A 56,673-nucleotide genomic window follows, 5' to 3' on the forward strand; every position below is an offset into this window, starting at 1 on the left:
GTCGTCATCTGGCACAACTGGAACATCGGCGCACCCGTGAAACGATCCCTGATCGCCTACGATCACTAACCCGAATTTCACATCAACGATCTAGGCGGCGCGGTCAGCGGTAGCCCGTGACGTCGGCCGGTTTGCCCGCGTCCTGCACCTCCACCACATAGCGCCAGCAGTCCGGGCGGGAGCCGTCCACGTCGGTGAAGCCGTACTCCAGGGCCAGCTGCCCGCTCGACAGCGACCGCCCGCTCCACCGCATCACGTCCGGGTCGGCGGCCAGCGCGGCGACCGCGCGGCCGACGTAGCGGGGTGACTCCGAGATGGCGAAGTGCGGCTCGCGGGCCGTGGCGTCGCGCCAGGTCTCCTCCGTCACCCCGTAGTGCTCCAGCATCATCTCCGACCGCAGCCAGCCGGGCGTCAGTGCCACGGCCGCGCACCCGTACGGGCGCAGCTCGTGTGCCTGCGCGTACCCGAGCCGGATGACGGCGCTCTTGGCCTGGTCGTAGAAGAACGAGACACGGTAGTTGTGGTCGTTGTACTCCTTCGTCCCGTCGGTCATCTCCACCACCAGGCCGCCCGGCCGCTTGATCAGCAGGGGCAGCATGAAGTGGCTGGTGATGACGTGGGTGTCGATGGCGAGCCGGAGCAGGCGCAGGCCGGCGTCCAGGTCGTGCTCCCACAGCGGGGTGTCCCACTGGGCGAGCAACTCGCCGCCCCAGATGTCGTTGACGAGGACGTCGAGGTGGCCGTGGTCGCGGCCGATGCGCTCGGCGAGCGACCTGACCTGTTCGCGGTCGAGGTGGTCGGCCGGTACGGCGATGCCGTGGCCGCCGGCCGCGCTGACCAGCTCGGCGGTCTCCTCGATGGTCTCGGCGCGGTCGTACTCGGATCTCTTGTGCCGGGTGGTGCGGCCGGTCACGTAGACGGTGGCGCCGGCCGCGCCCAGCTCGACGGCGACGCCCCGGCCGGCGCCCCGCGTCGCGCCCGCGACCAGGCAGATCTTGCCCTTCAGGTTGCTCATACGGCTGAACGTAACGAGGAAACCCGACAGGGCGTGTCATGTTTTCAGCGGGTCGTGAAGGCGCCGCCGTTGACGTGGATGGTCTGGCCGGTGATGTGCCGGGCGCCGGGCGAGGCGAGGAAGAAGACGGTCTCCGCGATGTCCTCGGGCGTGCCGGCCCGCTTCAGCAGCGTCTCCTCCACCAGCGCCTGATGGCGTTCCTCTGTCATGCCGCCCCCGAAGAAGCCGGTGCCGGTCACGTAACCGGACGAGATGACGTTGCAGGTCACGTCGCGGGCGCCCAGCTCGGCGGCCAGCGAGACGTTCCAGGCGGCGAGCGCGGCCTTGGCGGCGCCGTACGAGCCGCCGCGCCGTTCCGCGCCGATCGAGCCGATGCTGACCACCGTGCCGCCGGGCGCCAGCCGGTCGCTCACGGCGGCCGTGGTGAGGGCGGCGCCGACCACGTTCAGCGACAGGCTCGACTCCCACTGCAGGGCGAGCGCCTCCAGCGGCGGCGTGCCCTCGGGGGCGGTGGCGGGCAGGCCGCCCGCGGCGTTCACGAGCACGCCGAGCGGGCCGCTCAGCTCGGCCGCCAGCGCGGCGACCTGGTCGGGACGGGTGGCGTCGCAGGCCAGCCCGCGCACGCCCAGCTCCTCGGCGGCGGGCTCGACGGTGTCGGCCCGGCGGCCGGTGATGACGACGTCGGCGCCGTCGGCGGCGAAACGAGCGGCGACGGCTCGGCCGATGCCGCTGGTTCCCCCGGTGACCAGTACGGTCCTGCCCATGTCTCCTCCTGGCGGCGGGTATGTTTAGCTCTAAATATAGCGAAGGGTCGTGACATGGCCGACATCCCCACCAGCCCCGCGGAGATCGCCGCCGCCTGGCAGCGCGAACGTCCCGGCACGCCGACCTCCTCCATCGAGATCGTCACGCCGATCTGGCGGCTGGCGAAGATGTTCGCCGACGACCGGGCCCGGGTGCTGCGCGCCGCCGGGATCGACGCCGCCACCCTCGACCTGCTGTCCGTCCTGCGCCGGTCCGGGCCGCCGTACCGGCTGAGCACCCGCGAGCTCGCCCGCCGCACGCTCGTGACGGCCGGCGCGATCTCGCAGCGGGTGGCCAGGGCCGAGCGGACCGGACTCATCCGCCGCGCGCCCGGCGGCACCGCCCGCAAGAGCGTCCTCGTCACGCTGACCGACGAGGGCCACGCGCTCATCGAACGCTCCGTGGACTCGGTGCTCGGCCGCGAGGCGTCCCTGGTCGATGGCCTGACCCCGGAGGAGCGCGCCACGCTCGTCCACCTGCTGGACAAGCTGACCGCCGAGGTCCGGCAGCGGCTCTGATCAGCGGCGCAGGGCCGCCGCCGTCGCGACCGAGGCCGCGCCGAGCAGCAGCGCGGGGACGAGATACAGCAGCGTCGAGGCGCTGACCAGGTCGAACGGCTCCAGCCCCAGCGCCGTACGGCCGTACGCGACGGCGAACAGGCTCGCGTACCCCGCGATGGCCGCGCTGATCGCCAGCAGCCGCGCCCGGCCGGACCACCTGCCGAACCCCATCAGCCAGGCCAGCCCCGGCAGCACCTGGATCGCGTGCATCGGCACCGCATGGGCGTACTTCATCGCGCCCGCCTGCCCGTACGTGGTCATCGAGTGCGTCAGCGGCGAGACCCCCGCATCGAGCAGGCCGATCCCGTGCGCGGTCATCCACATCCCGACCACCTGCGCCGCCAGCAGCGCCAGCATGCCGCCGCGGATCGCCCACGCCATCGCCGCGTCCGCGGTGCACGAGGTGAACGCCGCGACCGTGATCAGGAGGAGCGCGGTGATCGTGACCGCGATCGTCACCCCGCCCCAGGTGAACAGCGCCTCGTCCAGCGCCGTCATGTCGTTGAAGTGCGACGGTACGCCCCGCGCCCGCTGCACGCTCACCCACAGCACCTCCAGCGCGGTCGAGCCGCACAGCAGCACCGACACCAGCCACCCCGACCACGCCGGCGCCCGCAGGAGGCCGCCGATCCAGCCGAGCGTGAGCGTGGTCAGGCCGAACGAGACGCCGAACGTGACCGGCTTGCGCCACGACAGCGGGCCCTCCGCCGACCCGCCGACCACCGCCCAGACCACGCCGTGCGCGAGGCCGGTGAGGATGAGAGCGGCACCGACGACGTACGCCAGCCGCTGGTAGCCACGCGCGTCGTCCCAGAACGTGCTGCGCAGCGACGCCCACATGACGCGGGGGAGGGGCGGGTGAATCGTGGACATGGGGGACCTCCTGGTGACAGCGGATGAAGGACGGCGAACCGGTGTTCCAGCGGGATCCCTATGACCTCAGACGGTAGGCGCCCGGCCGCCCGCACCGGATCCCCCGCCACGACGAACCACGCGCTCACCCACACCGGGGAGCCTCCCTCCTCGGAGGGAGGTCAGCGGCGCGCTCTTGGACAGTGGTCGACGTCGGCGCCGCGCTCTGGGGTCACCGGTCCTCGGGGAGGGCTCCCTCCTTGGAGGGAGGTCAACGGCGGCGCCGCGCCCCATACTTGGGCGTATGCCGACGAAACGGGTGGCGGCCTGGCTCCGGGAGCATCCGGTGGCCGCTGACGGGGCGCTCGCCGTCCTCCTCGCGGTGATCTCCCTGATCGCGCTCTTCGTCCGCGCCCCCATCGAGCACCTGCCGCCCCCGGGCCCGCTCGCCGTGCTCCTGGTCCTGCTCGTCACGCTGCCGCTGACGTGGCGGCGCCGCCACCCGCTCTGGATCAACCTCGGGGTGGGGGCGGTGTCGGCGGTGTACGGCGCCTCGCCCTACCCCGACCTGGTCACGCCGGTGGCGCTGGGCGGCGTCGTCGCCCTCTACACCATGGTGGCCTGGTGCGGCAGGACCGTCTCGATCGTCGTCGGCGTGCTCACCGGGCTCAGCGTGGCGGTCGTCTCGCTGGTGCCGGCCACCGACAGCGACCTGCTGGACGTCGTCTTCACCACGCTGCTGCTGGCCGGAGCCTGGGTGCTGGGGGACAGCGCGCGGATCCGGCGGGCGTACACGGCCGAGCTGGAGGCCAGGGCGGAGCTGCTGGCCCGCGAACGCGACTTCGAGGCCCGCCGCGCGGTCGCCGCCGAACGCGCCCGCATCGCCCGCGAGCTGCACGACGTGGTCACCCACCACGTCAGCATGATGGTCGTGCAGGCCGAGGCGGGACCGGTGCTCGCAGAACGGGACGGGGAGGCGGCCGAGCGGACGTTCGACACGATCGCCGGCATCGGGCGCCAGGCCATGACCGAGATGCGCCGCCTCCTCGGCGTGCTTCGCGACGAGGACCCCCCCGGGGAGGGGCCCGCGGGGGAGGGGCCCGCGGGGGAGGGCGCGTTCGCTCCCCAGCCCGGATTGGCGCAGGTGCCCGACCTGATCGACCAGGCACGCCGCGCCGGGGTCCATGCCGAGCTGCAGATGGACGGCCGCTCAGGGCCGCTGCCCGCCGGGGTGGACCTGTCGGCGTACCGGATCGTGCAGGAGGCGCTGACGAACGTGGTCAAGCACGCGGCGGGGGCGCGGGTACGCGTACGGGTCCGGCACACCGACCGCGACCTGCACATAGAAGTCCACAACGAAGGCAGCTTCACTGGGATCGGGCCGACCGGCGGCATCGGGCGCGACCAACACGTCATGCACGGCCAGGACCGAGACGGAGCAGGCGGACAGGGTCTGATCGGCATGCGGGAACGCGTCAACCTCTTCGGCGGCGAGCTGACCGCCGGCGCCCGCCGGGGCGGCGGCTTCGCCGTGGTCGCCCGGCTCCCGATCGGCGGACCGCGATGACGATCAGGATCGTCGTGGCCGACGACCAGGAGCTGGTACGCGCCGGCTTCCACGCGATCCTCGACGCCCAGCCCGACATGGAGGTGGTGGCCGAGGCCACGGACGGGGCGCAGGCCGTCGAGGCGGCCCGCCGGCTGCGGCCCGACGTCGTGCTCATGGACGTGCGCATGCCCCGCATGGACGGCCTCGAGGCCACCCGCCGCCTGGCCGGCCCCGGCACGACCGACCCGGTCAAGGTCCTCATGGTGACCACGTTCGACCTGGACGAGTACGTCTTCGAGGCCCTGCGCGCGGGCGCCAGCGGCTTCCTGCTCAAGGACGTCCGCCGCTCCGGCCTGGTGGACGCCGTACGCGTGGTGGCCGCCGGCGAGGCATTGTTGGCCCCGTCGATCACCCGGCGCCTGATCGGCGAGTTCGTCCGCACCCGCCCACCCGCTCGGATCTCCCACCCCACACCCCCCGAACTGAACACACTCACCGCCAGAGAACGCGAAGTCCTGGAACTGATCGCCCGCGGCCGATCGAACGCCGAAATCGCAACCGACCTCACGATCGGCGAGCAAACGGTCAAAACCCACGTCAGCAACATCCTGAGCAAGCTCCTGCTCCGCGACCGCGTCCACGCGGTGATCCTCGCCTACGAAACCGGCCTCATCCGCCCCTCCACCGACCCCCACCCCTGACCAAGCCGCTCGGCAGACCCAAGCCGCCACCCATGGAAAGCCAGCGAGCAGCGGCCCTGCCTCTTCCCCAGGCCGGCGGGCGCAGACCTCCGCCCTGCCTGATGCCGCGAAGGTGGGTGGGCGCAGCCTTCCGTCTCCGCTCCCCCACGAGTCGGTACCGGGAGGGCAGAAGCCTTCGTGCTGCCGAGCCAAGCTGGTGATGGGCCGCCCGCGAACGCGAGGTGCTCCAGCTCGTCGGCCAGGGGCTGTCCAACACGGAGATCGCCGAGCACCTCGTCCTCAGCATGGCCACGGTGAAGACCCACATGAGCCAGCTGCTGGCCAAGCTGCACGCTCGCGACCGCGCCCAGCTGGTGATCGCCGCGTACGAGAGCGGCCTCGTCACGGTCGGCTGAAAGGGGTCTGACAAATCACCACGCGCGGGTTTGAATGGTGATCGTGGCCAGGCGCCGGCCACGCGGCGGGGTGATCCACCGTGGCCGATGACAGCCCCACCAGCCCCCCACGAGCACGAACGGAGTCGACGTGACGAGCGAACCGCGCTCCATGACCCGCGACGACCGCAAGGTCCTCGCCAGCACCCTGGCCGGCACCACCATCGAGTGGTACGACTTCTTCATCTACGCCCAAGCCGCCGGCCTGGTGTTCGGGCCGCTCTTCCTGGCCCCGGTCAACGAGCAGGCACCCGGCCTGGCCACCCTCATCTCGCTGGCCACGATCGGCATCAGCTTCCTGTTCCGCCCGCTCGGCGCGATCGTTGCGGGCCGCTACGGTGACCGGCTCGGACGCAAGCGCATGCTCGTCATGACCCTCCTGCTCATGGGCGGGGCCACCACGCTGATCGGCCTGCTGCCCACGTACGAGTCGATCGGGGTCGCGGCGCCCATCGCGCTCATCCTGCTGCGCATCGTGCAGGGCTTCTCCGCGGGCGGCGAGTGGGGCGGCGCGGCGCTGCTGGCGGTGGAGCACGCGCCGCGCGAGCGCCGCGGCTGGTGGGGCACGTTCCCGCAGATCGGCGTGCCGATCGGCCTCATCCTGGCGACCGGCGTCCTGTGGATCATGAGTACGGTCACCACCCCCGAGCAGTTCCAGGCGTGGGGCTGGCGGGTGCCGTTCCTGCTCTCCCTGACCCTGATCGTCATCGGCTACCTCGTGCGCCGCGCCGTCGAGGAGAGCCCCGTCTTCAAGGAGCTGCAGCAGCGCACCAGGACGTCCTCCGCGCCGCTGCGCGACCTGTTCCGCGGTCACAGCAAGAACGTCCTGCTCACCGCCCTGATCTTCGTCGCCAACAACGCCGCGGGCTACCTGCTCATCGCCTACTTCATCAGTTACGGCACCACCGCGCTCGGCCTGTCCCGCCCGTCCGTCCTGCTCGCCACCGTCGCCGGCTCGGCCACGTGGTTGATCTTCACCCTGTACGGCGGCGCGCTGTCCGACCGCATCGGCCGCGTCAGGACGTTCCAGATCGGGTACGCGCTGGTGTTCGTCTGGATGCTGCCGCTGTTCCTGCTGATGGAGACCCGCGACATCTGGCTGTTCGCCGCGGCGATCATCGTCCTGACCGTCGGCCTGGGCCTGTCCTATGGCCCGATGTCGGCGATGTACGCCGAGATGTTCCCCGCCTCGGTGCGCTACTCGGGAGCGGCGATCGGGTACGCCCTCGGCGCCATCCTCGGCGGCGCCTTCGCCCCCACGATCGCGCAGGCCCTGGTGCAGGGCACGGGGTCGGCGCTGTCCGTGGGCGCGTACATCATGGTGCTCTGCGTCGTCTCCCTGGCGGCCGTCACCGCCGTCAAGGAGCCGAAGGGCACCGACCTGGGCCTCAGCCGGGAGCCGATCTCCTGATGCGGTGATCACATTGTGATCTTCGGCGTCGCGGCCGGGCTCGCGTCCGGGATCTCGGTAAACGTTCATGGACGGCCGTGTCGGCACCCCCAGACCGGGCGAAAGCGTACTATCGCGGCGCCGCGTCTTCCCGTTCACTGCTAAGTGATCACCCGGGACCACCGGGCGACCACGCGAGACGGGAGACTCCATGGCACATCCGAGGCGCACAGCCCGCCGGCTACTCGCGGTCGCGTCGCAGCCTTCAACGACTGGCTCATCATCCTTTGAAACACGTCCTAGTCGGTCACGGATCGACGTCACCCGTGGCTCAGGTGGAGCAGATCCGTCATCGTGGGAAGATGACGCCCTCTTCTCCTGACGCTGCAGCGCGTCGCCGATGGCGGTGGGCCTTCCGGATGCTGACGGCAGCGGCACTGCTGTTGCTGGTCGGTGGGGCGGCTCTGTTCTTCTTGGGTAATCCGCTCGGGTTGCCGCCGGCAGTGCTGAATGTGCTGGATCAGAGGGCCAGCGTAATTAGCATGGTCATCGGCCTGGTACTGGGCAGCGCCGCATTGTGGCTGCAACTGCGCTCGCCGACCGGAGGGTCTGCTGCCCCGAAGGTTGCCACAAGCGGAACGCAGGCTCCCGCCGTGAACACGATGTCAGGTGGTCTGGTGATCGGCGCCCATATTGGGTCACTGATCTCAGATGAGCGTTCCCTGGCCATCAGTGGGCAGGTCGGCATGGTGATCACTGGCGATGTGCACGGGGATGTGCGGGTGGAGCCGCCGCGTGAACCGGCTCCGCAGGCGCTGGATGGCCTCCTGGCCGCACCGGTCGACTTCACCGGCCGTGCTCGCGCCCTGCAGGACCTAGCCGCCTTCCTCAAGGTGGCGTCTGTCGGAGGTGCTGCGGCGGCTGGGCCTGGTAGCACGGCTGCGGTGACCTGTGCGGCAGTGGCGGGGATGGCTGGGGTCGGCAAGACCGCGCTCGCCTTAGTGTCCGCCCACAATGCGCAGTCACAGGGCTGGTTTCCTGGCGGAATCTTCTTCATGAACCTGCACGGCTACAGCCCCGATGGATCGAAACCGGTCAGCGCGCTGGCCGCCGCCGGACAGCTGCTGCGCCGGCTCGGCGTCCCCGCTGAGAAACTGCCGGTCGGCGAGGAAGAGGTGTTCACCGCCTACCACTCGGTACTGGCTGAGCGCGCCACGGACGGGCAGGCAGTGCTGGTTGTAGCTGACAATGTTGTCGAGTCTGATCAAATCGCGCCGCTGGTGCCGACGCAGGCTTGCCACCGGTTGCTAGTCACCTCCCGGCATACCCTGTCGCTTACGGCTCGGCAGCTCGACCTCGATGTGCTAGACAAAGCTGAAGCAGTCGAACTACTGCAGCGAGCCCTACAGGTGCGGCGCCCCGACGAGCGGGTGGCCGACGATCGGACGGCTGCCGCTGCGATCGTCGAGTTGGGTGGCCGGTTGCCGTTGGCGGTGCAGATCATCGCCGCTCTCCTGGCCGCCGAGCCAGACCGGCCTCTGGCCGCGATGGCCAGCGAGCTGGCCGAGGTCGGTGAACGGCTGAATGTAATCGCGGCACTGGGCACCAGCCCCGACCGACCCATTGCGGTGCGCGCGTCCTTCGACTTGTCCTACCAGCGGCTGACGCGGCATCACCCGGACCGGGCGCGGCTGTTCCGCTTACTGGCGAGCGCGCCCGGGATCGATCTGTCTACTGAGGCGGCCGCCGCGTACGACGGCCGCCCTCTCTCGCAGGTACGGCGCGAACTGCTCGAGCTGACTGTCGCCCACCTGCTCACTGGTGATCCAGGCGAGCGCTGGAGCATGCACAACCTGGTACGTCTACATGCCGGGGAGCAAGCCGTCCAACACACCATGGACGACGCCCAGGCGGACGCACTGGAACGCCTCCTGAACTATTACCACCAGATTGCCGAGGCGGCAGTTAGCCACATACTCAGCCGCCCAAGCGGCGAGGCCGGTAAACGTTTCACTGGTCACGCGCAGGCTCTTACCTGGCTGGATGCGGAGCGACACAACCTGGTCACTACCATCACCAGCCTCCGCCATCCCCGATACTTGCCTTATGCCCGCGACCTGGCGGGCATCATCGCTCCATACCTGAATTGGCGTCGATATCTCGATGACCAGCTGGCCGTGGCCCATGCAGCCCTAGATGCCTGTCGAGAGCTAGGTGACCGGCACGGCGAAGGCCCGGCGCTGAACAACCTCGGGAACGCCCTACGGGAGGGGGGACACTTTGAGGAAGCGATCACCGCTCACCAGGGCGCTGCCGCCATCTTCCGAGAGCTGGGTGACCGGCACGGCGAAGGGCGGGCGCTGGGCAACCTCGGGAACGCCCTACGGGAGGGGGGACACTTTGAGGAAGCGATCACCGCTCACCAGGGCGCTGCCGCCATCTTCCGAGAGCTGGATAACCGGCACGACGAAGGCCGGGCGCTGGGCAACCTCGGGATCGCTTTGCGGGAGGTGCGACGCTTCGAGGAAGCGATCACCACCCACCAGCAGGATTTGGACATCTGTCGGGGCCTGGGTGACCGGCACGGCGAAGGCCGGGCGCTGGGCAACCTCGGGATCGCTTTGCGGGAGGTGCGACGCTTCGAGGAGGCCATCATCGTTGGCCGGAGCGCTGCCGTCATCTTCCGAGAGCTGGGCGACCAGCACAACGAAGGCCAAGCGCTGATCTGTCTCGGGAATGCCTTGCAAGATGTGCGGCGTTTCGACGAAGCCATCACAGCGTTCGAACAGGCCGTGTCCATATTTGACACTACAAAGGATGATCAAAACCGCGCTACCGCGCAGGCCAACCTTGCAGAGGCCGAGCAACAGCAAGCCGACGAATGATGACGCCACGTCATCCAACGCCGCGGAGCAGGACCGTGGCGGTCGACGGCGTCCAGTGGCGCGCGATCGCCAGTCGACCATGGCACCCTGCATCCGATGTGCGTACGGCGGTGAGCAGAAACTGCACAAACCGACGTAACCAGGACGGATATCCGCCTCCGCCGCAGACGACTTCACGAGCGCGAGCTCATCGTCGACCACTCGAGTCACCGCGTTGCGTCCTCCGCTCAAAAAACGACACCGCCGCTCCGCCACCTCTGCATCCTGAATGCCACCACATGACCAACGAGGTGCGCCGCTTCCCTCCGTGCGCCGTACCCGACGTGTAAGCGGTTCCGGTGCAGTTTGCGCACGCTCAGGGGCGGCATGCGTTTCATGGCGTCACTATGACGACACGGCGAGTGGGAAAAACGCTTGCGCTCCCACCTCCGCAGACCATGATCCATTTGCGGCCTCCTACTCGGTCCAAGCGCAGCAGCCCCGCTCCCCGGAGTAGGTGGAAATGCGGGGCCAAATACTCAATCCGACTGTCAGTTCCTCATGGGATGTGCTTTTCACCGCAGTCTGGTCTTCCTTGTCGAACAACAAGGCTGCGGTCCTCTCGGCCGCTGCGGTGGTGACCTCTGGGTAGACGGGGGTCTTGGTATCGGCGGTGAGTGCGCTGAAGGTGGGTCGCCTGGCTGAGCAACGCCGACCGTAACCGCGTGTTCGCGATCGACCAGATGGTCTTCGATTACCTGTACGCGGCCGGGCGGTTTCTCTGAAGGGGCTGTCACAACCCGGGGCGCCGTCCTGTCTCAAGAGGCAGAACAGACGTACCGGAAGTGACAGGAGAGGGCATGAGGATCAGGGTTCGGATGCGGGCGCGGCCCATCGACGAGCCGCACCGCGTGGCCAGCCCGCTGGAGCTGCTGTTCGATCTCACCTTCGTGGTCGCGGTCGCGGCCGTCACCGCCCAGTTCGCGCACGCGATCGTCGAGGGGCACGCGGCCGGCGGGATCGCGCCGTTCCTGCAGGTGTTCTTCGCCATCTGGTGGGCGTGGATGAACTTCACCTGGTTCGCCTCGTCCTACGACACCGACGACGTCGGCTACCGGGTGCTGACCATGGTGCAGATGGCCGGCGTGGTGGTGCTGGCCGCCGGGGTGCCGGTCGCGGCCGAGCACGCCGACTACGGCTTCGTCACCCTCGGCTACGTCATCATGCGGGCCGGCCTGGTCCTGCTGTGGTTGCGGGCCGCCTCGGGGGACCCGGCGCGGCGCCGCACCGCGCTGCGGTACGCCGCCGGCATCTCCGTCGTCACGGCGGGCTGGCTCTACCACTCGGTGCTCGCGCCCGTGAGCGCCGAATTGCCGCTCTTCGTCATCCTGGCGCTGCTGGAGCTCGCGGTGCCCCCGTGGGCGGAGCGCGAGCGGCCCACGACCTGGCATCCGCATCACATCGCCGAACGCTACGGGCTGTTCACGATCATCCTGCTCGGTGAGAGCGTGCTCGCGGTGTCCCGAGGGGTGGCGGCGGCGATGGAGGCGGGCGAGGTCGGCGGCCGGTTCGTGGTGGTCGCGGTGTCGGGGCTCGTGGTGCTGTTCGCGTTGTGGTGGCTGTACTTCCTGGTGGAGGCCGGGGACGGGCTCAGCGGGCGGCGCGATCGGTCCTATCTGTGGGGGTACGGGCATTACGGCATCTTCGCGGCGCTGGCCGCGCTCGGCGCCGGGCTGGAGGCGGCCACCGAGGAGGGCGGGCATGGTGTCGCCGGGCCGCTGACCTTGGGGTACGCCGTGGCGATCCCGGTGGGGGTGTTCCTGCTGCTGCTCGGGGCGGTCTACAGACTGATCGCGGCGCGGCCTGTGGTGCCTCCCGTGGTGTTGTGGGCCTTCGCCGCCGTGGTCGCGGCGCTGCCGGTGGCCGCACCCTGGATCGGCGTGCACGGAGTGGTCGCGGCGATCGCGGCGAGCTGCGTGCTCCTGGTCACCGCCACGATCGTCATGACGGGCTCTGTCGCCGCGAGGGCTCGCGGCGACAGAGCGGATGGAGCACTGACGTAGGGACGTCAGCCGTCGTCGCGGCTGAAGTGGAACGGGCAGTGCGTGCCGCCCGTGCCGATGGTGGTGCGGCGCTCGAAGCGGAAACCGTGCCGGTCGGGATCGATGGCCTCGATCCAGTTGGCGTCGAACGCGCACATCGCCGGCGTCAGTTCCGGCGCCTCGTTGGCGACCAGGACGTCGTGGTAGAAGCACCGGCGTACGTCGAGGTGGTAGCGGGCGCCGTCATCGACCGGCCGCTCGAAGACGAACCCCTTCCCGAACGCGTACTCCTCGCGCGACCTGCTCAGCTCCACCATGGCGTGGAAGGCGTCCGGCGCGGTGTCGAGCATCGCCCGGGTGCCCTGCTTCATGGTGTCGCCGAGCGGTTCGACGAAGGCCGCGCGTACGGCGTCGATGGCCTGCTCGCGGCCCAGCCTGGGCAGGAGCACCTCGTAGGCGGCCACGAGGGCCAGGGTCAGGCGCAGGTTGTGCCGGGCGGGTTCGTCGACGATCAGGTGCTCGTTGGCCGCTTCGAGCTCGTCCTGCCGTGCCCGCATGGCAGCCGTGGGGTACTCGGAGAGGCGGTCGTAGAACGCGTCGAGCAGCAGCGTCGTGTCGCGATCGGGGTCGGGGACGTAGCCGCCGCCGGCGAGCCCGAACTGGTCGGTGGACATGGTGATCCTTTCGTGTACGGCTCGGCGCGTACACGACCGTGACCCCCGCCTGGAGGTGTGACCGGCCATGCCCGCGACCGAGCGAGCACGCCAGCGCACTCCACCGACCGACCAGGCGCTGACCAGCTTTTGCTGATATTTCCCGACAAGTCTGGCATGCCGGGAACGATCACGTCCAGAAGCGGGTGGTCTCCTCAAGGGGAGCCCGGCCGGTCAGGACGGCGCTGCCCGGCACGTCGGGATCCTGATACCCGAAGGAGACCCCGAACAGCAGCCTGTGATCACGCACCCCGAGCTGCTCCCGCACCGGCCGCGTGAACGCTGGTGTAGAGGTCGGCGCTGTAAGGGAAGTCGGTGGACAGCGCCCCACGGGCGTGAGCCGCCAGCAGCGCCGCGCTGAGCGCGTGTCGCGGGCGGCCCCACTGACGACCTCGACGCTCCACGGCTGGGTGTTGCTGTTCGAGGGCGCAGCGCCGGCCAGCGAGAACACGGCCCGCATCACGTCGTCGGGCACGGGATCGGGACGGAACGCGCGCACCGAACGCCGATCGCGGATCAACCGCTCGGCGTACTCGGGCGGCAGAACGTCAGTGGACGCCCGGGATCGGCCAGGGGCAGCGGCTCGACGAGTTCGGTGAAGAGCTCGAGGTAGCGCTGCTTCTGCTCCTGGGCCGCCACGCGCACCGGATGGGCACGTTGGGGGAACTCCACCACGGTGTTCGCCAGCGGGCACCCGCGATGCCCGGGTGCGGCGATGGCCTCGGCGATCTCCGCGACCACGCGCCGCAGCTGCGCGCGCGGATCGCCGGGGCAGGCCGCGCGGACCGCCTCGATGATCTCCTGCGGCGAGATGCCCTTCTCCCGCAGGTACGCCACGGCCAGCTCGTCCTTCGAGCCGACGGCCCGGTAGATGCTCGGCTTGCCCACTCCGGACCGCTCGGCGTAGTCAAGGGGTGGGTTCCGCTTACGTCCAGGTCAGCAGCATTTATGATCATTTCCCCACAAAGTTGATCTTGCCGTTGTAAGGTTCCTGCCGGAAACCGCAACGGAATGAGGAACCAGCTCGTGATCCGACGCCCCAGGGCACTGTTAAGCGCAACTGCCGTCCTCCTCGCCACCGCCACCCCGCTCGCCCAGCCGGCGGTGGCCGACGACACGGGCGCCAGGCCGGCCCTCGTACGGCCGGTCTCGGGCATCAGCCCGCTGCCCGCCGACTGCGGCGGCCCCCCGACGGACGGCTACGTCCTCAACCCGAACACCGAGGTCCTCCCGGCGCTCGCCGCGGACCCGAGGCGCCCCCAGCGCCTGGTCACGGTCTTCCAGCAGGACCGCTGGAACCGGTACGGCAGCAACGGCGCCCTCGCCGCCGTCTCCGACGACGCCGGCCGGACCTGGACGACCTCCAGGAACCTGCCCGCCTTCTCCCGCTGCAACGGCGGCACGGCGGCCAACGGCGGCGACTACGACGTCACCACCGACCACTGGGTCACCGTCACCCCGTCAGGGGCCGCGATCGCCGCGTCGCTGTCGATGTCCCGCGCCGGCGACGTGACCGCGATCCTGGTCTCCAGGTCCGGCGACGGCGGAAGGACCTGGGGCCCGCCGGTGACGCTGCAGCGCGACGACAAGGTGCGCTTCTTCAACGACCGGCCCTCGGTGACCGCCGACCCCTACCGGCCGGGCGTGGTCTACGCGGTGTGGGACCGCATCGACGACCAGTCCACCGAGGCCGAGCCGAACTGGATCCAGCCCGTCTACCTGGCCAAGTCCACCGACGACGGGCGTACGTGGACGACCGGCAAGGTGTTCGACGTGCCGAAGAACAGCGGCGTCATCGGCACCCAGCTCGTCGCCCTCCCGGACGGCACGCTGCTGATCGGCATGCACCACGAGACCATCGACGAGGGCTTCACCCAGGTCATCCGCTCCACCGACGGCGGCAGGACCTGGTCGAAGACCCTGGACGTGCCCGCTCCCATGGCCGTCGGCCCCCGCATCCCCGACCCCGACGACTCGGGCGACCCCATCAGGAACGCCGCCCTACCGCTGCTCGCCGCCCAGCCGGGCACCCAGGTCGTGCACGCGACCTGGCCCAGCCAGGACGCCGACGGCACCTTCCACGTGGCCTACGCGCGCTCGGCCGACGGCGGGCGTACGTGGTCGAAGCCGGTACGCATCGACAGGACGCCCACGGGTTCGGCCGCCGTTCCCGCGGTGGCGGTGTCGCGCACGGGCACCGTGGCGGTCACGTACTACGACTTCCGCAACAACACCTCCGGCCCCGACCTGCCCACCGACCTGTGGGCCGTGACCTGCGCGAGCGGCTGCACGCAGCCCGGCGCGTGGCGCGAGCAGCACATCGAGGGCCCGTTCGACACCCGCGCCTTCCCGGCGACCAGCGTCGGACGCCTGCTCGGTGACTACACCGGCCTGGTCGCGACCGGCTCCTCCTTCACCGCCGTGTACGGCGTGACGACCGGCGACGCCGCCAACCCGGTGGACCTGCACAGCGCCACCTTCTCCCGATAAAACGCCCGAAGGCGTGGTTCCCGGTAATGGCCGGGGGCCACGCCGTGGCGTACCCGATTAAGCTCCTCGCCAATTCACCGGCCGCCGCGATTGATGCGCGTTTCCCCAGGAAATGACAGGTTCCGCGCTCATCATCGGACCCGCACACCCGTATGTCCGATATGCGCGAGAATTCGAGGCAATTTCGTTTTGTGGGGGGATTCGTGGGGACATTTCGCGGCCGGCGTTCCGGCCTGATCATCTCAGCGGCGGCTCTGGCGCTGGCCACACCCTTGGTCACGCATGCCGACGCGCCGCCGCAAAGGAGCGCGGCAGGTGAAGCGGCGCTTCCCGGCATCATCCCCGCCAGCCGGTGGGGCGTGATCGGCCGCAACACCCTGGGCTCGCCGAGCGCCGTCCTGCGCGAAGGCCCCTACGGACGCACCGAGGCCACGGCGTTCGCGGCCACCCAGCCCCCGCCGTACGGAAGCGGCAGTCTCGGCATCATCGTCGGCAGCGGCACCGAGAAGATCGCCTGGGGCAACGAGACGCTCTACGCGGACAAGCCGCTGTCGTCCATCAAGAAGCTCAAGTACTGGGTGTTCGCCGGCATGGACAGCCTCACCGGCGTCAGTCTGCCGAACATCACCATCGAGGCCGACCCCAACGTCGGCTCCGCCGAGTACACGAGCCTCGTCTACCTGCCGAACGCCTCGACCGGCCCGTCCGCGCCGTCGGAGCCCCGTCCCAACGTCTGGCAGCAGTACGACGCCTCCGCCGACAACAGCAAGTGGTGGGCGACCGGCAGCACCGGCGGAGCCATCACCTGCACCCAGGCGTCACCGTGCTCGTTCCGCCGGCTCAAGGAGAAGCTGCCCCAGGCGGTGATCAGCCTCAGCCTCGGCATCTCCAAGGGCAGGGACAACGCGTTCGTCGGCGCCGTGGACGGCCTCCAGGTCAACCACACGGTCTACGACTTCGAGTTCAACGGCGTCCGCACGAGATCCGTGCGCTGAGGCGCGATGAGTTCCCCGGCTCCAGGGAGTCATACTCCGGAAGCAACGGTGCCGAGGAGGAACTCTGATGCGCAATGTCACGTACTCGATGGGCGTCTCGCTCGACGGCTACATCGTCGGGCCCGACGGCGGCTTCGACTGGGCCGAACCCGACCAGGAGATCTTCCGCCACCACATCGACGAGATCCGGAAGGTCGGCGTCCACCTGATGGGCCGGCGGCTGTACGAGACCATGCTCTTCTGGGAGACCGCCGACCAGGAGCCGTCCATCGACGACGACACCCGCGAATGGATCAGGCTCTGGAACCCGCTCCCCAAGGTCGTCTTCTCCACCACGCTGCCGGAGGTGCGGGGCAACGCCCGCCTGGCCTCCGGCAGTCTCGCCGAGGAGATCGAGCGGCTGCGCGCCGAGCCGGGGGAGGGGGAGATCGCGATCGGCGGCGCCACCCTCGCCGCCGAGGCCGCCGCGGCCGGCCTGATCGACGAGTACCGGGCCGTCGTCTACCCGGTGCTGGTGGGCGGCGGCATCCCGTACTTCCCGCAGGACAAGCGGCAGGTGGAGCTCGAACTCGTCGAATCGCGCACCTTCCCCTCGAAGGCCGTCGCCTACCACTACCGCGTGCGGCGCGCGTGAGCTCGACGGCACTTCCGGCCATTCGTCTGTGAGCCGCGGACACGCCAATTACGGGCAGGCGGCAACCCTCCTATCGGCTCCCCAGCCAAAGGGCTGACCTGCTGAAATACCCCGAAAAATCGGGAAATGACAATTATCCCCTACTTCCAGTGTGCATGTCAGTCAAGGGGTTGTTTGGGGTAAAAGTCGAACACATAATCGTGGGCGCCGAAGCAGCCACGGGCGGGGGGCTCGCCCAAGTACGCCCGCCCGTGGGTCACTTACCGCAAACAGGGAGTGTCTACCCACATGCGCGCACGATCCCTCCTGGCCGTCTTATCCTGCGCAGCCGCCCTGCTGAGTGTCGTCACCACCCCGGCCTCGGCCGCCGCACCCCCGTCCCCCCAACGACTCGCCTCATCCAAGCCCACTGAGGGCTCCGACCAGCCCGCCCGCAAGAAGGACACGAAGGCCGTCCAGCAGAAGACCCCGGCCTGCCCGACGCCCAAGGAAGGCGAAACGGCCGCCTGTCTCCAGGTCGTCACCCCGAAGACCCCCTTCACCCAGCAGCGCCCCCGCGCGCAGGTGAAGGACATCCTGCCGATTCCGGACTGGTGCATCGAGAACGCCTTCACCGGCGTGTGGGCCCTGCGTACCTCGGCGTGCGAGATCACCGGGTTGCTCTACACCACGTACCGCGTCGTCAACGGCGTGCGCACGGTCACCGGCGAGGCGTCGCTCAACGTCATCAACTACAGCTACAGCTCCACGGACCTGCCCGACTGGGGGCACCAGATCGAGCTGTCGGCCTACCAGGGCTGGGGTGACGCCCTGGCCGCCAGCCTGTCGGGCACGACCACCGCGAGCGGCTCCTGCACCACGGCCGGGGCCACCTTCCCGTCCCGCCCGATCTCCCCGCTGGGCACCTGGATCCAGGGCGAGTCGTACTTCAGCACCACCGCCACCGCCCCCGGCGCGATCGGCGCCTGCACCACCACCTGGTCGCTCACGTTCACCAACGGCACCTACACCCCGGCCGGCATCGGCTTCGACATGAGCGAGATCCGCTGCGACAACGCCACGGCCGGCCGGGCGGCCATCGGCTGCGTCGTGCCGTGGTACGCCTCCGAGCTGGTCTACAGCCAGAGCCTCTACCCGTCGCTGGCCTCGCACGTCTCGCGCGCCCAGGCGTCCGGGCTTCCCGGAGCGACCTTCGACGCGCCGCTGACGCGTACCACCAACGAGACGATCATCAACACCAACCGCAGCCTCGCCTGCGGCGACGCCCCGTCGATCAGCGGGCTGAGCTGCGACGAGTACCCGATCGCCCGCTCGTACGAAGGGCTGAGCTCCGGCGGCACGCGGCGGACGTTCGACGGCTGCAACTTCAACCTGCCCGGCCAGACCGGCCCGACCGGCGTGTCCGTGTGCATGATCACAGCCACCGAGAACAACGCGCAGGGCGGCCTGAACACCCAGTTCTTCCGCCGTGAGCGCGTCCTGGACGGCGATCCCTTCCGGGTCACCGTGGGCACGTGACATCCTGCTGAAGCTCGATGGGGCCCTGCCGTGCCCGGCGCCGCAGGGCCCGCTCGCGAAGGAGGCGAGATGGACGCGTCAGCCGGCGTGCGCGTGAGCGACCACGCCTTCGGGCTGCTGGACGACGGCGACCTGCCGATCGAGACGGCCGACTACTCCAACGGGCTGATCATCGTGATGTCGGCCGGTGCGCTCCTCTACACCGGCATCGACACCGGCACCGTCCACGTCACCCTCACGCTCGCCGGGCCGCCCGGCGACATCGACGCCTCCTGGGAGGACGTGGTCGAGGCGAGCGTGCACGCGCCACGCGGCCGGCTCCGCCTCGACTCCCCCGACAACGGCCCCGTGCCCGCCGTCCCGCTGCTCAGCGCGGAGGGTCCCGGATGGTACCGGGTTCTCGCCTGCGTACGCGGCCGGGACCGCCACTTCGACGCCGTGCACGACGACCCCCGCGAGGCGTACCACCTGTGGGTGTGGCCCGCCCCACCGGCGCCGGCCACCCTCATCCGCACCACCGACCGCTGCGGCGCCGCCCTGCGCGCCACCCCCGCGCCACAGCAGGGCACCGGGCAGCGGACCGGGCAGCGGACCGGGGACCGGCTGGACGACGCGATCCGCAAGGCCACCGGGCGGCCGCCCAAGGGGTGAGACAACGGCCTTCCCCAGAGAGCGGCCGCCTGTGGCGGTCAGGCGGCCGGCTCGGTGTTGGTGGCCCTGAGCCGGAGCTTGTCGCCCTCGACGTCCACCGTGACCTTCCCGCCCTTGGCCACCTCGCCGGTCAGCAGCATGGCCGACAGCCGGTTGTCCAGCTCGCGGTGGACGGCGCGGCGCAGCGGGCGGGCGCCGAACTCCGGCTGATGGCCGCGCTGGGCGAGCCAGTCCTTGGCGGCGTCGCTGACCTCCAGCGTGATGTCCTGGGCGCGCAGCCGGCCGCGGGTGCGCTCCAGCAGCAGGTCGATGATCTGGCGGAGCTGCTCGCGCTCGAGGCGCTTGAAGATGATCGTCTCGTCGATGCGGTTCAGCAGTTCGGGACGGAGCGTGCGGCGCAGCAGGTCCATGAGCCGGTCCTCCAGCTCGGAGACGTCCCCGGTGGCCTCCAGGATGAGCTCGGCGCCGATGTTGCTGGTCATGATGACGATGGCGTTGGTGAAGTCCACGGTGCGGCCCTGGCCGTCGGTGAGGCGGCCGTCGTCGAGCATCTGCAACAGGATGTTCATCACGTCGGGGTGGGCCTTCTCGATCTCGTCGAGCAGGATCACGCAGTGCGGGCGGCGGCGTACGGCCTCGGTGAGCTGCCCCGCCTCCTCGTAGCCGACGTAGCCGGGCGGCGCGCCGATGAGCCGCGAGACCGTGTGCCGCTCCTGGAACTCGCTCATGTCGATGCGGACCATGTGGTCCTCGCCGCCGAACAGCGCGGCGGCCAGCGTCCTGGCCAGCTCGGTCTTGCCGACGCCCGTCGGGCCGAGGAACAGGAAGCTGCCGATGGGCCGGTTGGGGTCCGACAGGCCCGCCCTGGCCCTGCGGACGGCCTCGGCGATGGCGGTGACCGCCTCGTCCTGGCCGATGACCCGCTCGTGCAGGTGCTCCTCCAGCCGCATGAGCCGGTCGCGCTCCTGCTCGGTGAGCTGGGTGACGGGAATGCCGGTACGGCGCGAGACGACCTCGGCGACGTCCTCCACCATGACCTGCGGAGCGCTGTCGCGGTGCCGGCGGGCGCGTTCCAACTCGGGGCGGAGCTTGGCGATCTGGGCGGTCACCTCCTTGGCCCGGTCGAAGTCGTCGGCGGAGACCGCCTGGTCCTTGTCGCGGCGCAGCGACTCCAGGCGTTCCTCCAGCTCGCGCACGTCGTCGCCGGGCGTGCTCGCGCGCAGCCTGACGCGGGCGGCGGCCTGGTCCATCAGGTCGATGGCCTTGTCGGGCAGGAAGCGGTCGGTGATGTAGCGGGCTGAGAGGTTGGCCGCCGCGTCGAGGGCCTCGTCGGTGATGCGGACCTGGTGGTGCGCCTCGTACGGGTCGCGCAGCCCGGCGAGGATCTCGACCGTCTGCTCCACGGTCGGCTCGGCGACCAGGATCGGCTGGAAGCGGCGCTCGAGAGCCGCGTTCTTCTCGATGTTCTTGCGGTACTCGTCGATCGTGGTGGCGGCGATGACGTGCAGTTCGCCGCGCGCCAGGGCGGGCTTGAGTATGTTGGCGGCGTCCATGCCGCCCTCGGCGGAGCCGGCGCCGACGAGCGTGTGCACCTCGTCGATGAAGACGATGATCTCGTCGGCGTGCGCGCGTACCTCGTCGATGACCTTCTTGATGCGTTCCTCGAACTCGCCCCGGTACTTCGACCCGGCGACCATGCCGGTCAGGTCGAGCGCGATGACCCGCCGGTCCTTCAGCGGGCCGGGGACGCTTCCGTTCACGATGCGCTGGGCGATGCCCTCGACGATCGCGGTCTTGCCGACGCCGGGCTCGCCGATCAGGCACGGATTGTTCTTGGTGCGGCGCGAGAGCACCTCGATGGCCTGCTCGATCTCGTCCTCGCGGCCCACGACCGGGTCCACGCGGCCCTGGCGGGCCTCCTCGGTGAGGTCGCGGCCGTACTCGTCGAGCGAGGGCGTGTCGCCGTCGCCGCGGCGGGGTGTGTCGGCGGGACGGGACATCGCGCCGGCCAGCACGGCCTGCTGCAGTTCGTTGGCCGAGACGCCCTGCTCGCTCAGGACGCGCGCGGCGGCGGAGTCGGGGTTGGCGGCGAGAGCGAGCAGCAGGTGTTCGGGCCCGATGTAGGAGGAGCCGAGCGCGCGCGAGACGCGCTGCGCGTCCAGGACGACGCGCTTGGCGGCCGGCGAGAGCGTGGTGGGCGGCTCGGTGGCCTCGCCGGGCGTCGCGAGGTCGCCGATGCGCTCGCGGAGCCGTTCGACGTCCGCGCCCGCGGCGGTCAGCAGCGAGCGGGTGGCGTCGGTGTCGATCACGGCGCCGAGGATGTCGAGGACGTCGAGGTCGGGCGCCCCGCGCTGCCCCGCCCGCTCGACGGACTGCCGCAGCACCTCCCTGGCCGAGGCGCTGAGCAGCCGGCCGACGTCCACGCGCTGGACGCCCGGCCGGGAGGGCGGCCAGCCCTCCATGGCGCCGAACACGCGCCCCGTGAGTTCCTCGAACCCTCTGAACGGGTCTTCTCCGAAAAGCGATCTGAACGGCATGTCCGACATGGATGTCCCCTCTCACGCTCCGAGGGGACACCTAGCCAGCAGGGCCGCAAGCATTGCCAGCGGTCGGCAAAGCCTCGAGCAGCCGTCGCGAGCACGGTATCCAAGATCGACTCATCGCTCAACGTGCGCTCGGCATGCGGTCGCGGAGCCGGGCGTCCCACGGCAGACATCCATAGATACCGCACTTGAAAACAATCTTCCACATGAACGACTTGTTAGAAAATTTCTTCCTAAATCTCCTTGACCTGGGCCGTTGACACTGGGAAAGCTGTGGCGGGAGTGCCGAAAGGTGAAAGGACCGCTCCCCCCATGGTCACCCTCCGCCCCTTCCAGCCAGGCGACGAGACCCCCCTGGTCGAAGCCTGGAACCACAGCATGCCCGCCGACCCGACCACGGCCGGCTGGTTCAGGGACTGCGTGCTGCTCGACCCCAACTTCGACCCCGAGGGCCTGCGCGTGGCCGTGGACGGGGACGACGTGGTGGGCTGCGCGTACGCCGTCCGCCGCCTGATCCCGTTAGCGCCCGGCACCGGCCTGGAGCCGGACGTCGGCTGGATCCCGTTCTTCTTCGTCGTCCCCGAGCACCGCGGCGGTGGCCTCGGCCGGCGGCTGCTGCAGGAGGCGGTCGCGTTCCTGGAGGGCCACGGCCGCACGAAGGTGGAGTTCTCCTCCTACACCCCCAACTACGTGCTGCCGGGCGCGGACGCCGAGCTGTACCCCGCCGGGTTCCGGCTGCTCGGCGAGCTGGGCTTCCAGACGCTCTACTCGCCGGTCGCCATGGACCGCACGCTCGTCGGCTACCAGACCCCGCCCGACGTGCACGACCTGCGCCGGCAGCGCGAGCGCGAGGGCTACGTCTTCCGCAGCCCCGAGACCGGCGAGCTGCCCGAGCTGATCAGGTTCGCCGCCGACGCCTTCAACCCCGACTGGGGCGAGGCGATCAGGCAGCACCGCGACCCCGCACGCATCGTGATCGCAAGGAAAGATCACATCGTGGGCTTCGCCCTGTACGCCGCCTACCGCGGCATCCCCGAGCGGTTCGGCCCCTTCGGCGTCGACCCCGGCCTGCGCGGCACCGGTCTCGGCAAGATCCTCCTCCACCTGACCATGACCAGGATGCGCGCGGAAGGGCTGCACTCGTCCTGGTTCCTGTGGACCGGCGCGACCAGCCCGGCAGGCCACCTCTACACCAAGGCCGGCTACGAGATCACCAGAAAGTTCCACGTGATGAGGCGATCCGCATGACACACGTACTCGCCATCGGGGCCCACGCGGGCGACATGGACCTGACCGCGGGCGCGGTGCTCGCCCAGCACGTGCTGCGCGGCGACCGCGCGACGCTGCTGCACCTGACGCTCGGCGAGCGCGGCCACCCCCGCATGACGGTTCCCGACTACGCCGAGCAGAAGCGCGAGGAGGCCGAGACGTTCGCCGAGAGGATCGGCGCCGGCGTGCGCTTCCTCGACTACGAGGACGGCCTGCTGCCCGAGGACGACGAGACCAAGATGCGCGTCGGCGACCTGATCAGGGAGCTGAAGCCGGACGTCATCCTCACGCACTGGAGCGCGTCGATCCACAAGGACCACGCCCGCACCCACCGCATCGTCGAGGACGCCCGCTTCTACGGCGGCCTGAAGACGCTGGAGCGCGAGCACGAGGCCTACTGGGCGAACGAGCTCTACTACGCCGACAACTGGGAGGACGCCGACGGCTTCGCGCCCGACACGTTCGTCGACCTGAGCGAGGAGGCGTACGAGATCTGGTCGCAGGCCATCACCGGCTACGCCTATGCCAGGGGCGAGACCTATGGCTTCCCGTACGTCGACTACTACCGCGCGCTGACCATCGTGCGCGGCGCGCCGGCCGGGTTCGAGCGGGCCCAGGCGTTCGCCGCGCCGAAGGGCTCGCGTCAGCTGCGCACGAAGTACTTCGGCAAGGGGGCGTAGGCATGAGACGACCGGTGATGAGGCCAGTGAGCAGGACACTGGCGATGGCGGCCGCGCTCGCGCTGGCCCTGGCGGGCTGCTCCGGCGGCGGTGGCGGGGGTGGCGGCACGGCCAAGAGCGGGGGCGCGCCGCCGCTGGTGATCCACGCCGTGGACGCGGGCACGTTCCAGGAGGACTTCAACCCGTACCACCTCGAAGGCGTGAACTTCGGGACCAGCGGGATGATCCACGAGACCCTCATGTACTTCAACAAGCTCAAGCCGGGCGAGATCACGCCCTGGCTGGCGCTGGAGCACGAGTGGTCGAAGAAGGGCAAGGCGGTCACGTTCACGCTGCGGCAGGGCGTGAAGTGGTCCGACGGGCAGCCGTTCACCGCCGACGACGTGGCGTTCACCTTCGACATGCTGAAGAAGCACGCCTCGCTCAACAGGAGCGCGCTGGACATCGCCGGCACCGAGGTGCTCGCGCCCGACAAGGTGCGCATCGACTTCGGCGCCACCTCCTACGCCAAGCTGTACGACATCGCCGGCAACTCGCCCATCGTGCCCAAGCACATCTGGGAGAAGGAGAACGACCCGGCCACCTTCACCAACCCCAAGCCGGTCGGCACCGGGCCCTACACGCTGTCGAAGTTCTCCTCCCAGCTGTACGAGCTGGTCAAGAACCCGTCCTACTGGCAGCCCGGCAAGCCCGAGGTGCCGGTGCTGCGCTTCCCCGCCTACACCGCCAACGCCCTGCAGACCGCGCTGCAGCAGGGCGAGGTCGACTGGGCGGGCGCGTTCGTGCCCGACATCGACAAGATCTACGTGCAGGGCAAGCCGGAGCAGAACAAGTACTTCTTCCCGCCCGAGGGCCTGGTCACGCTGCTGCCCAACCTCACCCACCCGGTGCTGGGCAAGCCCGAGGTGCGCCAGGCCATCAGCCTCGCCATCGACCGGGACAAGATCGTCAAGGTGGCCGAGCGGGGCTACACCACGGTCGCCCACCCGACCGGCGTGACGATGCCGGGCGGCGAGGCGTACGTGCCGGAGGAGTACCGCGACGCCGCCTTCAAGGTGGACATCGCCAAGGCCAAGGAACTGCTCAAGGGCATCGACCCGGCGCAGCTGAAGTTCCAGCTGCTGGTGCCGTCGCCGTACACCGACTGGGTGAACGCCGCGCAGCTCATCCGCGAGGACCTCGCCAAGATCGGCATCACCGTCGAGACCAGGGGAGTGGCCTTCCAGGACTGGGTCTCCAAGGTCGGCAAGGGCGACTACGACCTGTCGATCAGGGGCACCCAGGCCGGGCCCACCCCGTACTTCCAGCTCCGCACGCTGCTCTACGGCAAGCTGGCCACGCCCGTCGGCGAGCCGGCCACCGGCAACTACGAGCGCTGGAAGGACGAGACGACCGACAAGCTCATCGCCGAGTACGCCGCCACCGAGGACCTCGCCGAGCAGCAGGCCGCCACCCAGGGCCTGGGCAAGATCATGGTGGAGAAGCTGCCCGCGCTGCCGCTGTTCTACAGCCCGTCCTGGGCGCAGTACCGCACGAACAAGTACGTCGGCTGGCCGTCCGAGCAGGACCCGTACGCGATGCCGTCGCCCTACACCTCGCCCGACGCGGCCGTGGTGCTGCTGAGACTGAAGCCGGCCGGCACGTGAGGTTCCTGGCCAGGCGGCTCGGCTTCTACCTCCTGACGGCCTGGGCCGCCATCACGCTCAACTTCCTGATCCCCCGGCTCATGCCGGGGGATCCGGTCGAGCTCCTGGTCGCCCGCATGAAGGGGAACGTGGAGCCGGCCGCCATCGACGCGATGCGCAAGGCGTTCGGCATCAGCGACGCCGGCCTGTGGCAGCAGTACGTGGACTACCTGGTCAACCTCGCCCACGGCGAGCTGGGCCGGTCGATCACGTTCTTTCCCACCGAGGTCTCCACGGTCATCGCCGACAGCCTGCCCTGGACGATCGGCCTCGTCGGCGTCGCCACGCTGATCAGCTACCTCATCGGCACCGCGCTCGGCGTGATCATGGCGTGGAAGCGCGGCACCTGGCTCGACGGGGTGCTGCCGGCCGCCACGTTCATGCACGCGGTGCCGTACTTCTGGGTCGCGCTGGCGCTGGTGTTCGTCTTCGGCGTGACGCTGCAGTGGTTCCCGGTCAGCCGCGCGTACGGGCTGGAGGTGACGCCCGGCTGGGACGGTGAGTTCATCCAGAGCGTGCTCTACCACGCCGCGCTGCCAGCGATCACCATCGTGATCGCCTCCATGGCCGACCGCATCCTCGGCATGCGCAACGTCATGGTGACCACGCTCGGCGAGGACTACGTGGTGATGGCCGAGGCCAAGGGCCTGACCTCGCGCCGGGTCATGTGGGCCTACGCCGCCCGCAACGCGATCCTGCCCAACATCACCAGCTTCGCCCTGTCGCTCGGCTTCGTGGTGGGCGGCTCGGTGCTGACCGAGATCGTCTTCTCCTACCCCGGCATCGGCTCGATGCTGCTCAAGGGCGTGGAGAACGAGGACTTCCCGCTCATGCAGGGCATCTTCCTCGTCATCTCGCTGGCCGTGCTCGTCGCGAACTTCCTGGCCGACCTGGCGTACGTGGTGCTCGACCCCCGGACCAGGCAGGAGTCGGAATGAAGATCAAGATCGGGGCCGGGATCCTCGTCTTCTTCGCGCTGGTGGCCGTGTTCGGGCCGCTGCTCATCGGCGCCGATCCCGCCGCCACCAGCGACGCCGGGCTGCAGGGCCCGTCGGCCGAGCACTGGCTCGGCACCACCCAGACCGGGCAGGACATCCTCGTCCAGCTCGTCTACGGCGCCCGTGTCTCGCTCGGCGTCGGCGTGCTGTCGGCGCTCATCGCGACCGTGCTCGCCGTCGCGGTCGGCCTGGTCGGCGGGTACGTCGGCGGCGCCGTGGACGAGGCGCTGTCCGTGCTCACCAACATCTTCCTCGTGCTGCCCGCGCTCCCGCTCATCATCGTGCTGGCCGGCTACCTGCCGCAGCGCGGCGTCGCCTCGGTCGCCGTGGTGATCGCGGTGACCGGCTGGGCCTGGGGCGCGCGCGTCCTGCGCGCCCAGACCCTGTCGGTACGCCGCCGCGACTTCGTCCAGGCCGCCAGGGCGAGCGGCGAAGGGCCGCTTCGGATCGTCTTCTTCGAGATCCTGCCGGTCCTGCTGCCCGTCATCGCCACCAGCTTCCTGGCCACCGTGGTCGCCGCGATCCTGGCCGAGGCCGGGCTGTCGTTCCTGGGCCTGGCCGACCTGTCCACCGTGAGCTGGGGCAGCATGCTGTACTTCGCGCAGAACGGGCAGGCGCTGCTCATCGGGGCCTGGTGGTGGTTCATTCCGCCCGGCCTGTGCATCGCGCTCATCGGCACCGGCCTCGCCCTGGTGAACTTCGGCATCGACGAGATCGCCAACCCGCGGCTGCGCACGATCAAGGTCCCCAGGAAGGCACGCGCATGAACGTCCTGGAAGTCCGCGACCTCGGCGTGGACTACCTGTCCGGCACCGGAGCCGTGCACGCGGTGTCGGGCGTCTCGCTCGACCTGCGCCGCGGCGAGATCCTCGGCCTGGCGGGCGAGAGCGGCAGCGGCAAGTCCACGCTGGCCAACGCGGTGGCGCGGCTGCTGCGCCCGCCCGCCACCATCACCTCCGGGTCGGTCGTCTACCACCGCAAGGACGGCACCGCCGTGGACGTGCTCGCCCTCGGCAGGAACGAGCTGCGCGCCTTCCGCTGGAAGGAGCTGGCCGTCGTCTTCCAGAGCGCCATGAACTCCCTCAACCCGGTCAGCACCGTGGGCGCCCAGATCGACGACGTGCTGCGCATCCACGCGCCCCGCATGTCCCGTTCCGACCGCACCGAGCGGGCCGTGGAGCTGCTGCAACGCGTCGGCATCAGCGCCGACCGCCGCCGCTCCTACCCGCACGAGCTGTCCGGCGGCATGCGCCAGCGCGCCGCCATCGCCATCGCGCTCGCGCTCAACCCCGAGATCATCATCATGGACGAGCCGACGACCGCGCTCGACGTGGTCGTGCAGCGCGACATCCTCGCCGAGATCAAGGCATTGCGCGAGGAGTACGGCTTCGCGGTCGTCTTCATCACCCACGACCTGTCGCTGCTCATGGAGATCTCCGACAGGATCGCCATCATGTACGCGGGCCGGGTCGTGGAGACCGGCACGGCCAAGGCGCTGCACCGGTCGCCGCGTCATCCGTACACGCTGGGCCTGCTGCGCTCCTTCCCGCGCCTGCGCGGGCCGCGCGAGGAGCTGCTCGGCATCCCCGGCACCCCGCCCGACCTGCGCACCCCGCCGCCCGGCTGCGCCTTCCACCCCCGGTGCGGCAAGGCGTTCGAGGAGTGCTCGCAGACCCTTCCCGTGCTTCGTGCCGGGACGGACGGCGAGGTCGCGTGCCTGCTCAACGACGGGAGGGGCCTGTCATGAACACCGACATGAACGTCCTGGAAGGACGCAACCTCACCAAGCACTTCACCGCCGCCCGCGGCCCGCGCGGCCGCTTCGGCAAACGCCCGCCGGTGCGGGCCGTCGAGGACGTCTCGATCGCGCTGCGCGCCGGCTCGGTGACGGCGCTGGTCGGGGAGAGCGGCTGCGGCAAGAGCACGGTCGCGCGGCTGCTCGCCCAGGTCTACCCGGCCACGTCCGGCGAGGTGCTGCTGCGCGGCGAGCCGGTACGCGCCCACCGCGGGGCCGCGTTCAAGGAGTACCGGCGCCAGGTCCAGCTCATCTTCCAGGACCCCTTCGCCTCCCTGAACCCCTTCCACCGCGTCCGCTACCACCTGGCCAGGCCGCTGCGCCTGCACGGCCACGCCCGCACCGACGCCGAGGAGCGCGAGCAGGTCGCCGAGCTGCTCGAACGCGTCAGCCTCACGCCGGTCGAGCAGTTCATGGACAAGATGCCGCACGAGCTGTCCGGCGGGCAGCGGCAGCGGGTGGCGATCGCGCGGGCGCTCGCCGTCCGTCCCGTCGCGCTCATCGCCGACGAGCCCGTGTCCATGCTGGACGTCTCCATCAGGCTCGGCGTCCTGCGGCTGCTGGAGGGGCTGGCCAGGGACAACGATCTCGCGCTGCTCTACATCACGCACGACATCGCCAGCGCCCGCTACTTCGCCGAGGACATCACGGTCATGTACGCGGGGCGGCTCATCGAGAGCGGGCCCAGCGAGGAGCTGACGCAGTCGCCGCGGCACCCGTACACGCAGCTGCTGCTGGAGTCGGCCCCCGACCCCGACCGGATGGCGGCCCCCGAGGGGAAGCGGCACGGCGAGCCGCCCAGCCTCATCGACCCGCCGACCGGCTGCCGGTTCCACCCGCGCTGTCCGGTCGCGCTGCCGGTCTGCACGACCGAGGTGCCGGGACGTACGGAGCTGGGCGACGGCCACTGGACCCACTGCTGGCAGGCCGAAGCGACGGTCACCACACCGTGAACGGCAGGGCGGCGTAGACGCGGGCGGCGTCGGCGAGCTCGCCGACGCCGATCCGCTCGTCCGTCTGGTGCATCAAGGAGACGTCGCCGGGCCCGAAGATCACCGTCGGGACGCCGGTCGGCGGCTGCAACACCGACGCGTCGGTGAAGTAGGCGGCGCCGCCGACCTCGGGCCGGCGCCCCAGCACCTCATCCGCCGCCCCCTGCACGGCTCCGACCAGCGGATCATCAGCTGGTGTGGAGATCGGGGAACGGTCATAGGTCACCTCGACCGTGGCACGGAACGCCGGGTCACGCCGCGCGGCCTCATCCAGCACGGCCTGAAAGCGCGCCGCCAGCTCCCTGGCGTGTTGCCCCGGCACCGTACGGATGTCGAAATCCACCGCGCAGGCGTCGGGCACCACGTTCGGCGCGCTACCCCCACTGATCACGGTCGGCGTGGACGTGGCCCCGGTGAGCAACGGATGCGGCGGCCCCGACACATCGACCGCCGCCAGCTCAGGCAGCACCTGCGCCATGTTCAGTATCGCGTTCACCCCGAGATCGGGACGCGACGCGTGCGCCCCCGTCCCGCGAACGACCACCCGCAACCGCACACACCCCTTGTGCGCGACCACCACCCGCATCCCGGTGGGCTCACCGACCACCATCCACCCGGCCCCGGTCATGCCCCCGGACGCCAGCAGCCGTCGCGCCCCCGCACAGTCGACCTCCTCACCGACCAGGGCATGCAGCACCACATCACCCGGCAGCCGGCGACCGGACCGCTTGATGGCGACCATCGCGCAGAGCATCGCCGCCAGCCCGCCCTTCATGTCCACGGCCCCGCGCCCCCACAACATCCCGTCCGCGATCTCCGCACCGAACGGATCCCGCGCCCAGGCAGCCGACCCGACCGTCACGGTGTCGAGGTGCCCGCAGTAGACGAAAGCCCGCGAATCCTCCCCGGCCCCCGCCAACCGGATGGTCACGTTGGTCCGGTCGGGCGCCACCTCATCCGCCCGCACCTCCAGCCCCGCCGCTCCGGCCACCTCGACCAGCACCCGGGCGACCCGAGCCTCGTCACCGGGCGGATTACACGAGTCAACCCGCACCAACCGCTGCGCGAGCCCCACGACCTCATCGGCGTCGACGATCACAGCCGCGATCCTACGCTCCGCCCAGCCGGCAGGGCCCCGCTCGCTCGCCTCCCCTCCCTGACAAGAGGACGGTCATCGGCTTCCTCCCACCCCTGACAGGAGGACCCCAGCTTGGTAGAACAGGCAAATGCCGACAAGACGGCACCCCTCACCCTGACAAGGAGCAGCCCGTGACCGACGACTCCCCGCTCAGCCGGATCGACACCAGCCGACCCAGCCAGGCCAGGGCGTGGAACTACTGGTTAGGCGGCAAGCACTACTACCCGGCCGACAAAGAGCTGGCCGACATGCTCGAGAAGCACTATCCCGGCATGCAGGAGATCGCGGTGCACACCCGGGCGTTCCTGCGGCGCGCGGTCCGGCACCTGGCCGAGGAGGAGGGCATCCGCCAGTTCCTCGACATCGGCACCGGCCTGCCCACCGAGGACAACACCCACGAGGTGGCCCAGCGCGTCGACCCGGCCGGACGCATCGTCTACGTCGACAACGACCCCGTCGTCCTGCTGCACGCCCGCGCCCTGCTGACCAGCCACCCCGACGGCAGCTGCGACTACCTGGAGGCCGACGTCCGCGACCCCGACGACATCCTCACCCGCGCGGCCCGCACCCTGGACTTCACCCGCCCGACCGCGGTGATGCTGCTCGGCGTCCTCGGCACGGTACGCGACGACGACGACGCCTACGCGCTCATCCAGCGCTACATGGACGTGCTGCCCTCCGGCAGCTACCTGATGATCGAGGACGGCACCAAGACGGTCAACCCGGAAGCGGCGGCCGAGGCCGAGCAGTTGCGCGACGACGGCCACGTCTACAGCTACGAGCTGCGCACACCCGAGCGCATCGAACGCTTCTTCGCCGGTCTGCACCTGATCGAGCCCGGCGTGGTGTCGGTATCACAGTGGCGTTCGGAGGGGGAGCCGGTCAGCGGCCCGCCCGAGCCAGTGGACGCGTACTGCGGCGTGGCCCGCAAACCTTAGCCGGTGGACGCCGCCGGCGCCGCCCGCCCGTCATCCTCGATCGCCGCTCAGCCCGTCCTCGCGGCGGCGAGCTCCCGGAGCAAGCCCGCGGTCTGCTCGGGCGGCAGCGCCGCCAGGCCAAGTTCGTCCATCAGGGCGTGGTAGGGCAGCACGTCGGCGCTCTTGGTCAGGTATTGGGCCGTGGTGAGCTGCTCGATGTAGACGACGTCGGGCAGCTGCTGCTGCGGGAAGCGCAGGATCGTCACCGGGCCGAGCCCACCGGCGCAGTCGCTGGAGGCGAACGGCAGCACCTGGATGGTGACGTGCGGCAACTCGCTCATCTTCGCCAGGTGCTCCCACTGGGCGCGCATGATCGCCTCGCCGGCGACGCGTCGGTGCAGCGCGGCCTCGTCCAGCACCACCCAGAGCCGCGCGGGATCGTCCCTGGTCAGGAGGCGCCGGCGGCGCATCCGCAGCGCCACCCGCTGCTCGACGCGGTAGCTCCCGGCGTTCTTCGCGCCCTGGGTGATGACCGCCCGCGCGTAGTCCTCGGTCTGCAGCAGGCCGGGCACCAGCTGCACCTCGTAGGCGCGGATGAGGCAGGCGTCCTGCTCCAGCCCCAGGAAGGGCTCGAACCAGTCGGGGATCGCCTCGCGGTACTCCTGCCACCAGCTCGGGGCGTTGGCCTGCTCGACCAGGGCGAGCAGGCTGGCCCGGGCGCCGTCGTCGGTGACGCCGTACAGGGTCAGCAGATCGGCCACGTCACGCGCCTTGAACCCGGTGCGCCCGGCCTCCATGCGGCTGATCTTCGAGTTGGACCCCCGGAGGAGGAACGCGGCCTCCTCGCGGCTGATCCCCTGTGCCTCCCGCAGCCGCCGCAGCTGGGCCCCGATCAGGGCCCGCAGGGTCGTCGGTGCGGACCAGAGCCCGCTGCCGTCAGAGACGTCGTTCAGGTCGCTCATGTCAGCAGCAGGCATCCATGCTCCTCGGTTCCGGGACCCTCGCCGCACTCCATCCTGGCACGAACCAACGCGCGCGAGCCCGCTGATTCTCGCGAGAAGATCGGCCGCGTCGTCCGCCTGATCAGGTGATGTCGCGGCGAAGCGTGACGAGCCGGGCGATCACCACGATGACCGCCACATACCCGGCGAACACCACCGCCCCGCCCCACGCGGGCAGTAACGTCGCCGTCTCGATCGGCAGCGAGCCCACGGCCCTGGCGGCCCCCGTCGGAAGCCAGGGATAGACGCCAGGGGCCAGCCAGCCCAGGAAGTAGTCGCCGTAGGTGAAGATGAGGGCGGCCAGGAAGACCGCCGCGACCTGGCTCCTGACCAGGACGGCCAGGGCCACCCCGAACACCGCGTACCCGGCCGTCGCGAGCACCCCGCCCACGAGCGCGGGCGGCACGTCCGCGCTCCACACCGGCAGTCCCTTGACCGCCAGCAGCGCCACTCCCGCCACGACCGTCGCCGCCGCCGATGCGAGCGCCACCAACAGGCCGATGAAACCGTACGCGGCCAGCTTCGCCGTCACCACCGGCCCCCGCCGCGGTGTGACGAGGAAGGACCAGGCGATGGCCTTATGCCGGAACTCGCCGGACATGCCCAGGATGCCGAGAATCAGGGTGAAGACGTACGCCTGCTGCGCCATCGCGTACACGCCGACCGGCGCCGGCGCCCCGTCCGGCGGCGCCAGCATGACGATGAGCACCGCCCACGCCACGCAGAAGAAGGGCGCGATCGCGGCGAGGATCCACGTGACGCGATTGGCGCCGGCCTTGACCAATTCCGCACGGACAAGCCGGGCCATCGGCCCACCTCCGGTCAGAGCTGGGCGGGCCATGGTGCCTGAGCGGGTCATCCGGCCACCTCCAGGTAGAGCTCCTCCAGGCTCGCCGCCTCCGGCATCGGACCGCTCCACCGCAGCCGGCCGGCCGCGATGATCAGCACGTGGTCGGCGATCTGCTCGACCTCGGCCAGCACGTGCGTGGAGACCAGCACGCCGTGACCGTCCATCGCGTACGCGCGCAGGAACCCGCGCAACCAGCGCATGCCGGCCGGGTCGAGCCCGTTGGCCGGCTCGTCCAAAATCAGCAGCCCCGGGTCGCCCAGCAGCGCGGTCGCCAGCGCGAGCCGCTGCCGCATGCCCAGCGAGAACCCCCGCACCCTCCTGCCCCCGGCACCGTCGAGGCCGGTGAGGCCGAGCACCTCACCGACCCGCGCCTCGTCGATCCCGGCCGCGATCGCCAAGGCCCGCAGATGCGCCTCGGCGGTGAGGCCGGGATGGAAGGCGGTGGCTTCCAGCACCGCACCGACCTGCCGCAACGGCTGCTCCAGCGCGCGGTACGGCCGCCCGGCGACCGTCACGCGCCCGGCGTCCGGGGTGACCAGGCCGAGGATCATCCGCAGCGTGGTCGTCTTGCCTGCCCCGTTGGGGCCGAGAAAGGCGGTGATGGCTCCGGGAGGCGTACTGAAGGAAAGGTCATCGACGGCCACGACCTTCCCGAACGACTTCCTCACGTGCTCGACACTGATCGTTGTCACACGTTCAGCTTGGGGAACGGGCCGGCCCGCCGCATGAGAGCACGGGTGGAACCCGCTTCAACCCGTGGGTTGATGACCCGAGCCCGGCGCCCGGCTACCGTGACCTCGTGGCCACGCCCAGCCCCCCAGCCCCCCGCAACACCCCAGGCCCGGCACCCGCCGACGCCTCCGCCAGTCCGGCACTTGGCGACGTCCCCGCTTGTCCAGAGTCCGTGGGTAATGCCGGTTCGGTGCCCGGCGATGCCGTTCGTTCGGCGTCCGAGGAGGTGGCCGGTTCGGTGCCCGGCGATGCCGCTCGTTCGGTGTCCGGCGGTGGTGCTCGTCCCGTGTTCGACGATGCCGCCAGCCGCCCGGCGGTTCGCGTCCTCTCCGTGTTGCGTGCGGTCCTTCCTGGGCGGCCACTGACGCGTGTCCTTGCCGTGCTGCTCGTGCTCTACCTCGCCTACGGGCCGGTCAGCATCGTCGTCACGCGTTCCACCGTGGCTGCCGCCCTGCTCGTGCTGCCGGTGGCGGTCGGTGCGCTCGGTGCCTGCCTGTGGGCGCTGGCCGGAGGTGACCAGCGGCGCAACGCCTGGCTGCTGCTGGTCACCATCGCCGGCGCGTTCGCCATGAACCTGATCGAGCCCTACACCGGCATCGCCCTGTGCTTCGTCACCATTTTCACCGCCGCGTTCCGCACCCGGCCGCGCGCTGCGATGGCGCTGACCACGCTGGTGCTCGTCGGCATGCCGCTCACCACGTACGTGATGGTCCGGGAAGCGGGCACGGCCTGGGGTCTGGCGGCGGGGAGCGCCTACAGTGCGGTGTTCGCGTTCCTGCTCGCCAGCCAGATCGCCACGAAGCGGCAGGCCGCCGAGGTGGCCGAGGCGCGGGCGCGCGAGGCGGTGCTGTCGGAGCGGGCCCGGCTGGCCCGCGAGGTGCACGACATCCTGGCCCACGCCCAATCGGCGCAGATCGTGCACCTGGAGAGCGTACGCATGCTGCTGAAACAGGGCGGCGACCGGGTCACCGCGCTCGACCGCGTCGACAAGGCCGTCGGGCTCGCGCGGGCGAGCCTGGAGGAGACCCGCAGAGCGCTCGACACGCTCCGCGGCGACGACCTGCCGCTGCGGGAGCGGCTCGAACGGCTGGCGGCGGAGTTCCGCGCCGCCACGGGGAGGGAGTGCGCGGTGTCGATCGACGACGGCGCGTTGGCGGCGGGCGCGGAGGCACGGCTGGCCATCGCCCGTACGGCGCAGGAGGCGCTGACGAACATCCGCAAGCACGCCCCCGGGGCCACGGCCGAGCTGCTGTTACGCCGCGTGGACCGCTGGAACGAGCTGGAGGTGCGCGACCACGGCGGCCACCCCGCCCCGCCCGCGACGCCCGGCGGCGGCTACGGCCTCATCGGCATGCGCGAACGCGCGGCGCTCATCGGCGGCACGTTAGAGACGTGCGCCGACGCGGACGGCTTCACCGTGCTGCTGCGGGTGCCGGGATGAGGGCGGTGGCGCGGCGGCACGTCGAGGGCCTCAGTGGTCTCTCGGCTGACGGCAAGAGGATGGTGGATCAGTGGTGAGCGTGCGCGTGCTCGTCGTGGACGATCAGACGGTCGTACGTGAGGGGCTGGTGCTGCTGCTCGGGCTCGTACCCGGCGTCGAGGTCGTCGGCACGGCCGGTGACGGTCTGCAGGCGGTCCGCCTGGCGGCCGAGTTGCGGCCCGACGTGGTGCTGATGGACCTGCGCATGCCGCTCCTCGACGGCGTGGAGGCGACCCGACGCATCCGCACCGCTCACCCCGAGACCGACGTCGTGGTGCTGTCCACCTACTCCGACGACGAGCTGGTGTTCGCGGCTCTCCGTGCGGGCGCTCGCGGTTACCTCACCAAGGACACCGACGCCGAATCCCTCGCCCAGGCCGTAACGGGCCCCGTCCCCACCTCCGTGCCGAGCGTGCAGTGCACCCGTCCGCCGGTCGAGCCCGCCCCCGTGCCCCTTCCCGACGGGCTCACTCAGCGCGAGGCCGGGGTGCTGGAGCTGATCGCGGAAGGCTGCTCCAACGCCGAGATCGCCGCCCGCCTGGTCATCTCGGAGGCCACCGTGAAGACCCACATCAACAACCTGTTCGCGAAGATCGGCGTACGAGACCGCGCCCAGGCGGTCACGTACGCCTTCCGCAACGGCCTGGCCCCCGGCACCTGAACCCCCTTCGGCTCGGAACTCTGCTCCGATCAGATCGTCGTCCAACGACGGTGGCACATGGAAGCCCTGCCAGGAGAAACAAGCGACGCAGGCAGAAAAGAAGCCAGAAGGAGGCGGACAGTCCGGAGATGAGCTCCGATCCTCATCCCCGGATGACGCTGCGAACCCGTCTCACCTCCCTGCACCGGCCTCGATACGCCTCCGCGCGGTTTTGTCGGTCGTGATCGTTAGGGTGACGACCGACCTGAAGGGAGGCGGATGGTTGTGGGCCGTGACGCGGATGCCTGGCGTCTGTTCTGCGGCGACGAGCTGTGCGGTGAGATCACCGTCGACGACGTGGACTGGCCCTGGGCTTATGGCGGCTTCGTGGCCACCCCCGTCTTCGCCGAGGTCAAGCCGCTTTTCGAGCGGGAGCTGGGGCTCCTGGAGGAGATCGGCGAAGACTCGCAGGCATGGGAGGCGGCATACGACGAGGTGGCGGCGGCGGTCAGCCTGGTGTCACCACGCGGCGCCGTCGCCGAGTTCCTGCTGCACATCGAAGGTGACCGAGCCTGGTTCCGAACCTAGGACCTGATCGAAGAACGGTGACCACGGGCTCGTCCACAAAAGAATGCACAACGTTCAGAGCGTCCAGCCCGCGTTGATGCCTTAACTCGAATTCGAGTAATAAGGGTTGCTCGTTTCGTTGAGGCGATTTTTGGGTTACCGGACCGCTAAGCTCCCGTTTCGTGTCCAAAGATCATTTATGGCGAATTATCAGGATCGGATCAGTAAGTCTGCTCCTTGTGGCCACGGTCGTCGGCCTGATGCGCGACAAGTTCTGGCTCTGGACGGCCGTCGTCTGGTCGCCACCGTCTTTTGTCGCGTACGTCCAGCCCGAGCCGTACGGCACCGTGACCATCGTGACGTTGCTCGTCGCCGCTGCGATCAAAGCCCTGTTCCTGTGGCTGATCCTGCGTGCCCCCAGGCCGGGACCGCTGAGCGGCCGGGAGAGGGCGCTGCGCAGGCTGCTCTACCTGGCGGTGGCGTACAGCCTCATCCTGTGGTGGCCGTTCGCGGTGCTGCCCGACGAGGTCGGCGCGGCGGTTCAACTCGTCCTGTGGGCCGCGATCGACGTCCTCCTCCTGCTCGTCATCCGCTGGCGGTCGCGCGTGCTGCGGGCGGCGGCCGGGGTGATGTTCGCGATCCAGATCCTGGTGATGGCGGAGGGCCTGCTCATCGAACTCGACCTCTGGGAGGTCGACTGGAACGACGTCGCCTGGTGGATCTACATCGCGGTCTGTGTCGCGGCGACCGTTCTCACGGTCGTCGGGCAGCGGCGTGACGGCCGGTGGGGTCGCGGCACCCTGATCGTGGGCTGATTGTCGTTGACCTCCTTCGCGTTCGACCTCCCGATCAACAGCTTCTTCGAGCCGCTCACCAGCGCCTGGCTGGCGTCGATGGTCGTCAGCCACGTGCTGGGGCTCCTCGGCGTCGTGTGGAACGCGGCGACCGCGCGGGATATGCCCGTCGCGGACGGTCATCCGGTGACCGCGTCCTCGCGGCGGCGGTGGGGGTGGGGGCATCGCGTCGCGCTGGCGGCCGTGCTCGTCGTGCCGATGGTCGTGGTGATCCAGCCCGAGCAGAACGCGCGCCACACCTTCGACGGCGCGTCGCCGGACTGCTACGGCCGGCCCAGCTTCGGCGACCTCAAGCCCGAGGAACGCGAGCCGGTCTTCCTGTGCCTGGCGCGCTACAGGGATTTCGGGCAGCCGCCCATGTTCCCTGACAGCATGCCGGACAAGGCCGTCCTCGCGTACGGGCGGGCGTTGTGCCGGGCGAAGGACCGTGCCGAGCAGGAGGCGCTCCTGCGGCAGGCCGGGAGCGCGCGGGCCGCCTGGGGCGTCGACGATTGGGACCTCGTCTACGTCTGCCCCGAGATCGTCGCGAAAACCCAGCCTCACCTGCTGCGCTCCTCCGAGCAGTTGTAGGCGGACGCGCGCGACTACGTCGCCGAGAAGAACGCCAGATGCCGTGACCCGTGGCCCAGGACCAAGGGCGTCGTCCAGGCCACGGCCAACTACTTCCTGTTCGTCGACGGCGACCCCGGCTACGTGGTCACCGACTCCGCCGACGACGAGGGAACGGGCGAGGACGCGATGGACGAGCTCTACAAGAAGGGCAACGAGACCGGGCTCGGGGTCACCCCCGGCACGGTGCTCGTCGGGCACGCCGCGGACGTCAGCGACGTGTGCATCACAGTGAAGGCGTTCCGCAAGGCGCCGCCGCCACGGACCGCCGGGTGGGACTCGGTGCACGAGGTCCCGATCAGCAGCCGCAGCGGCACGCTCACGGTTCCGGAGAAGGACGGAGGGGAAGTGGGCGCGGGCGCGCCGATGCCGAACCTCGCGATCAAGGGCAAGGGCCGCTACCGGCTGCGCGTATACGTACGGGTGACCAAAGGCGGAGAGGAGGAGCACCTGGTCGTCGTGTTCCCCGGAAGATCGAGGAAGCAGCTCGCCCTCAAGTCGTGACCGCGGTCATCCGTCCTCGGACGTGAGGCCGCCGCGCCGGGCGGGTGAGCAGGTTGCGGGCGATGCCGAGGTTCTCCGCGAGGTCGTCGAACCGGTGCGGCCCGAGGAAGATGTTTCGTCGCGCCGGTGGCCGCACCCTAGTGGCTGGAGCCCCGCTGTCCTGCGGGGCGGCTCAGCGGCAGCAGATCCAGTCGTAAGGTCTTCTTCAGGTTGTCACGGCAAGATTGCGCGGATGGGAACCATCGGCCCTGCTACTTCCATCCCATTTAGGGAAGGTGCGAGGAACCGGCCACCGGATTCTCGTACGTACCAGCGAAGTCGCAGGGGAGGTCACCGAAACGAGGTGCAAGCAACGGGCCGCGCGCAAGCCCCCCACGGCGGCACGACCGCCGGCGATCGCGGCGCGCCCGACCGATCCCTTCCATGGCCGGGGGAGTGGCCACCCCCCGGCACCGTCGCCCGCGTAGGCGTACGGTCGTCCGGCATTTCCCGAGCGTCCCGAGGCCGGGCACGACACGAGCGTGCCCGGTGCACCCACCGACGACGGGGGTATCGCGTTCGACCCGGACCTCTTGCCCGCACGCAGGCGGGGGAGCGTGACCCGCTCCGCCGCCGCGTCCACCACGACGACGAGGAAGACAATCACATGCATCCTGAGGCGTTAACCCGACGCGCGCGCCGCCACGGATGGAAGGTGGCGTCCGGCGCCGGTCCCGTGGTCGCCGTCGAGCGCCACCACTGGCGCATGAGAGTCACCTTCACCGGCACGGCCCCGCAGACGGCCAGCATCATCGGCCCCGACCTCGAGGAGAGCCGGCCCGTCAATCTCCGCCTGATCAACACGTTGCTGCGAGCGAGCCCGGCCGAGATCGCCGAGCACGCCGCCGAGGCGATCATCGGCGGCGGCCAGGACGGTGATCGGGCACGCACGTGACGGAACCGCCAGGGGGGTGACCGGGGCCGGACGGCCCCGCACCCGTCCCGCCACAGAACTCACGCGACCATGTCCTTGAGCTGCGCACGCAGCTCCGGCCAGGCGTCGCCGAGTACTCAGCAGCAGGCGTGGCGCGTCTTGCCCCAGGGCTCGCCGGGACGGTGCCGGTCGACCTCGGTGACGACGGTGCCGTAGGCGGCGTACATCAGCCTGCCCATCGCATCGACGTTCCAGAACACGCTGACCGCGCGGGCGCCGTCGCCTGATCGCCGCAGCGAAGTATGGCCACCGCCGCCGACAATCACGGCAGGCTCGGCTCGGGGGTCGCCGGTCGCGTGATGCGGTGGCTGAGCCGCCGGTACGGGCGGCTGCGCAGGGCCACGGCGGTGGCGATCAGGCCGATGACGCCGACCGCCATGAAGATGAGGGCGAGACCCCGGTCGGTGCCCGTGCCGAACCAGTCGCCGATCGACCTGGCGCCCGCGCCGTCCGTCATGAACGGGATGACGACGAACTGGGCGATCGGGGAGATCAGGAACGCGGTCAGCGGGGACGCCGCCTGCTCCACGCTCTGCGCGAACCCGAAGACCCGCCCCTGCCGCTCATAGGGGACCACTTTCTGCAGGATCGTCTGCTCCGCGGCCTCCGCGTACGGGACGAGCAGCATGTACGCGTACATCCCGACGGCCAGCAGCACGATCGACGACCGCAGCGGGAACAGCAGCGTGACCCCCCACAGGACGAGGTTGACGAGCAGCAGCACCTTCACCGGGTTGCGGCCCAGACCGGTCCGCGAGACGAGCAGCCCGCCGACGATGAACCCGGTGCTCAGCACACCCCACAGCAACCCCCACACCTGCACGGGCACCAGCGACAGCCCGTAAGGGTCCATCAGCGCCATGAAGACGCCGCCGAGGAAGTTGTTGAAGGCGGAGAACAGGATGAGGGCCGTCAGCCCCGGCACCTCCCCGACCAGCCGCATCGTGCCGCGCAGATCCACCGACCGCTTCGGCTCGTCCTCCGAGACCTCCGGGCGTTCCGGTACGCGGACGACGGCCAGGTGCAGCAGGGCGACCGCGAGCACCGCCAGGCTCAGGACGAGCACCCAGTACATGCCGCCGATCGCCACCAGCGCTCCGCTGAACACCGACGTCACCAGGAAGCTCACTCCCGTCGAGCTGCCGACCAGCCCGTTGGCGCGATCCCGGCCCTCCTCGGGGATCAGCAGGGTGACCAGGGTCGGCAGCGCGATCGTCCTGATGTTGCCCACGATGACGCCGACCATCAGCAGCACGACCATCACCCACAGAACGACACTGCCCGGATCGGTGAACGTCTCCTCAGGCACCGCCAGGTAGATGCCCAGCGTCCCGGCGTACAGCAGGAGCGAGGCCAGCGCCGACACCTGCATCATCGTCTTCTTCGCATGGTGATCGACCAGGCTGCCGAACCAGATGCCGGATAAGGCGGTCATCACCAGGAAGATGCCGGAGATCACGCCCGTGGCGAAGACCGACCGCGTCTGCAGATAGACGTAGAAGGTGATCGCGAACCAGGCCGTGCTGTTGACCACCGACACCAGCACGGTGTTGCCCAGCAGCTGGTAGAAGGTCCTGCGATCTCCAGGAATGACGCTCACGAGCCGCCTCCCGTACGTTTCACCATGATGTCCTCGGAGGTTGAGACCCGTCGGAGCGGGATAACTCATCGCAGGACGCCGCCCGTACGGACGATAATCGAGCGCGACATGGAATTCTTCTGTTATCACCGTGACCGGCCCGGCTCCGCGACCCTCCGTGAGAAGTTCGTGGAGGAGCATTGGTCCTACATGGACCGCTACGACGCACAGCTGATCGCCCGCGGCCCCACGCTCGACGGCGAGACGGCCACCGGCAGCGTGCACATCATCGATCTGCCCGGCCCCGCCGCCGCGCGGACGTTCGCCTTCGACGAGCCCAACTACCAGGCCGGCGTCTACCGCGACGTGATGGTGCGCCGCTGGCGCAACCTGCTGGGCCGTACGATGTGGGAATTCCCGGGCGGCCGCGAGGGCGGCAACCGCTACCTCGTGCTCGGCCTCGGCGCGGGCGAGGCCGAGGAGCCACCGCCCGGCCGGTCGGACGACCTGATCGCCTACGGGCCGCTGCTGTCCGACGACGGCGCCACCTGGCTGGGCACGGCGGCCCTGGTCCGGGCGACGGATCGGCAGGCGGCCCGCACGCTCCTCGACCCGGACCGGTACGCCGGCATCGAGGTCCACGCCTGGGAGTTCGGCGGACGGCGCTGAGCTCAGCCCCAGGTCAGGAAGCGGTAGTGCAGGCCGGTCGACGATTCCTGCCACGCCCCCACGGAGTCGGGCGCGCGTCCCACGTCCGGCGCGTGCGTGTCCCCTTCGAACGGCTCCCGGATCTCGGTGACCACGATGCGGCCGGCCAGGGGCAGCGCCGCCCGGTAGACGGCCGCGCCGCCGATCACCCACACGTCCCCTGACGCCGCGGCGAGCGCCTCCTTCAGCTCGGTGAAGGTGTCCACGCCCTCCTGCGGCGTGCGCGACAGCACGAGGTTGCGCCTGCCCGGCAGGGGACGGAAGCGCGGCGGCAGCGACTCCCACGTGCGGCGGCCCATGAGCACGGTCGTGCCCGCGGTCAGGGAGCGGAAGTGCTTCAGGTCCTCCGGCAGGTGCCACGGCATCGTGCCGTCGCGGCCGATGACACCGTTCGCCGACTGCGCCCAGATCAGCCCGATCACACCGCCACCGGTGCCTTGATGGCGGGGTGCGGGTCGTAGCCGTCGAGCACGATGTGCTCGTAGGTGTAGTCGAACAGGGTGTCCGCGGACTTCAGGCTCAGCCTGGGGAACGGCCGCGCCTCGCGGGCGAGCTGCGTACGGACCTGCTCCTCGTGGTTGTCGTAGATGTGGCAGTCGCCGCCGGTCCAGATGAAGTCGCCGACGCCGAGCCCCACCTGGTCGGCGATCATGTGCGTCAGCAGGGCGTAGCTCGCGATGTTGAACGGCACGCCGAGGAACAGGTCCGCGCTGCGCTGGTAGAGCTGGCACGACAGCTCGCCGCCGGCGACGTGGAACTGGAAGAACGCGTGGCAGGGCGGCAGCGCCATCTGCGGGATGTCGGCGACGTTCCACGCGGAGACGATGATGCGCCGGGAGTCGGGGTTGTCGCGCAGCGTCCGCAGCACGTCGCTGATCTGGTCGATGTGCCCGCCGTCGGGGGTCGGCCACGACCGCCACTGCACGCCGTAGACCGGGCCGAGCTCACCGTCCGGCCCCGCCCACTCGTCCCAGATCGTGACGCCGTTGTCCTGCAGCCACTTGACGTTCCCGTCGCCGCGCAGGAACCACAGCAGCTCGTACGCGATGGAGCGGAAGTGCACCTTCTTCGTCGTGACCAGCGGAAAGCCGTCGGACAGCCGGTAGCGCAACTGGTGACCGAAGATCGACCGCGTCCCGGTGCCTGTGCGGTCGTTCTTACGGGCGCCCGTGTCGAGCACGTGGCGGAGCAGATCTTCGTACTGGGTGTCCGGCATGCTCGCGAGCTTAACGGGTCAGCCCTGAGCCGGCGTCTTCCGGCTCGTCCAGTGACGACGGCCGCAAGGGGCGGATGCTCATGACCCATGAGCCCGCCACGCGCGGAAGGCACGCCTGGACACGGGCTTGGGCCTGTTCGTCGAGCTCGTCCTGGCCGATCGACCAGTCCATGCGCGGCGGACCGTCCCCTAGGAAGACGGCCTCCAGGTAGTCGTTCCACCGCCCATAGGAGCTCAGGACGACGAACTCCTCCGGCGCGTCCAGGTCCAAGACGACATAACGGCCGTAATCCTCTTCGCTCTCAGGGTTGAGGAGGAGTTCCGCCGTCAGCGCCACCCGGTCGTCGCGGGTGTCCGGCCCGAGCCAGGCCCACAGGGGCGGCCGGCCCGCGCAGTCGATGCCGCGGCGCGCCATCTCCGCCACCATCTCCTCGTACGCGGGACGGTACGAGGGGCTCAGCACCCTGGCCCAGTCTCCGGCCAGTTCCCCGTGGTCCTGCAGCGACTGAAGCACGAGTCGATGCTGAACCGTCCACAAACGCATCGGACAGAGTATGCCAGCTCGCGACATTAGGGTGAGGGCGTGGGCAACGACTTACCGCCGCGAGCCGGGCTGGGCCACAGGGTCGCCTGGGGCGCGCTCGGGCTGTTCCTCGCGGCGTTCGCGATCTTCGAAAGCTGGAAGTACGGCCTGCCGACCACGGCCGCCGCGCTTGCGTTCTTCGTGCTGCCCGACCTGGTGCGGCTGGCCGGGGTGCGACCAGGAGGGCCGCTGTACCAGGTCGTGCACCGGGTGTGGATCCCGCTCGTGGTGGTGGTCGGCTACAGCTTCGGGCCGGTGGTGTGGCCGCCGTTGTTCACGGCCGGTCTGGGGTGGCTCACGCGGATCGCGCTCGATCGTACGCTCGGGCGCGGTCCCGCCGGTGCCGCCTCAGCCGAGCGGGCCGGCGCCGTATGAGGCGGCGACGGTCTCCAGGTCGAACGTGCTCGGAGGGCCGATGAGGCTCGCCTTGGCGTCGGCGCCGATGCGGTCGACGATCTCGATCTCGCCGGCCTCCAGCCCGTCCAGCGCGAGCCGTACGAGGCCGGCGGGGTCCTGCAGGACGCCTTCCGGGAACTCGACGCCGGCGTTCGCGGCGAACTCCTTCATCGTCTCGGTGGCGATGAGCCCGGGGACGAGGGCGGTGACCTGCGTGCCCTGGGCGGCCAGTTCCACGCGGACGCCGTTGGTCAGGCCCCATTGGGCGGACTTGGCGGCGGCGTAGGAGGTGTTGCCGTCGACCGTGGTCCAGGCCGCGGCCGACAGCACGTTGAGGATGGCGCCGCCGCCGTTGCGGGCCAGGATGGGCGCGAACGCCCTGATCATGGAGAGGGTGCCGTAGTAGTTCGAGTCCATCGTCATGCGGATGGCGTCGAGGTCGCCGGTCATGAAGTTCCCGCCGGCGGTGAACGCGGCGTTGTTGATCAGGACGTCGACGTCGGTGGCGATCGCGGCGGCCGCCTCGACGGAGCCCTGGTCAGTGATGTCCAGGCGCAGGACCTCGGCGCCAGGGACGTTCACGAGTTCGGGACGGCGGGCGGTGGCGTAGACCTTCGCTCCGCGTCGCAGCAGCTCGACGGCGAAGTGGTGGCCGATGCCGCGGTTGGTGCCGGTGACGAGGGCGGTGGCGCCGTGCAGTTCCATGCGTGCAGCTCCTTAAGATGACCGCTTGGTCAAGATGATGGCGAACGTACCCAAACATGACCTATCGGTCAAGTTGCTAGAATCGCGGTCGTGACCAAGCCTGAACGCCCCCTGCGCGCGGACGCGGCACGCAACCGCCGGCTGCTCCTGGAAGCGGCCGCGGCCGAGTTCGCCGAACGCGGCCTCGACGCCTCGATGGCCGACATCGCCCGCCGGGCAGGGGTGGCCAAGGGCACGGTCTTCGCGCACTTCGCGACGAAGGAGGAGCTGATCGTCGCGACCGTCGGCCACTACTTCGCCGAGCTCACGGCCTTCGCCAGGCGGCTGCTCGACGCGGCCGACCCAGGGGCGGCGCTGCTGAAGTTCCTCACCGTGGCCTGCGGCAACCAGCAGCAGCACGACCTGGCGTTCCTGCAGACGGTCACGGAGGGCGACTCGGAGGTGACCAGGCTCAGGGACGAGCTGCACGAGAGCATCGGCGCGCTGGTCGATCGGGCCCGCGAAGCGGGCGCCGTGCGGCCCGACATCATCGGCACCGACATCTTCCTGCTCATCTGCGCACCGGTGCACGCGGTCGGGTTCCTGGCGAAACCGGACCCTGACCTGTGGCGGCGCTATCTCGCGATCATCTTCGACGGGCTGCGCCCGGAAGGCGCCAGCCCGCTGCCGCACCCGGCGCCGACCTGGCCATGACCGTCGCAGGGGGAGCGCCGGCAGGCTGAGCGGCGTGCTCACCACCGGCGTGCTCACCACCGGGGTGCTCACCGCCGGGGTGCTCACCGCCGGGGTGCTCACCGCCGGGGTGCTCACCGCCGGGGTGCTCACCGCCGGGGTGCCGCCGGCGTGAAGCCGTCCCGCACTCCTACCCGCGGCAGGTGTTCAGACGGGGACCTCGAAGACGAGCTCCAGGCCGTCCACCTCGTCCCACTGCTCGCCGACCTGGGCGAAGCCGAGCCCGGCGATCGTGGCCAGGGACGCGGTGTTGTCCGGGCTGATCGTCACCCGTACGATCCTGACCTCCGGGGCGGCGGCGGCCTCGCGCATCAGCTCGGTCAGCATCGTCCTGGCGTACCCCTGGCGGCGATGGCCGGGGTCCACCGAGTAGCCGATCTCTACCATGCCGGATATATCCGGCGGCCCGTGGAAGCCGGCGTACCCCACCACGACGCCGTCCGGCTCGGCCACCACGGCCTTGGTGAGCCACCCCGCGCTCCCCGGGTCCGTGGCCAGCTGGTTGACCCGGTACCGCCAGACCCACTTCGCCTGATCGGTGAGGAAGTACGCCGTGAGCCCGGCCCCTGCCTCGGCACTGGCTCGGTGCAGGTCGTCGTCCAGGAGGGCCGTCATGGCCGCGCCGGTCAGTTCGACGAACCTCACGGACTTCCGAGGGGAGAGCGGATCTGTCACAGCGCGGATGCTCCCGGAGCGTCCCTGCCCGTGTCCAATGGTTTATGCGCCGGCGATCAGGGGGCCAGGCGGCGTGCGGCGCTCTCCAGGTCGGCGGCGGCCACCAGGCAGGCCGCGATATGGGCCCGCACCGAGGCGTGCAGCCACTCCGGCGCCCCGCCGCCCGCCCGCAGCTCCGCCTCGATCGCGCGCAGCCGCTCGGCGCAGGCGATCAGGGCGCGGGCGTCCGAGCGGAGGGTCTCGGCGTGGGCGCTGATCTCGGGGGACATGGCGGCTCACCGTGGCACCGGGACGGCTGCGTCCCGGAGCGACTGGCGGACGGCGGTGGACAGGCACATCAGCGGGCGGGCCCCGTCGAGCCCCAGCTCGCGCAGCCGCCCGGCCAGCGGATGGGCGGCCTGCGGCGCGACGACCAGCCGCAGCGGGGGAGCCACGTGCAGCCGCGCCGGCCCACGTGTCCGTACGCAGGACCGCAGCACGACACCGGCCTCCCGGGCGTAAGCGACCACACCGGGATCGCCCAACGGCAGCCCGGGCCCGAGCCGCCCGCGCAGGGTGAGGATCTGATCGGCGCCGACCTGAGCCGAGCGCCCGAGCCGGATCGTCAGCGGCGTCTGGTACGTCTCCCCGCCCCACAACCGCGACCCCAGAGCACCCACGACCGGGTCGTCGACGGCGGTGCCGACGAGGAAGCTCCCGGAGCGACGCAGGTCAGCCGCCCGCAGCAGATCGGGCACGAAGGGAAAGCGCCGCCGGAACGGCCCCGGCACGACGACGCCGACCTGCAGCTCCCCGTAGGCGCCAACGCTGGTGCGCCGGTTGGCGGCCACATGCACGGCGACCAGCGCCCGGCCCCCCACCTGGACGGCGGGCCCGACCTCGGCGCCCTCCAGCAGGCCGGCCGCCATCACCGGATGCGCCGCGAAGTACGCCGTGAGCGCCTCACCCTCATGGCACCTGATCGGCAGTTCGACGCCGCCCTCGGCGACGGCACGGGTGGGCACCGTGAGGAAGGGAAACCCCTCGGGGCCGGGCGGGCGGTCGAACAGCAGGTACGCCTGCGACCGCACCACCCGCCCCCGATACGGCGTGAGCCGCTCGTCGATGACCGCGCGGGCCTCGGGCAGGTCGTCGGCCAGGTTGGCGCGGTAGTGGTCGATGCCGTGACAGAGCGGGAACAGGTGGGTGGCGTCGCCGTAGTCCACCACGTACCAGTCGGGGTGCAGGTCGAAGCAGGTGCCGGCGCCCTGCCCGTCGAGCGTGGGGATGATGTCGTGCTGGTTGGTGACGCTGGCGACCCACGTGCGCCGGTCGGCGGGGCGCTTGAAGTCGATGGGTGAGCCGACGGCCACGGCGTGGGTGACCGTGTGGCGGGCGCAGAAGGCGGCGTCCTGCGCCAGGTTCATGATCGCCGCTCCGCCCGCGCTGTGCCCGACCAGCGCCAGCTCGGCCTCGGGCGGCAGCCCGTAGTCGGCGACGGCCTCGGCAAGGGCCCGGCTGTAGGGGCTGCTCGCCAGGACGGCGCTGCTGAACGCGCCGAGCAGGTCCTGGGGAGATTCGCTGTCGGGACGTCCCGCCCGCATGCCGGGCGCCTGGAGGACGTGGCGGAGCACCCCGTCGGGCCCTTCGACGCTCTGGATGAGGACCCGTCCCGTGGTGCCGAGCGCGCTGATGTTGCCCAGGAAACCGAGCAGCGACCCCCGCGTGCACAGCAGCGCCGACTCGGCCGCGGTCAGCTCGACCCGGCGGGCGGCGCCTTCGCCGGTGTCGAGGACGGCGATGGCCCTGTTGCTCATTCCGGTGATCGGGTCGGCGGTGGCGTACCCCTTGCCGGTCGCGATGAGCCAGGCGGTGGCGTCGTTGAGCGGGTTCTCGTCCAGGAGCGCGCGCAGCGCGAGCACCTCGCCGAAGACCGGGGCGAGCTGGCTGAGCGCGCGCACCGCGCCACGCTCCTTGAGCAGGGCGCGCAGGGCACGTATGGCCTCCAGGTCCCGGTCGGCGGCGGCCGCGTCGATGAGCCGGGCCAGCATGGGGTCGCCGGTCAGCTCGGGGTGGGCGATCGCCACGGCCGCGACGCGCAGCCGCAGCGACGTGGCCAGCACACGTACGGACAGACTCTCGGCCCCGAGCACGCCGCCGATCTTGGCGGCGGCGGTGAGCAGCGGGCCGCCGCCGGTGAACGCCCACCCGAGCCCCCGGCTGTTCGTCGTGGCCCGCAGCAGCGCCCCGCAGGCGGGCAGGGCGTGCGGTAACGCGACGTCGGTGAGCGCGGACGTGGCGTGCGCCGCCGCGTCCTGGATGGTGAGCGCGACGTCGACCAGCTCGCGGGCCGCGGCGCGCAGCCGCGCGGCGTCGGCGTCGCTCATGGCCTGGTCTGCCGGGACATGCTGACCAGGCGGGGCTTCTGGTCCTCCGGGGTGTTGCGGTGCACGACGTCCGACAGCGTGCGGGTGCCGGCGATGACGCGCATGCCCGCATGGGAGAACGTGGCGGCGTTGAAGATCCGGGGAGCCAGCAGCGGGTTGGTGAGCGCCTGGGAGAAGGCGTCGATGGCGATGATCTTGGTGAGCAGCGGCGGCAGGATCGCCTCGGGGGAGCCGGGTTCCTCGGCGAACAGCCCGACGTACAGGTCGACGTCGTCCACGTCGCGGTAGAGCTCGCGCAGCGCGCCGATGACCCGCCGGTCGCCGGAGATCTGCGTGAAGTCGCGCACCCGGGGGAAGCGGCAGTGCTCGCGATAGTCGTTGTACGGGGCCAGGTCGAGCGCCCGCGAGTCGGCGATGCTGGCCAGGTCGATCTCCCGCAGCACGGGATCGGTGTTGAACAGCCCGATGCGGCCGGCCCGCTGACGGGAGGCGTCCTCGAACAGCCGCCCGAGACCCGGACCGGGGATCAGCGCGCTGCCGAAGAAGGTCTCGGCCATCGGCAGCTCGCGCCCGCCCACCGACAGGTGCGAAGGGACCAGGCTGTGCCAGCGGTAGACGAGGTTGAACTCCACCGACGCCCAGTTCTGGCGGTGCCAGGGCGCGTGGTCGAGCCGCGCCGGCAGCGCCGGGTCGAGGGTGAACCGGAAGTGGTAGGGGGTGATGTGGTTGATGTACTCCTCGACGACCAGCTTGATCAGCAGCACGATGAGGATGTTGCGGGTCGTCTGGAAGAGCCGCTCGTCGTCCCAGCGCGGATGTTCCAGGGCGAGCAGCCGCGCCACCCGGTTGTGCTCGCGCAGGAACAGCACCGTGAGCAGGGTGAAGCCGATCTGGCCGTTGCCCCGGTCGCTGCCGGTGGCGAACAGCGTGTCGCGTTGCGCGTCGGTGAGCCGCTCCCAGAGGGCGACGCTCAGCGGCGCGAACTCCGGCTTGATCGCGCCGTTCTCGCACAGGTAGGGCGGGAACTCGCCGCCGTTGATCAGCTGACTCTTCAGCAGCCCGCCGTCGAACGTGCGCAGCGCCGCCGTCGCCGCGTCGTTCAGCCCGTACAGCTGGTTGAGGTCGATGTGGTGGTTGGAGCTGTTCTTGCGCGGGTCGCGCGGGACGTTGGTGTCGCCGCGCAGGAAACCGTCGGTGAACCATTGGGCGAAGTACGCGAACAGCACCGTGGACCGCGGGCACGGGATCATCGACGCGCCACGCGTGAACAGGGCGGCGGCGGCCTCGGGCGTGGGCCGCTCCCGCTCGCCTGCGGGGACCGGGGGCAGGTGCCTGCCGCTGTAGGTGCGGTCGGTCAGCGAGGCCCACGAGGTGTAGCCGGCCATGGTGCTCAGCGGCTCGGGGCGCGGCGGCATCTCGCGGACCGCGTGGTCGATGAGCGAGGCGTTGATCCGGCTGCGCAGGGGGCGGCTGGCCTGCAGGAGGTCCCACAGCGGGCGGCCGCTGGTCAGGGCCAGGAATCTGAGCCGGTTGGTGAGGCCGTCGGTGGCGATGCTGCGTGCTCGGCTCTGCGCCATCGTCAGCCTTCCCGCCCTTCGGTCCCGAGGCCGAGGGGGAAGGCGTCGGGGAAGATGCCGAGCGACCGCTCGACGCTCCCGGCCGCCCGTACGCCGGGGCGCAGCAGCAGGCGGCGTACGGTCTCGGCGATCACCGGCCCGGCCAGGTGCACGCCGAGGCAGGCGTGATGGCCGTACCCGAAGAACAGCCGATGGTGGCGCGGGCGGTCGAGGCGGAACTCGTCGGGCTCCGGCACCACGTCCGCGTCGAACATGGCGGAGGCCGGCGCCGCGAGCACGAACGTGCCCGCCGGGATCACCGTGCTGCGCGGGGTGCCGGCCGCCAGGACGTGATCGCGCTCGCAGATGCGGGGGAGCAGCTTGAAGAACGGGCTGAAGCGCAGCGCCTCCCAGACGTACGGGTCGAACCGCTCGGGGTCGGCGGCGGCCTCCCTGGCCTCGGCGAGCACCTGCGGGCGCAGCAGGAGCTGCTCGACCGCCTCCACCATGGCGCCCGGCGCGCTCTCCACGAAGCCCAGCGGCAGCCCCGCCATGTTCACCACGATGCGGTCGTCGTTCACGCCGGGCGGCGAAGCCCGGACGAGGCGGGCGAACACGTCGTCGGGCAGCTCGTCCCCGGCTCTCGGCTCGTTCCCGGCCCTCAGCTCGGCGAGGCGGTCGCGCAGGTGGGCGAGCAGCTCGGCGCCCGCGCTGACGGACGCGGCCTGGAGTCGCGGATCGCCGAGGAAGTTGGCGAAGCCGTCGGAGACGACGGCCCGCGTCCACTCGCCCAGGGTCCGCGGATCGGGGCCGGGCACGCCGAAGTAACGCGCGCACACGCCGAGCGCGACCGGGCGGAACAGCCCGTCCACCGCGTCGAAGCGCCCGTCGCGCGGGGCGGCGTCGAGCAGCTCGTCGGCGAGCCGGCCGGCCAGCTCGCGCACCCGGCCCGCGTCCTGCGGGTCGAGCATGAGCTGCATCAGGCCCTTCTCCCGCCAGTTCATCGGCGTGGCGTCCCTGGCCAGCATGAACGGCGCGCCGCCCAGCGCGGCGTCGAGACGCGGCCCGAAGGAGCGTACGGAGAAGACCTCCTCGTGCGCGAGCACCTCGACGACGTCGGCGAAGCGGGTCACCACCGTGAAGGCGGGGGTGACGAAGATCGGGCGCCGCTGGCGCAACTCGGCGAACAGGCTCCGCCAGTCGGTCCGCATCCACTCGCGGACCAGGCCGAACGCGGCCATCGGATCCCTGGTGAGCGCCTCCTCGTAGCGCTCGAGATGGCCGCCCGTGGTCGCCTGATCGACAGCACCCATTCTGTGGACCTTCCGCCTGGTTTCGGAGCGTACCGAGATGATCGCGTTGTGCGATCACCACCACCCCACGCCCATTTCGCGCCGCAGGCGAGTCCATGATTTTGATTCCTCAGAGTAATCATTACGTCACTGTCAGGATATTGCCGCACGCCAGGGGCGTGGCCGTTGAATGAGGAGCCTGAATCGCCCTGACCACCCGGGAGGCAACGTGCAGCGGCCGGCCACGGCGGAGACGGTGACGGTCACCACCGGCCGCCGCCTCGCGTACCTGATCGTGCTGGTGGTCCTGCCCGTGGTGCTGCTGGCGCTCGCCGTGCCGGCCGCATGGGGCTGGGGCGTCGGGCCTCGCGACCTGGTCATCGCGGTCGTGATGTACCTGGTGAGCATCTTCGGCATCGCCATCGGCTACCACCGCCTGTGCACCCACCGCGCCTTCAAGGCGAACCGTGCGCTGCGGATCGCGCTCATGCTGGCCGGCGGCATGGCCGTCGAGGGCCCTGTGACGCTGTGGGCCGCCGAGCATCGCCGCCACCACAAGTACGCCGACCGCGAAGGCGACCCGCACTCGCCCTGGCGCTACGGCGACGGCGGCTTCGCGCTGCTGCGCGGCATGGCGCACGCCCACGTCGGCTGGTTCTACACCGCCCACCAGCGCTCCAGCCGCCGGCACTGGGTGCCCGACCTGCTGGACGACCCCGACGTACGGCGCTTCGACGCCGCCTACCCGGCGGTCGTCGTCCTGTCGTTCGCGCTCCCCGCCGCGGCCGGCGGGCTGTGGTCGATGTCGTGGGCGGGCGCGTGGAGCGCGCTGCTGTGGGGCGGCCTGGTCCGCTACGCCGTGGTGCACCATGTCACCTGGTCGGTGAACTCGATCGCCCACACCTTCGGCGACCGCCCGTTCCGCACGAGGGACCGCTCGTCCAACGTGTGGTGGGTGGCGCTGCTGACGCTCGGCGAGGGCTGGCACAACTGGCACCACGTGGAGCCGACCTGCGCCCGGCACGGCGTGCTCAAGGGGCAGCTCGACCCGAGCGCGCGGCTCATCCACTGGTTCGAGCGGGCGGGGTGGGCCCACGGCGTACGCTGGCCGAACCCCGACCGCCTGACCTCGCTCCGCGCCGAAGCACGGCCAGAGCGGCCACCGACAACGTGACCCCGGCGGCCACCGCCACGCCGGCATCGTCCAGCGCGCTGAGCACAACCAGGAACGCGCCGCGCCAGCCGGTCAGCTCGGTGAGCACTCCGCCGAGCAGCGCCCCCGTGGTGAAGCCCGCCGCCGTGATCGCGCCGTTCAGGCCGAGCGCCCGGTCGCGCAGCGGGCCCTCCGCGAACGTCGTGGTGATCAACGCCAGGGCGGCCGGCATGCTGATCGCGGTGGCCAGGCCCTGCGCCGCGCGGGCGGCCAGCAGCGTGCCCAAACCGTCGGCCAGCCCGCCGCCCAGCGAGGCGGCGCACAGCAGCACCAGCCCGGCCAGGAACATCCGCCGCCTGCCCGCCAAATCGGCGATCCGGCCGCACAGCAGCGTGAACCCGGCGGCGGGCAGCGCGTACGCGGTCGCCACCCATTGCAGGGGCGACGTTGAAGATGGAGAAGTCGGCGGTGGGCATGAACTGGGTGCCGAGCAGGAGCGTGAGCACGACTTTGTGCCGGGGCGACATCCTGACTCGTGGGTCTGCGGGCATGTCACCGCAGCCTGGCCGTCGCGGGCGGGCGTACCCAGACCCTGGTTTTCCTACGCCTGACAGGGTCAGGCTGGGACGCCACCGACGCCGTGCTCACCGCGCTCGGGCGGGCGCTGCGCCTCGACGAGGACGAGCAGGCGCACCTGCGCAGCCTGGCCCGCCCGCCGCGGGCAGCCGTACGCCGGCCGCGCCAGGAACGCGTACGCCCGGCCACCATGACCATCCTCGAATGCATGGGCGACACCCCCGCCATGGTGCTCGGCGTCCGCGCGGACATCCTCGCCTGAAACCGCCCCGCCCACGCCCTGCGCCTGCTCCGCGCGGTCTCCTAGCCAACTCGCTTCGTCGATCACCTGGTTGTCGTACGACACCGAATGTAGAGTCGCCTCGTGGCGGTGAAGCCCCCCGGAAACGCCCTGCCGTTCGGGCGAATCGTGCGCGTGGTCGCGGCGGCCGTCGTCGGCGCCCTGGCCGGGCTGGTGATCTTCGAGTTGACCAGCATCGGCGGCCGCGGCCTCTACATCGCCGCCGGCGCGGTGGCCGGGATGGCCGGCGTCGTGGTGATCCAGATCTACAGCCGCTCGGCCAGGCTGACCGAGGTCAAGCTGTCGCTCCCGCAGGTGAGCGAGCTGACGTTCGTGGTCAACAACGAGAGCAGGGACGTCGCGTGGAAGCTGTTCGTGGAGACCACGACCCGGGTCTCCACCCAGCCGCTCGACGACGACCAGGGGCTCACCCGTGAGGCGCTCTCGTCCCTCTACGGCCTGTTCGCCACCGTACGCGACACCCTGAAGGCCAGCCGCCCCTCGGTGTCCGCGCCCGGAGGCCAGACCGTCGAGCAGCTGGCGATCGCCATGCTCAACAAGGAGCTGCGGCCGTTCCTGTCCAAGTGGCATCCCCGGCTGCGCGAGTTCGAGCAGGCGCACCCCGAGGCCCCTGAGCCGGAGTGGCCGGACAACGCCGCCTGCCGCGCCGAGCTGCGTACGGTGCAGCGGCGGATCCACGACTACGCGATGGGGTTCGGCGAGCTGGCAGGCGTGAGAGATCCGGAGGCGATGGCCGGTGCCGGCAGATGAGCGCCCGTTACGCTACGACGCCTTCCTGTCCTATGCCTGGAAGCCGGACCTGCCCCTCGTCCGGGCCGTCCGCGACGCCCTGCACCGCCTGGCCAGGCCCTGGTACCGGCTGAGGGCGTTACGGGTCTTCCGCGATCAGTCCAGCATGCCGTCGAACTCCGGACTGGACCGGGCGATCAAGGACGCGCTCGACGACTCCCGGTATCTCATCGTGTTCCTGTCGCCGCAGGCCGTCGAGTCGCCCTTCGTCAACGACGAGATCCGCTACTGGCTGGCGCACAAGAGCGTGCAGACCATCCACCTGGTGCTGACCGGCGGCTCACTCGAATGGGACGACGCCGCCGGCCGCTTCAACCTGGAACGTTCCCGCGCGCTCCCGCCCGCGCTGCACGGCGTCCATGAGGTGCGGCCATTCTGGCTCGACCTGAGCTGGGTCACCGAGGCCGACCAGCTGGACCTGCGCAACGAGCGATTCCGCGGCTGCCTGGTGCAGCTTGCCGCGCCCCTGCACGGCAAGGACCCGGACGAGCTGGACGGCGAGGACGTCAGGCAGCACCGCAGGACCCGCCGGGTGGCGGCCGCGGCGGTGACCACGCTCGCCGTGCTGGCCGCGTCCACGGCGGTGGCCGCGGTGATCGCCGCCCTGCGGGCCGAGGAGGCGCTGGCCAATCTGCGCCAGGCGACCTCCCGCCACCTCGCCGGTCAGGCCCTGGCCGATCGGGATCGCGACCTGGACCGGGCGCTGCTGCTGGCCGTGCACGCCTGGCGTACCGAGGGCACTCCTGCCGCCCGCAGCAGCCTCATCACCACCGTGCACGAGGCGATGCGCGGGGTGGTCGCGTTCCCGCGCATCCGTACGGGCGACCCGATCCCCTTCGAGCTGCAGACGCTCGCCGTCAGCCCCGACGGCCGCCGGATGGCGGCCGGCCGCTATGCCGCGGCGGGCGACGCCGGCGCGCCCGCCGACGGCCGCATCTACGTCTGGGAGCTCACCGGCGGCACGGCCCGGGTTCTGCGCAGCCCGTACGAGCAGGTCGCGAACGTACGGCGGCTCGCCTTCGGCCCGGACGGCCGCCACTTGGCCGCTGAGGAGAACGAGGGTCGCGTCCTGCTCTGGGATCTCGCCACCGACCCGGCCCGCTTGGTGTGGACCGGCGAGGCCCCGATGGCCGTCGCCTCCGCCCCCGCCCGCCCGGCCTCCCCCGTGGACGTCAGCGCCGACCCCGCCCGGCCGGCATCACCGGAGGACGCCAGCGCCGACCGCCGCGTTCTCGCGGCGGCCTCCGCACCCGGCACGGTCGCGTTCGTGGACCTGATGTCGGGCCGGGTGATGGGCCGCCGCCCCGGCACGTTGTTCGAGGCGGACGGCCGGCGGGTGCTCGGGAAGAACTCGTCCGAGCGGCCCGTCGTGTGGGACCCGCGCTCGCCGCGCACCGTGACCGTGGACATCTCCGGTCCGTACGCCTTCGCCCACCTGCGGGGGAGCCGTGTCGTCCTCGTCGCCGGCGCGAAGCGGAACGACCTGCGCGGCTACGACGCGGCACGCGGCCGCATCCGCTGGCGGGTAGCCCTGCCCGGCCGCGCGATCGCCGTGGCCGTGTCCCCATCCGGCGACCGGGCCGCGGTCTGGACGCGGGACGGCACGCTCATCGTTGTCGCCACTCGCGACGGCGAGGTGCTCGGCCGCGCCCGGCGCGCCCCCGGACCCGAGCCCGCCCTCACCTTCAGCCCCACCGGGGAGTACGTCGTCGCCGCCGACTCCGGCGACGACGCCCGCCGCCAGACGCTGCTCGACGCCGCCACCGCCCGGATCCGCTGGACGAGACGCGGGGACGACGTCGTCTTCGGCCCCGGCGACCGTCGCGTGGTGATCCGCGGCACCCCCGTCCTCGTCCTGGACCTCGCCACCGACGAGATCATCACCTCCGCCGACACCGACTCATGGGACGCGACCGTTTCCCCGGACGGCGGCCTGGCCGTCCTGACCGGCGACGACGTTCACCTGATCGACTTCAACGCGCCAGAACCCCGCCTGATCGCCCTCCCCGGCCGGCCGGACACGATCTACACCGCGAGGTTCGATCCCTCAGGACGCCGCCTGGCCGGGGTGGGCGTCGAAGGCGCGGCCGTCATCTGGGACGTGCCCTCCGCGCTGCGCCCCGGCGACGTGCCGACCGCGCGGCGTACGGTCGGCGGCGGGGCGCTGAGCGGGGACACCCTGTTCCATAAGGACGCCGGTCAGGCCGTGTGGCGGCGCGACCTGCGTACCGGCACCGACGTGCCCGTCCCCGGCCTGCGCGGCGCGTCACTCCAGGAGATCTCCCCGGACGGCGCTCACCTGCTGGCGTCCCTGGGCCGCGAGTACGTGCTCTGGTCCGTCGCCGAGTCCAGGGCCGTGCTGCGCTACCCGTTCGACATCGGCACGCGTACGGCCTTCAGCGGCGACGGCCGCCGCTTCGCCCGCACCTGGTACGACTCGGGAATGCGCCGATACGTGGCGGCGATCTACGAGACCGGCACCGGCACCGCCGTGACCACGATCCCGTTGCCTGACTTCGCCCAGCCGACCGGCCTCACCGGCTCCCACATTTACACCGTCATAGCGCTGGACCACGAGGGCAAACGCCTGGCGGCCGGCCTCAGCAC

Annotated in this window: 55 protein-coding genes and 2 pseudogenes (1 of these 57 only partly in view); 34 read left to right on the forward strand and 23 right to left on the reverse strand. The window is 70.7% G+C overall.

Annotated features, from left to right (window positions below; translation table 11 throughout):
• Window positions 1-103: 103 nt before the first annotated feature.
• Window positions 104-1,015, reverse strand: coding sequence for an SDR family oxidoreductase (locus AB0K18_RS29915; protein WP_364920686.1), 912 nt, complete (start codon window positions 1,013-1,015; stop codon window positions 104-106).
• A gap of 44 nt (window positions 1,016-1,059) precedes the next feature.
• Complete coding sequence (locus AB0K18_RS29920) at window positions 1,060-1,779, reverse strand: SDR family oxidoreductase (protein WP_364920689.1); 720 nt, start codon at window positions 1,777-1,779, stop codon at window positions 1,060-1,062.
• A 54-nt stretch (window positions 1,780-1,833) separates the two neighbouring features.
• Between AB0K18_RS29920 and AB0K18_RS29925 the strand changes: the two genes are divergently transcribed.
• Complete coding sequence (locus AB0K18_RS29925) at window positions 1,834-2,337, forward strand: MarR family transcriptional regulator (RefSeq protein ID WP_364920692.1); 504 nt, start codon at window positions 1,834-1,836, stop codon at window positions 2,335-2,337.
• Here the strand turns inward: AB0K18_RS29925 and AB0K18_RS29930 are convergent, their stop codons facing one another.
• Window positions 2,338-3,252, reverse strand: a complete 915-nt coding sequence (locus AB0K18_RS29930; protein ID WP_364920695.1) for a hypothetical protein — start codon at window positions 3,250-3,252, stop codon at window positions 2,338-2,340.
• 283 nt (window positions 3,253-3,535) lie between these two features.
• Here AB0K18_RS29930 and AB0K18_RS29935 point away from each other — a divergent pair, with 283 nt between their 5' ends.
• The 6 genes and pseudogenes from AB0K18_RS29935 to AB0K18_RS29960 all read left to right on the forward strand — a co-directional run bounded on the left by AB0K18_RS29935 (window position 3,536) and on the right by AB0K18_RS29960 (window position 12,232).
• Window positions 3,536-4,798 (forward strand): histidine kinase, encoded by a 1,263-nt coding sequence (locus AB0K18_RS29935; RefSeq protein ID WP_364920698.1) that lies wholly within the window; start codon window positions 3,536-3,538, stop codon window positions 4,796-4,798.
• Window positions 4,795-5,481, forward strand: a complete 687-nt coding sequence (locus AB0K18_RS29940) for a response regulator transcription factor (RefSeq protein WP_364920700.1) — start codon at window positions 4,795-4,797, stop codon at window positions 5,479-5,481. The genes AB0K18_RS29935 and AB0K18_RS29940 overlap by 4 nt, the downstream gene beginning before the upstream one ends.
• A 209-nt stretch (window positions 5,482-5,690) precedes the next feature.
• A pseudogene (locus tag AB0K18_RS29945) lies at window positions 5,691-5,876 on the forward strand (LuxR C-terminal-related transcriptional regulator); the annotation flags it as partial.
• 151 nt (window positions 5,877-6,027) lie between these two features.
• Window positions 6,028-7,326 carry an MFS transporter gene (locus tag AB0K18_RS29950; RefSeq protein WP_364921178.1) on the forward strand — a complete coding sequence of 433 codons (1,299 nt, stop codon included), beginning with the start codon at window positions 6,028-6,030 and terminating at the stop codon, window positions 7,324-7,326.
• A 398-nt stretch (window positions 7,327-7,724) separates the two neighbouring features.
• Window positions 7,725-10,190, forward strand: a complete 2,466-nt coding sequence (locus AB0K18_RS29955; RefSeq protein WP_364920703.1) for a tetratricopeptide repeat protein — start codon at window positions 7,725-7,727, stop codon at window positions 10,188-10,190.
• Window positions 10,191-11,029: 839 nt separating this feature from the next.
• Window positions 11,030-12,232 carry a low temperature requirement protein A gene (locus AB0K18_RS29960; RefSeq protein WP_364920706.1) on the forward strand — a complete coding sequence of 401 codons (1,203 nt, stop codon included), beginning with the start codon at window positions 11,030-11,032 and terminating at the stop codon, window positions 12,230-12,232.
• Between the two features lie 5 nt (window positions 12,233-12,237).
• On the opposite strand, the gene AB0K18_RS29965 is transcribed toward AB0K18_RS29960, so the two are convergent.
• From AB0K18_RS29965 to AB0K18_RS29975, 3 genes and pseudogenes are all read right to left on the reverse strand, one after another.
• Window positions 12,238-12,885 (reverse strand): L-2-amino-thiazoline-4-carboxylic acid hydrolase, encoded by a 648-nt coding sequence (locus AB0K18_RS29965; RefSeq protein WP_364920709.1) that lies wholly within the window; start codon window positions 12,883-12,885, stop codon window positions 12,238-12,240.
• Window positions 12,886-13,282: 397 nt separating this feature from the next.
• Window positions 13,283-13,444: pseudogene (locus AB0K18_RS29970) on the reverse strand (nitroreductase family protein); the annotation flags it as partial.
• Entirely contained in the window at window positions 13,441-13,812 is a 372-nt protein-coding gene (locus AB0K18_RS29975; RefSeq protein WP_364920712.1) for a TetR/AcrR family transcriptional regulator, read from the reverse strand. The gene AB0K18_RS29975 and the pseudogene AB0K18_RS29970, both read right to left, overlap by 4 nt.
• A gap of 138 nt (window positions 13,813-13,950) precedes the next feature.
• Between AB0K18_RS29975 and AB0K18_RS29980 the strand changes: the two genes are divergently transcribed.
• From AB0K18_RS29980 to AB0K18_RS30000, 5 genes are all read left to right on the forward strand, one after another.
• Complete coding sequence (locus tag AB0K18_RS29980) at window positions 13,951-15,414, forward strand: sialidase family protein (protein WP_364920714.1); 1,464 nt, start codon at window positions 13,951-13,953, stop codon at window positions 15,412-15,414.
• 203 nt (window positions 15,415-15,617) lie between these two features.
• Window positions 15,618-16,409, forward strand: coding sequence for a hypothetical protein (locus tag AB0K18_RS29985; protein WP_364920718.1), 792 nt, complete (start codon window positions 15,618-15,620; stop codon window positions 16,407-16,409).
• A 67-nt stretch (window positions 16,410-16,476) separates the two neighbouring features.
• The gene (locus tag AB0K18_RS29990; protein WP_364920721.1) at window positions 16,477-17,043 is read left to right on the forward strand and encodes a dihydrofolate reductase family protein; all 567 of its coding nucleotides are present in this window, start codon (window positions 16,477-16,479) and stop codon (window positions 17,041-17,043) included.
• A 288-nt stretch (window positions 17,044-17,331) separates the two neighbouring features.
• On the forward strand, window positions 17,332-18,561 hold the full coding sequence (locus tag AB0K18_RS29995; protein ID WP_364920724.1) for a hypothetical protein: 1,230 nt from the start codon (window positions 17,332-17,334) through the stop codon (window positions 18,559-18,561).
• Window positions 18,562-18,630: 69 nt separating this feature from the next.
• Entirely contained in the window at window positions 18,631-19,212 is a 582-nt protein-coding gene (locus AB0K18_RS30000; RefSeq protein WP_364920726.1) for a hypothetical protein, read from the forward strand.
• Window positions 19,213-19,250: 38 nt separating this feature from the next.
• Here the strand turns inward: AB0K18_RS30000 and AB0K18_RS30005 are convergent, their stop codons facing one another.
• A complete protein-coding gene (locus tag AB0K18_RS30005) occupies window positions 19,251-21,758 on the reverse strand; it encodes an ATP-dependent Clp protease ATP-binding subunit (protein ID WP_364920729.1) in 2,508 nt (835 codons plus the stop codon).
• A gap of 309 nt (window positions 21,759-22,067) precedes the next feature.
• Between AB0K18_RS30005 and AB0K18_RS30010 the strand changes: the two genes are divergently transcribed.
• Genes AB0K18_RS30010 through AB0K18_RS30040 form a run of 7 tightly spaced genes read left to right on the forward strand, consistent with a single transcriptional unit; the run spans window position 22,068 to window position 29,135 of the window.
• Window positions 22,068-23,003 (forward strand): GNAT family N-acetyltransferase, encoded by a 936-nt coding sequence (locus AB0K18_RS30010; protein WP_364920732.1) that lies wholly within the window; start codon window positions 22,068-22,070, stop codon window positions 23,001-23,003.
• Window positions 23,000-23,704 (forward strand): PIG-L family deacetylase, encoded by a 705-nt coding sequence (locus tag AB0K18_RS30015; RefSeq protein ID WP_364920734.1) that lies wholly within the window; start codon window positions 23,000-23,002, stop codon window positions 23,702-23,704. The genes AB0K18_RS30010 and AB0K18_RS30015 overlap by 4 nt, the downstream gene beginning before the upstream one ends.
• Window positions 23,705-23,730: 26 nt before the next feature.
• The gene (locus AB0K18_RS30020; protein ID WP_364920737.1) at window positions 23,731-25,350 is read left to right on the forward strand and encodes an ABC transporter substrate-binding protein; all 1,620 of its coding nucleotides are present in this window, start codon (window positions 23,731-23,733) and stop codon (window positions 25,348-25,350) included.
• Window positions 25,347-26,327, forward strand: a complete 981-nt coding sequence (locus tag AB0K18_RS30025) for an ABC transporter permease (protein ID WP_345404909.1) — start codon at window positions 25,347-25,349, stop codon at window positions 26,325-26,327. Before AB0K18_RS30020 ends, AB0K18_RS30025 begins: the two co-directional genes overlap by 4 nt.
• Window positions 26,324-27,154 (forward strand): ABC transporter permease, encoded by an 831-nt coding sequence (locus tag AB0K18_RS30030; protein ID WP_364563380.1) that lies wholly within the window; start codon window positions 26,324-26,326, stop codon window positions 27,152-27,154. Before AB0K18_RS30025 ends, AB0K18_RS30030 begins: the two co-directional genes overlap by 4 nt.
• Entirely contained in the window at window positions 27,151-28,134 is a 984-nt protein-coding gene (locus AB0K18_RS30035; RefSeq protein WP_364920739.1) for an ABC transporter ATP-binding protein, read from the forward strand. The genes AB0K18_RS30030 and AB0K18_RS30035 overlap by 4 nt, the downstream gene beginning before the upstream one ends.
• Window positions 28,131-29,135: an ABC transporter ATP-binding protein gene (locus AB0K18_RS30040; RefSeq protein WP_364920746.1), complete on the forward strand. Its 1,005-nt coding sequence runs from the start codon at window positions 28,131-28,133 to the stop codon at window positions 29,133-29,135. The genes AB0K18_RS30035 and AB0K18_RS30040 overlap by 4 nt, the downstream gene beginning before the upstream one ends.
• Here the strand turns inward: AB0K18_RS30040 and AB0K18_RS30045 are convergent.
• The gene (locus AB0K18_RS30045) at window positions 29,122-30,273 is read right to left on the reverse strand and encodes a M20 family metallopeptidase (RefSeq protein ID WP_364920749.1); all 1,152 of its coding nucleotides are present in this window, start codon (window positions 30,271-30,273) and stop codon (window positions 29,122-29,124) included. The genes AB0K18_RS30040 and AB0K18_RS30045 overlap by 14 nt on opposite strands.
• Before the next feature lie 170 nt (window positions 30,274-30,443).
• Here AB0K18_RS30045 and AB0K18_RS30050 point away from each other — a divergent pair, with 170 nt between their 5' ends.
• On the forward strand, window positions 30,444-31,250 hold the full coding sequence (locus tag AB0K18_RS30050) for an SAM-dependent methyltransferase (protein WP_364920752.1): 807 nt from the start codon (window positions 30,444-30,446) through the stop codon (window positions 31,248-31,250).
• Between the two features lie 47 nt (window positions 31,251-31,297).
• On the opposite strand, the gene AB0K18_RS30055 is transcribed toward AB0K18_RS30050, so the two are convergent.
• The 3 genes from AB0K18_RS30055 to AB0K18_RS30065 form a co-directional block, all read right to left on the reverse strand.
• Complete coding sequence (locus AB0K18_RS30055; protein WP_364920755.1) at window positions 31,298-32,206, reverse strand: helix-turn-helix transcriptional regulator; 909 nt, start codon at window positions 32,204-32,206, stop codon at window positions 31,298-31,300.
• Between the two features lie 106 nt (window positions 32,207-32,312).
• Window positions 32,313-33,038, reverse strand: a complete 726-nt coding sequence (locus AB0K18_RS30060) for a hypothetical protein (protein ID WP_364920758.1) — start codon at window positions 33,036-33,038, stop codon at window positions 32,313-32,315.
• A 47-nt stretch (window positions 33,039-33,085) separates the two neighbouring features.
• Window positions 33,086-33,772 (reverse strand): ATP-binding cassette domain-containing protein, encoded by a 687-nt coding sequence (locus AB0K18_RS30065; protein ID WP_364920760.1) that lies wholly within the window; start codon window positions 33,770-33,772, stop codon window positions 33,086-33,088.
• Window positions 33,773-34,191: 419 nt separating this feature from the next.
• On the opposite strand from AB0K18_RS30065, the gene AB0K18_RS30070 reads away from it, so the two are divergent.
• The 7 genes from AB0K18_RS30070 to AB0K18_RS30100 all read left to right on the forward strand — a co-directional run bounded on the left by AB0K18_RS30070 (window position 34,192) and on the right by AB0K18_RS30100 (window position 39,400).
• Window positions 34,192-35,253 carry a histidine kinase gene (locus AB0K18_RS30070; RefSeq protein ID WP_364920763.1) on the forward strand — a complete coding sequence of 354 codons (1,062 nt, stop codon included), beginning with the start codon at window positions 34,192-34,194 and terminating at the stop codon, window positions 35,251-35,253.
• 73 nt (window positions 35,254-35,326) lie between these two features.
• Window positions 35,327-35,953 carry a response regulator transcription factor gene (locus AB0K18_RS30075; protein WP_364920766.1) on the forward strand — a complete coding sequence of 209 codons (627 nt, stop codon included), beginning with the start codon at window positions 35,327-35,329 and terminating at the stop codon, window positions 35,951-35,953.
• A 258-nt stretch (window positions 35,954-36,211) separates the two neighbouring features.
• Window positions 36,212-36,520, forward strand: coding sequence for a hypothetical protein (locus tag AB0K18_RS30080; protein WP_364920769.1), 309 nt, complete (start codon window positions 36,212-36,214; stop codon window positions 36,518-36,520).
• A 218-nt stretch (window positions 36,521-36,738) separates the two neighbouring features.
• A complete protein-coding gene (locus tag AB0K18_RS30085; RefSeq protein WP_364920771.1) occupies window positions 36,739-37,314 on the forward strand; it encodes a hypothetical protein in 576 nt (191 codons plus the stop codon).
• Window positions 37,315-37,923: a hypothetical protein gene (locus AB0K18_RS30090; RefSeq protein WP_364920774.1), complete on the forward strand. Its 609-nt coding sequence runs from the start codon at window positions 37,315-37,317 to the stop codon at window positions 37,921-37,923.
• 123 nt (window positions 37,924-38,046) lie between these two features.
• Window positions 38,047-38,466: a hypothetical protein gene (locus AB0K18_RS30095; protein WP_364920776.1), complete on the forward strand. Its 420-nt coding sequence runs from the start codon at window positions 38,047-38,049 to the stop codon at window positions 38,464-38,466.
• A 694-nt stretch (window positions 38,467-39,160) separates the two neighbouring features.
• Window positions 39,161-39,400: a hypothetical protein gene (locus AB0K18_RS30100; RefSeq protein WP_364920779.1), complete on the forward strand. Its 240-nt coding sequence runs from the start codon at window positions 39,161-39,163 to the stop codon at window positions 39,398-39,400.
• 116 nt (window positions 39,401-39,516) lie between these two features.
• Here the strand turns inward: AB0K18_RS30100 and AB0K18_RS30105 are convergent, their stop codons facing one another.
• On the reverse strand, window positions 39,517-39,705 hold the full coding sequence (locus AB0K18_RS30105; protein WP_364920782.1) for a hypothetical protein: 189 nt from the start codon (window positions 39,703-39,705) through the stop codon (window positions 39,517-39,519).
• The gene (locus AB0K18_RS30110; RefSeq protein WP_364920784.1) at window positions 39,702-41,039 is read right to left on the reverse strand and encodes an MFS transporter; all 1,338 of its coding nucleotides are present in this window, start codon (window positions 41,037-41,039) and stop codon (window positions 39,702-39,704) included. Before AB0K18_RS30110 ends, AB0K18_RS30105 begins: the two co-directional genes overlap by 4 nt.
• A 108-nt stretch (window positions 41,040-41,147) precedes the next feature.
• Between AB0K18_RS30110 and AB0K18_RS30115 the strand changes: the two genes are divergently transcribed.
• Window positions 41,148-41,687, forward strand: a complete 540-nt coding sequence (locus AB0K18_RS30115) for a YciI family protein (protein WP_364920787.1) — start codon at window positions 41,148-41,150, stop codon at window positions 41,685-41,687.
• Window positions 41,688-41,689: 2 nt separating this feature from the next.
• On the opposite strand, the gene AB0K18_RS30120 is transcribed toward AB0K18_RS30115, so the two are convergent.
• Genes AB0K18_RS30120 through AB0K18_RS30130 form a run of 3 tightly spaced genes read right to left on the reverse strand, consistent with a single transcriptional unit; the run spans window position 41,690 to window position 43,456 of the window.
• The gene (locus tag AB0K18_RS30120; RefSeq protein WP_364920790.1) at window positions 41,690-42,148 is read right to left on the reverse strand and encodes a dihydrofolate reductase; all 459 of its coding nucleotides are present in this window, start codon (window positions 42,146-42,148) and stop codon (window positions 41,690-41,692) included.
• Window positions 42,145-42,942 (reverse strand): thymidylate synthase, encoded by a 798-nt coding sequence (locus AB0K18_RS30125; RefSeq protein ID WP_364920793.1) that lies wholly within the window; start codon window positions 42,940-42,942, stop codon window positions 42,145-42,147. The genes AB0K18_RS30120 and AB0K18_RS30125 overlap by 4 nt, the downstream gene beginning before the upstream one ends.
• A 10-nt stretch (window positions 42,943-42,952) precedes the next feature.
• The gene (locus tag AB0K18_RS30130) at window positions 42,953-43,456 is read right to left on the reverse strand and encodes a hypothetical protein (protein WP_364920795.1); all 504 of its coding nucleotides are present in this window, start codon (window positions 43,454-43,456) and stop codon (window positions 42,953-42,955) included.
• A gap of 69 nt (window positions 43,457-43,525) precedes the next feature.
• Between AB0K18_RS30130 and AB0K18_RS30135 the strand changes: the two genes are divergently transcribed.
• Window positions 43,526-43,900 carry a DUF4260 family protein gene (locus AB0K18_RS30135; protein WP_364920797.1) on the forward strand — a complete coding sequence of 125 codons (375 nt, stop codon included), beginning with the start codon at window positions 43,526-43,528 and terminating at the stop codon, window positions 43,898-43,900.
• Here the strand turns inward: AB0K18_RS30135 and AB0K18_RS30140 are convergent.
• Window positions 43,874-44,626, reverse strand: coding sequence for an SDR family NAD(P)-dependent oxidoreductase (locus tag AB0K18_RS30140; protein ID WP_364920799.1), 753 nt, complete (start codon window positions 44,624-44,626; stop codon window positions 43,874-43,876). The two genes, AB0K18_RS30135 and AB0K18_RS30140, sit on opposite strands and share 27 nt — an antisense overlap.
• 90 nt (window positions 44,627-44,716) lie before the next feature.
• Between AB0K18_RS30140 and AB0K18_RS30145 the strand changes: the two genes are divergently transcribed.
• Window positions 44,717-45,319, forward strand: a complete 603-nt coding sequence (locus tag AB0K18_RS30145; RefSeq protein WP_364920801.1) for a TetR/AcrR family transcriptional regulator — start codon at window positions 44,717-44,719, stop codon at window positions 45,317-45,319.
• A gap of 186 nt (window positions 45,320-45,505) precedes the next feature.
• On the opposite strand, the gene AB0K18_RS30150 is transcribed toward AB0K18_RS30145, so the two are convergent.
• From AB0K18_RS30150 to AB0K18_RS30170, 5 genes are all read right to left on the reverse strand, one after another.
• Entirely contained in the window at window positions 45,506-46,003 is a 498-nt protein-coding gene (locus AB0K18_RS30150) for a GNAT family N-acetyltransferase (RefSeq protein ID WP_364920804.1), read from the reverse strand.
• Window positions 46,004-46,089: 86 nt separating this feature from the next.
• Entirely contained in the window at window positions 46,090-46,302 is a 213-nt protein-coding gene (locus tag AB0K18_RS30155; protein WP_364920806.1) for a hypothetical protein, read from the reverse strand.
• A gap of 6 nt (window positions 46,303-46,308) precedes the next feature.
• Complete coding sequence (locus AB0K18_RS30160) at window positions 46,309-48,399, reverse strand: hypothetical protein (protein WP_364920809.1); 2,091 nt, start codon at window positions 48,397-48,399, stop codon at window positions 46,309-46,311.
• Window positions 48,396-49,976: a peroxidase family protein gene (locus tag AB0K18_RS30165; protein ID WP_364920810.1), complete on the reverse strand. Its 1,581-nt coding sequence runs from the start codon at window positions 49,974-49,976 to the stop codon at window positions 48,396-48,398. Before AB0K18_RS30165 ends, AB0K18_RS30160 begins: the two co-directional genes overlap by 4 nt.
• Window positions 49,977-49,978: 2 nt before the next feature.
• Window positions 49,979-51,268, reverse strand: a complete 1,290-nt coding sequence (locus AB0K18_RS30170; RefSeq protein WP_364920813.1) for a cytochrome P450 — start codon at window positions 51,266-51,268, stop codon at window positions 49,979-49,981.
• Between the two features lie 208 nt (window positions 51,269-51,476).
• Here AB0K18_RS30170 and AB0K18_RS30175 point away from each other — a divergent pair, with 208 nt between their 5' ends.
• On the forward strand, window positions 51,477-52,421 hold the full coding sequence (locus tag AB0K18_RS30175) for an acyl-CoA desaturase (protein WP_364920815.1): 945 nt from the start codon (window positions 51,477-51,479) through the stop codon (window positions 52,419-52,421).
• On the opposite strand, the gene AB0K18_RS30180 is transcribed toward AB0K18_RS30175, so the two are convergent.
• Complete coding sequence (locus AB0K18_RS30180; RefSeq protein WP_364920817.1) at window positions 52,309-52,830, reverse strand: MFS transporter; 522 nt, start codon at window positions 52,828-52,830, stop codon at window positions 52,309-52,311. The two genes, AB0K18_RS30175 and AB0K18_RS30180, sit on opposite strands and share 113 nt — an antisense overlap.
• Before the next feature lie 105 nt (window positions 52,831-52,935).
• Between AB0K18_RS30180 and AB0K18_RS30185 the strand changes: the two genes are divergently transcribed.
• The 3 genes from AB0K18_RS30185 to AB0K18_RS30195 form a co-directional block, all read left to right on the forward strand.
• On the forward strand, window positions 52,936-53,238 hold the full coding sequence (locus tag AB0K18_RS30185; RefSeq protein WP_364920820.1) for a hypothetical protein: 303 nt from the start codon (window positions 52,936-52,938) through the stop codon (window positions 53,236-53,238).
• Between the two features lie 102 nt (window positions 53,239-53,340).
• A complete protein-coding gene (locus tag AB0K18_RS30190; RefSeq protein WP_364920822.1) occupies window positions 53,341-54,027 on the forward strand; it encodes a hypothetical protein in 687 nt (228 codons plus the stop codon).
• Window positions 54,014-56,673 carry the 5' portion of a TIR domain-containing protein gene (locus tag AB0K18_RS30195; RefSeq protein ID WP_364920825.1) on the forward strand. Its footprint extends 523 nt past the window's final position, so only the first 2,660 of its 3,183 coding nucleotides appear in the window; its start codon is at window positions 54,014-54,016; the stop codon falls past the right edge of the window. The genes AB0K18_RS30190 and AB0K18_RS30195 overlap by 14 nt, the downstream gene beginning before the upstream one ends.

The organism is Nonomuraea sp. NPDC049421 (genome assembly GCF_040677005.1).
GTDB lineage: Bacteria > Actinomycetota > Actinomycetes > Streptosporangiales > Streptosporangiaceae > Nonomuraea > Nonomuraea salmonea.

Bases quoted from the DNA above. Each gene is read 5' to 3' on its own strand.
- AB0K18_RS29915 (WP_364920686.1), bottom strand. From the start codon at position 1,015: ATGAGCAACCTGAAGGGCAAGATCTGCCTGGTCGCGGGCGCGACGCGG.
- AB0K18_RS29920 (WP_364920689.1), bottom strand. From the start codon at position 1,779: ATGGGCAGGACCGTACTGGTCACCGGGGGAACCAGCGGCATCGGCCGA.
- AB0K18_RS29925 (WP_364920692.1), top strand. From the start codon at position 1,834: ATGGCCGACATCCCCACCAGCCCCGCGGAGATCGCCGCCGCCTGGCAG.
- AB0K18_RS29930 (WP_364920695.1), bottom strand. From the start codon at position 3,252: ATGTCCACGATTCACCCGCCCCTCCCCCGCGTCATGTGGGCGTCGCTG.
- AB0K18_RS29935 (WP_364920698.1), top strand. From the start codon at position 3,536: ATGCCGACGAAACGGGTGGCGGCCTGGCTCCGGGAGCATCCGGTGGCC.
- AB0K18_RS29940 (WP_364920700.1), top strand. From the start codon at position 4,795: ATGACGATCAGGATCGTCGTGGCCGACGACCAGGAGCTGGTACGCGCC.
- AB0K18_RS29950 (WP_364921178.1), top strand. From the start codon at position 6,028: ATGACCCGCGACGACCGCAAGGTCCTCGCCAGCACCCTGGCCGGCACC.
- AB0K18_RS29955 (WP_364920703.1), top strand. From the start codon at position 7,725: ATGCTGACGGCAGCGGCACTGCTGTTGCTGGTCGGTGGGGCGGCTCTG.
- AB0K18_RS29960 (WP_364920706.1), top strand. From the start codon at position 11,030: ATGAGGATCAGGGTTCGGATGCGGGCGCGGCCCATCGACGAGCCGCAC.
- AB0K18_RS29965 (WP_364920709.1), bottom strand. From the start codon at position 12,885: ATGTCCACCGACCAGTTCGGGCTCGCCGGCGGCGGCTACGTCCCCGAC.
- AB0K18_RS29990 (WP_364920721.1), top strand. From the start codon at position 16,477: ATGCGCAATGTCACGTACTCGATGGGCGTCTCGCTCGACGGCTACATC.
- AB0K18_RS29995 (WP_364920724.1), top strand. From the start codon at position 17,332: ATGCGCGCACGATCCCTCCTGGCCGTCTTATCCTGCGCAGCCGCCCTG.
- AB0K18_RS30000 (WP_364920726.1), top strand. From the start codon at position 18,631: ATGGACGCGTCAGCCGGCGTGCGCGTGAGCGACCACGCCTTCGGGCTG.
- AB0K18_RS30005 (WP_364920729.1), bottom strand. From the start codon at position 21,758: ATGTCGGACATGCCGTTCAGATCGCTTTTCGGAGAAGACCCGTTCAGA.
- AB0K18_RS30010 (WP_364920732.1), top strand. From the start codon at position 22,068: ATGGTCACCCTCCGCCCCTTCCAGCCAGGCGACGAGACCCCCCTGGTC.
- AB0K18_RS30015 (WP_364920734.1), top strand. From the start codon at position 23,000: ATGACACACGTACTCGCCATCGGGGCCCACGCGGGCGACATGGACCTG.
- AB0K18_RS30030 (WP_364563380.1), top strand. From the start codon at position 26,324: ATGAAGATCAAGATCGGGGCCGGGATCCTCGTCTTCTTCGCGCTGGTG.
- AB0K18_RS30035 (WP_364920739.1), top strand. From the start codon at position 27,151: ATGAACGTCCTGGAAGTCCGCGACCTCGGCGTGGACTACCTGTCCGGC.
- AB0K18_RS30040 (WP_364920746.1), top strand. From the start codon at position 28,131: ATGAACACCGACATGAACGTCCTGGAAGGACGCAACCTCACCAAGCAC.
- AB0K18_RS30055 (WP_364920755.1), bottom strand. From the start codon at position 32,206: ATGCCTGCTGCTGACATGAGCGACCTGAACGACGTCTCTGACGGCAGC.
- AB0K18_RS30060 (WP_364920758.1), bottom strand. From the start codon at position 33,038: ATGGCCCGGCTTGTCCGTGCGGAATTGGTCAAGGCCGGCGCCAATCGC.
- AB0K18_RS30080 (WP_364920769.1), top strand. From the start codon at position 36,212: ATGGTTGTGGGCCGTGACGCGGATGCCTGGCGTCTGTTCTGCGGCGAC.
- AB0K18_RS30115 (WP_364920787.1), top strand. From the start codon at position 41,148: ATGGAATTCTTCTGTTATCACCGTGACCGGCCCGGCTCCGCGACCCTC.
- AB0K18_RS30125 (WP_364920793.1), bottom strand. From the start codon at position 42,942: ATGCCGGACACCCAGTACGAAGATCTGCTCCGCCACGTGCTCGACACG.
- AB0K18_RS30140 (WP_364920799.1), bottom strand. From the start codon at position 44,626: ATGGAACTGCACGGCGCCACCGCCCTCGTCACCGGCACCAACCGCGGC.
- AB0K18_RS30155 (WP_364920806.1), bottom strand. From the start codon at position 46,302: ATGTCCCCCGAGATCAGCGCCCACGCCGAGACCCTCCGCTCGGACGCC.
- AB0K18_RS30160 (WP_364920809.1), bottom strand. From the start codon at position 48,399: ATGAGCGACGCCGACGCCGCGCGGCTGCGCGCCGCGGCCCGCGAGCTG.
- AB0K18_RS30165 (WP_364920810.1), bottom strand. From the start codon at position 49,976: ATGGCGCAGAGCCGAGCACGCAGCATCGCCACCGACGGCCTCACCAAC.
- AB0K18_RS30170 (WP_364920813.1), bottom strand. From the start codon at position 51,268: ATGGGTGCTGTCGATCAGGCGACCACGGGCGGCCATCTCGAGCGCTAC.